44 protein-coding genes, 2 tRNA genes, 3 rRNA genes and 2 pseudogenes (2 of these 51 only partly in view) are annotated in these 57,671 nt (G+C 44.5%); 40 read left to right on the top strand and 11 right to left on the bottom strand.

Annotated features, from left to right (window positions below; translation table 11 throughout):
* Window positions 1-113, top strand: the 3' end of a protein-coding gene (locus KE627_RS02355) for a MurR/RpiR family transcriptional regulator (protein ID WP_013728434.1). The gene continues 733 nt to the left of window position 1, outside the view; 113 of the gene's 846 nt are visible here — the last part of the coding sequence; its start codon lies off the left edge, out of view; it ends in the stop codon at window positions 111-113.
* Between the two features lie 38 nt (window positions 114-151).
* A complete protein-coding gene (locus tag KE627_RS02350; RefSeq protein WP_211772863.1) occupies window positions 152-910 on the top strand; it encodes a GH25 family lysozyme in 759 nt (252 codons plus the stop codon).
* 51 nt (window positions 911-961) lie between these two features.
* On the opposite strand, the gene KE627_RS02345 is transcribed toward KE627_RS02350, so the two are convergent.
* Window positions 962-1,330 (bottom strand): DUF4828 domain-containing protein, encoded by a 369-nt coding sequence (locus KE627_RS02345; RefSeq protein WP_013728432.1) that lies wholly within the window; start codon window positions 1,328-1,330, stop codon window positions 962-964.
* A gap of 125 nt (window positions 1,331-1,455) precedes the next feature.
* Between KE627_RS02345 and KE627_RS02340 the strand changes: the two genes are divergently transcribed.
* The 3 genes from KE627_RS02340 (at window position 1,456) to KE627_RS02330 (ending at window position 3,896) form a co-directional block, all read left to right on the top strand.
* A complete protein-coding gene (locus KE627_RS02340; protein ID WP_056939206.1) occupies window positions 1,456-2,457 on the top strand; it encodes a Gfo/Idh/MocA family protein in 1,002 nt (333 codons plus the stop codon).
* Between the two features lie 24 nt (window positions 2,458-2,481).
* Window positions 2,482-3,771, top strand: coding sequence for a DEAD/DEAH box helicase (locus tag KE627_RS02335; protein ID WP_013728430.1), 1,290 nt, complete (start codon window positions 2,482-2,484; stop codon window positions 3,769-3,771).
* Between the two features lie 52 nt (window positions 3,772-3,823).
* Window positions 3,824-3,896: transfer RNA gene (locus tag KE627_RS02330), tRNA-Arg, on the top strand.
* Between the two features lie 110 nt (window positions 3,897-4,006).
* Here KE627_RS02330 and KE627_RS02325 read toward each other — a convergent pair.
* The gene (locus tag KE627_RS02325; protein ID WP_056939207.1) at window positions 4,007-5,380 is read right to left on the bottom strand and encodes a glycoside-pentoside-hexuronide (GPH):cation symporter; all 1,374 of its coding nucleotides are present in this window, start codon (window positions 5,378-5,380) and stop codon (window positions 4,007-4,009) included.
* A 303-nt stretch (window positions 5,381-5,683) separates the two neighbouring features.
* On the opposite strand from KE627_RS02325, the pseudogene KE627_RS02320 reads away from it, so the two are divergent.
* Both KE627_RS02320 and KE627_RS02315 read left to right on the top strand, forming a co-directional pair.
* Window positions 5,684-6,510 (top strand): annotated as a pseudogene (locus tag KE627_RS02320) (transporter substrate-binding domain-containing protein).
* 12 nt (window positions 6,511-6,522) lie between these two features.
* Entirely contained in the window at window positions 6,523-7,188 is a 666-nt protein-coding gene (locus tag KE627_RS02315) for an amino acid ABC transporter permease (RefSeq protein ID WP_013728427.1), read from the top strand.
* A gap of 75 nt (window positions 7,189-7,263) precedes the next feature.
* Here KE627_RS02315 and KE627_RS02310 read toward each other — a convergent pair whose 3' ends face one another.
* From KE627_RS02310 to KE627_RS02300, 3 genes are read right to left on the bottom strand one after another with little or no spacing between them, the layout of a single operon-like run.
* Window positions 7,264-7,410 (bottom strand): hypothetical protein, encoded by a 147-nt coding sequence (locus tag KE627_RS02310; protein WP_169302119.1) that lies wholly within the window; start codon window positions 7,408-7,410, stop codon window positions 7,264-7,266.
* 5 nt (window positions 7,411-7,415) lie between these two features.
* Window positions 7,416-7,853, bottom strand: a complete 438-nt coding sequence (locus tag KE627_RS02305; protein ID WP_013728426.1) for a GtrA family protein — start codon at window positions 7,851-7,853, stop codon at window positions 7,416-7,418.
* Between the two features lies 1 nt (window position 7,854).
* Window positions 7,855-8,802, bottom strand: a complete 948-nt coding sequence (locus KE627_RS02300; protein ID WP_013728425.1) for a glycosyltransferase family 2 protein — start codon at window positions 8,800-8,802, stop codon at window positions 7,855-7,857.
* Window positions 8,803-9,036: 234 nt separating this feature from the next.
* On the opposite strand from KE627_RS02300, the gene wecB reads away from it, so the two are divergent.
* Entirely contained in the window at window positions 9,037-10,149 is a 1,113-nt protein-coding gene (gene wecB, locus KE627_RS02295) for a non-hydrolyzing UDP-N-acetylglucosamine 2-epimerase (RefSeq protein ID WP_013728424.1), read from the top strand.
* Between the two features lie 23 nt (window positions 10,150-10,172).
* Window positions 10,173-11,072, top strand: a complete 900-nt coding sequence (locus KE627_RS02290; protein WP_013728423.1) for a YihY/virulence factor BrkB family protein — start codon at window positions 10,173-10,175, stop codon at window positions 11,070-11,072.
* Between the two features lie 278 nt (window positions 11,073-11,350).
* On the opposite strand, the gene KE627_RS02285 is transcribed toward KE627_RS02290, so the two are convergent.
* Complete coding sequence (locus KE627_RS02285; protein WP_013728422.1) at window positions 11,351-11,800, bottom strand: flavodoxin; 450 nt, start codon at window positions 11,798-11,800, stop codon at window positions 11,351-11,353.
* A gap of 89 nt (window positions 11,801-11,889) precedes the next feature.
* Here KE627_RS02285 and recX point away from each other — a divergent pair, with 89 nt between their 5' ends.
* From recX to KE627_RS02235, 10 genes are all read left to right on the top strand, one after another.
* Complete coding sequence (recX, locus tag KE627_RS02280; RefSeq protein ID WP_013728421.1) at window positions 11,890-12,687, top strand: recombination regulator RecX; 798 nt, start codon at window positions 11,890-11,892, stop codon at window positions 12,685-12,687.
* A 93-nt stretch (window positions 12,688-12,780) separates the two neighbouring features.
* On the top strand, window positions 12,781-13,332 hold the full coding sequence (ntdP, locus tag KE627_RS02275; protein ID WP_014940287.1) for a nucleoside tri-diphosphate phosphatase: 552 nt from the start codon (window positions 12,781-12,783) through the stop codon (window positions 13,330-13,332).
* A 204-nt stretch (window positions 13,333-13,536) separates the two neighbouring features.
* Entirely contained in the window at window positions 13,537-14,808 is a 1,272-nt protein-coding gene (locus tag KE627_RS02270; protein WP_035181568.1) for an ISL3 family transposase, read from the top strand.
* 207 nt (window positions 14,809-15,015) lie between these two features.
* Window positions 15,016-16,125 (top strand): AI-2E family transporter, encoded by a 1,110-nt coding sequence (locus KE627_RS02265; RefSeq protein WP_013728419.1) that lies wholly within the window; start codon window positions 15,016-15,018, stop codon window positions 16,123-16,125.
* A gap of 113 nt (window positions 16,126-16,238) precedes the next feature.
* The gene (tagD, locus tag KE627_RS02260; protein WP_013728418.1) at window positions 16,239-16,649 is read left to right on the top strand and encodes a glycerol-3-phosphate cytidylyltransferase; all 411 of its coding nucleotides are present in this window, start codon (window positions 16,239-16,241) and stop codon (window positions 16,647-16,649) included.
* Window positions 16,650-16,819: 170 nt separating this feature from the next.
* Window positions 16,820-17,677: a hypothetical protein gene (locus KE627_RS02255; RefSeq protein ID WP_013728417.1), complete on the top strand. Its 858-nt coding sequence runs from the start codon at window positions 16,820-16,822 to the stop codon at window positions 17,675-17,677.
* 12 nt (window positions 17,678-17,689) lie between these two features.
* Window positions 17,690-19,714, top strand: coding sequence for a CDP-glycerol glycerophosphotransferase family protein (locus tag KE627_RS02250; RefSeq protein ID WP_056939277.1), 2,025 nt, complete (start codon window positions 17,690-17,692; stop codon window positions 19,712-19,714).
* A gap of 154 nt (window positions 19,715-19,868) precedes the next feature.
* Window positions 19,869-21,452 (top strand): peptide chain release factor 3, encoded by a 1,584-nt coding sequence (locus KE627_RS02245; protein ID WP_013728415.1) that lies wholly within the window; start codon window positions 19,869-19,871, stop codon window positions 21,450-21,452.
* A gap of 21 nt (window positions 21,453-21,473) precedes the next feature.
* Entirely contained in the window at window positions 21,474-22,904 is a 1,431-nt protein-coding gene (locus KE627_RS02240; protein ID WP_056939276.1) for a C69 family dipeptidase, read from the top strand.
* A 332-nt stretch (window positions 22,905-23,236) separates the two neighbouring features.
* The gene (locus KE627_RS02235; protein ID WP_056939275.1) at window positions 23,237-23,827 is read left to right on the top strand and encodes a helix-turn-helix domain-containing protein; all 591 of its coding nucleotides are present in this window, start codon (window positions 23,237-23,239) and stop codon (window positions 23,825-23,827) included.
* Window positions 23,828-24,018: 191 nt separating this feature from the next.
* On the opposite strand, the gene KE627_RS02230 is transcribed toward KE627_RS02235, so the two are convergent.
* The 3 genes from KE627_RS02230 to KE627_RS02220 all read right to left on the bottom strand — a co-directional run bounded on the left by KE627_RS02230 (window position 24,019) and on the right by KE627_RS02220 (window position 28,723).
* On the bottom strand, window positions 24,019-25,152 hold the full coding sequence (locus tag KE627_RS02230; protein WP_056939274.1) for a MucBP domain-containing protein: 1,134 nt from the start codon (window positions 25,150-25,152) through the stop codon (window positions 24,019-24,021).
* A gap of 213 nt (window positions 25,153-25,365) precedes the next feature.
* Window positions 25,366-26,355, bottom strand: coding sequence for an IS30 family transposase (locus KE627_RS02225; protein WP_004561985.1), 990 nt, complete (start codon window positions 26,353-26,355; stop codon window positions 25,366-25,368).
* A gap of 106 nt (window positions 26,356-26,461) precedes the next feature.
* Window positions 26,462-28,723, bottom strand: a complete 2,262-nt coding sequence (locus KE627_RS02220; protein WP_056939269.1) for an ATP-dependent Clp protease ATP-binding subunit — start codon at window positions 28,721-28,723, stop codon at window positions 26,462-26,464.
* Window positions 28,724-28,872: 149 nt separating this feature from the next.
* Between KE627_RS02220 and KE627_RS02215 the strand changes: the two genes are divergently transcribed.
* The 16 genes from KE627_RS02215 to KE627_RS02140 all read left to right on the top strand — a co-directional run bounded on the left by KE627_RS02215 (window position 28,873) and on the right by KE627_RS02140 (window position 47,360).
* Entirely contained in the window at window positions 28,873-29,082 is a 210-nt protein-coding gene (locus KE627_RS02215) for a hypothetical protein (protein ID WP_013728410.1), read from the top strand.
* A gap of 134 nt (window positions 29,083-29,216) precedes the next feature.
* On the top strand, window positions 29,217-29,483 hold the full coding sequence (locus KE627_RS02210; RefSeq protein ID WP_013728409.1) for a phosphocarrier protein HPr: 267 nt from the start codon (window positions 29,217-29,219) through the stop codon (window positions 29,481-29,483).
* A gap of 4 nt (window positions 29,484-29,487) precedes the next feature.
* Window positions 29,488-31,212, top strand: coding sequence for a phosphoenolpyruvate--protein phosphotransferase (gene ptsP, locus KE627_RS02205; RefSeq protein WP_013728408.1), 1,725 nt, complete (start codon window positions 29,488-29,490; stop codon window positions 31,210-31,212).
* Window positions 31,213-31,418: 206 nt separating this feature from the next.
* Window positions 31,419-32,603, top strand: coding sequence for a glycosyltransferase family 4 protein (locus KE627_RS02200; RefSeq protein ID WP_056939270.1), 1,185 nt, complete (start codon window positions 31,419-31,421; stop codon window positions 32,601-32,603).
* A 20-nt stretch (window positions 32,604-32,623) separates the two neighbouring features.
* Window positions 32,624-33,646 (top strand): glycosyltransferase family 4 protein, encoded by a 1,023-nt coding sequence (locus KE627_RS02195; RefSeq protein ID WP_013728406.1) that lies wholly within the window; start codon window positions 32,624-32,626, stop codon window positions 33,644-33,646.
* A 2-nt stretch (window positions 33,647-33,648) separates the two neighbouring features.
* Window positions 33,649-34,680, top strand: coding sequence for a lysylphosphatidylglycerol synthase transmembrane domain-containing protein (locus KE627_RS02190; protein WP_013728405.1), 1,032 nt, complete (start codon window positions 33,649-33,651; stop codon window positions 34,678-34,680).
* A gap of 29 nt (window positions 34,681-34,709) precedes the next feature.
* The gene (locus tag KE627_RS02185; protein WP_013728404.1) at window positions 34,710-36,773 is read left to right on the top strand and encodes an LTA synthase family protein; all 2,064 of its coding nucleotides are present in this window, start codon (window positions 34,710-34,712) and stop codon (window positions 36,771-36,773) included.
* Between the two features lie 431 nt (window positions 36,774-37,204).
* Window positions 37,205-38,779, top strand: a 16S ribosomal RNA gene (locus KE627_RS02180).
* Window positions 38,780-39,001: 222 nt separating this feature from the next.
* Window positions 39,002-41,922: ribosomal RNA gene (locus KE627_RS02175) — 23S ribosomal RNA — on the top strand.
* 76 nt (window positions 41,923-41,998) lie between these two features.
* Window positions 41,999-42,115 (top strand): 5S ribosomal RNA (gene rrf / locus KE627_RS02170).
* Together the 16S, 23S and 5S rRNA genes with 1 tRNA gene alongside form the textbook arrangement of a ribosomal RNA operon.
* Window positions 42,116-42,191: 76 nt before the next feature.
* Window positions 42,192-42,264, top strand: a tRNA-Thr gene (locus tag KE627_RS02165).
* A 467-nt stretch (window positions 42,265-42,731) separates the two neighbouring features.
* The gene (locus KE627_RS02160; RefSeq protein WP_056938768.1) at window positions 42,732-43,922 is read left to right on the top strand and encodes an NEAT domain-containing protein; all 1,191 of its coding nucleotides are present in this window, start codon (window positions 42,732-42,734) and stop codon (window positions 43,920-43,922) included.
* Window positions 43,906-44,718, top strand: coding sequence for an NEAT domain-containing protein (locus tag KE627_RS02155; protein ID WP_056938769.1), 813 nt, complete (start codon window positions 43,906-43,908; stop codon window positions 44,716-44,718). The genes KE627_RS02160 and KE627_RS02155 overlap by 17 nt, the downstream gene beginning before the upstream one ends.
* Before the next feature lie 17 nt (window positions 44,719-44,735).
* Window positions 44,736-45,641 carry a heme ABC transporter substrate-binding protein IsdE gene (gene isdE, locus KE627_RS02150; protein ID WP_013728401.1) on the top strand — a complete coding sequence of 302 codons (906 nt, stop codon included), beginning with the start codon at window positions 44,736-44,738 and terminating at the stop codon, window positions 45,639-45,641.
* Entirely contained in the window at window positions 45,638-46,603 is a 966-nt protein-coding gene (locus tag KE627_RS02145) for an iron ABC transporter permease (protein ID WP_013728400.1), read from the top strand. Before isdE ends, KE627_RS02145 begins: the two co-directional genes overlap by 4 nt.
* Window positions 46,584-47,360, top strand: coding sequence for an ABC transporter ATP-binding protein (locus KE627_RS02140; protein ID WP_013728399.1), 777 nt, complete (start codon window positions 46,584-46,586; stop codon window positions 47,358-47,360). The genes KE627_RS02145 and KE627_RS02140 overlap by 20 nt, the downstream gene beginning before the upstream one ends.
* A gap of 75 nt (window positions 47,361-47,435) precedes the next feature.
* Here the strand turns inward: KE627_RS02140 and KE627_RS02135 are convergent, their stop codons facing one another.
* Complete coding sequence (locus tag KE627_RS02135; RefSeq protein ID WP_013728398.1) at window positions 47,436-49,064, bottom strand: NAD(P)/FAD-dependent oxidoreductase; 1,629 nt, start codon at window positions 49,062-49,064, stop codon at window positions 47,436-47,438.
* A gap of 342 nt (window positions 49,065-49,406) precedes the next feature.
* On the opposite strand from KE627_RS02135, the gene KE627_RS02130 reads away from it, so the two are divergent.
* The 4 genes from KE627_RS02130 to cydC all read left to right on the top strand — a co-directional run bounded on the left by KE627_RS02130 (window position 49,407) and on the right by cydC (window position 55,580).
* Window positions 49,407-50,861 carry a cytochrome ubiquinol oxidase subunit I gene (locus KE627_RS02130; RefSeq protein ID WP_013728397.1) on the top strand — a complete coding sequence of 485 codons (1,455 nt, stop codon included), beginning with the start codon at window positions 49,407-49,409 and terminating at the stop codon, window positions 50,859-50,861.
* Window positions 50,854-51,867 (top strand): cytochrome d ubiquinol oxidase subunit II, encoded by a 1,014-nt coding sequence (cydB, locus tag KE627_RS02125; RefSeq protein WP_056938771.1) that lies wholly within the window; start codon window positions 50,854-50,856, stop codon window positions 51,865-51,867. The genes KE627_RS02130 and cydB overlap by 8 nt, the downstream gene beginning before the upstream one ends.
* Window positions 51,868-52,110: 243 nt before the next feature.
* Window positions 52,111-53,841 (top strand): thiol reductant ABC exporter subunit CydD, encoded by a 1,731-nt coding sequence (gene cydD, locus KE627_RS02120; protein ID WP_013728395.1) that lies wholly within the window; start codon window positions 52,111-52,113, stop codon window positions 53,839-53,841.
* Window positions 53,838-55,580, top strand: coding sequence for a thiol reductant ABC exporter subunit CydC (gene cydC / locus KE627_RS02115; protein WP_013728394.1), 1,743 nt, complete (start codon window positions 53,838-53,840; stop codon window positions 55,578-55,580). The genes cydD and cydC overlap by 4 nt, the downstream gene beginning before the upstream one ends.
* A gap of 324 nt (window positions 55,581-55,904) precedes the next feature.
* Here the strand turns inward: cydC and KE627_RS02110 are convergent, their stop codons facing one another.
* Window positions 55,905-56,882: a polyprenyl synthetase family protein gene (locus KE627_RS02110; RefSeq protein WP_013728393.1), complete on the bottom strand. Its 978-nt coding sequence runs from the start codon at window positions 56,880-56,882 to the stop codon at window positions 55,905-55,907.
* 182 nt (window positions 56,883-57,064) lie between these two features.
* On the opposite strand from KE627_RS02110, the pseudogene KE627_RS02105 reads away from it, so the two are divergent.
* Window positions 57,065-57,671, top strand: a pseudogene (locus tag KE627_RS02105) (dihydrolipoyl dehydrogenase family protein) (its annotated part continues 323 nt past the right edge of the window); the annotation flags it as partial.

Genomic DNA, 57,671 nt, shown 5'->3' with positions numbered 1-57,671 from the left:
CCCAACTCGCAATTGTCGATACGTTGTTTATGATGGCAACGGTTCGGATGGGTCCGGCGACAGAAGATGCGATTCGCAACGTTCAAAATATTATTGAAAGTACCCGGACTTAATTTAACTGGATTTTTCGGGTAACTGAGATGACCTTTATATGAAGCGAAGAGACATTCAACCAATATATGCTGAAACTTACCAGCGCAGGAAACGCACACGCAGGGTAGTTTTCGGCATTTTTTTGTTAATCTTGATTGGCTTTTCGACCTTTTTGCTGTTGCGCTGGCACGAAAATCAGCAGCTGAAAAAATACCCAATTCATGGGGTGACCATCGATCAAAGTAATGGCTATATCGACTTTGAAAGTTTGAAAAGTAAAGGCATCAGTTTCGTCTATATAAAGGCCACTCAGGGAGCTGCCTTCACCGATGACAGTTTTCAGAGTAATTTCGAACGCAGCCAAGGTTCACAGTTACCGATTGGGGTCTACCATTATTTTAGTTTTACCAGTTCACCAACTGCCCAATTCAAAAACTTTGTCCGGCAAGTCAAGTACAATACCGGTAGTTTACCGATCTGTATTCAAATTCAGTATTACGGAACGTTTGATCAGTCAACAATTCATTGGCAGGCAGCCAGAAAAGAAGTCCGGCAGCTTTCGCAACTGTTAAGACAGTACTATAAACGGCCGGTGGTCATTTCGGCGACCCAACAAATCATCAAGAGCCTGCAGTTAAAGGCGAATGCTAAGACCCAATTCTGGTTGACTGACGGTAAGATTGGCCGGCCCAATGCCGATGCAACGTTTATTCAGGCAGACGATAAGGCCGGCTTTAAGCTTGACTCGCAACTGATCTTTTTGCCGATGTCGGTCTTTAACGGTAATCGCAGACAGTGGCGGGAATACATCAATTAAAGCGTATGGAGCAGGCCAAAACAAAAAGGCCTTACCACAGTAAGTCCTCACTCAATTTGACTGTTCAATTTCATTGGCCGATTGTAAATCATAGGTATAGTTTTCAGATTCATCGTAGAATTTGATTGGCCGGGCTTCATTCCCCCGAATTTCCAATTTATAACCAAATTTGTCAACGTACGACAATTCATATCTGGTTAATAATGAAACCTTGGCAGACATATCTTTTCCGTCAATGAGTAATTTTAGATCCGGGCCGATTTCAAGTCGATGGACTCGCTCCCGGTGGTCCTTAAACTGCCAGGTCCCAACGAAAAACATTGGGTCTGCAGGATCTGGCCGGTGTTTCGGTGTCCGTTTGGTATGGAACAGACTAATTAAAAACGACACCATAAAGATAAAAAAACTTCTTTTGCGCAAAAAATCATCCCCCTAGTCATAGTAGAAACCCAGTATAGTCGATAAATATAACAGAGAGTGTCTGATTTCGTTTTCATTGGGTTAAAACCTTGTTACAATTTAATTAAAGAAGGGCGGTTATCAAATTGATTAAATTAGGAATTATTGGAACCAACTGGATTACCCAGCAATTTATTGACGCAATTAAACTATCACGCAAATTCGACTTAACCAGTGTCTATTCACGACACGACCAAACGGCCAAAACTTTTGCGGCCAAAAACGGCGCCCAAGAAACCTTTACGGATCTGAATGCGTTCTTTACCAAGGGGCAGTTTGAGACGGTCTACATTGCCTCACCCAATAGCCTCCATTTTGAACAGGCCCAAATGGCCATTCAACACGGCAAAAATGTCATTGTTGAAAAGCCGGCCTTTAGTACTCAAAAACAAATGGCGAAGATTCAAGCTTTGTTGGACGAGAATCCACAAGTGCTCTATTTTGAAGCCGCCCGCAATATTCACACCGAAAATTTTCATGCGATCGAAAAAAAGCTCGGTCAACTTAAAACGGTTCAAGGCGCTGAATTCACGTATTCAAAATACTCTTCCAGGTATGATCTGGTGTTGGAGGGTGAAGAACCCAACGTCTTCTCACTCAAATATGCCGGCGGTGCTCTCCAGGATTTGGGCGTTTATACCGTTTATGATGCCGTTGCCTTGTTCGGGATGCCGGAAGAGGCTGCTTATTACTCACAGCTGATTCGGACCGGGGTTGACGGAAAAGGAACAGCAATTTTGCAGTATCCGGAGTATAATGTGACTTTAAACTTCTCAAAGATCACCAACTCAGATATGACATCGGAGATTTACGGCCTCAAAGACTTAATCGAAATCGATGATGCCGGAGAAATAAATGCAGTGATTTACATTGATGACGATCGCAACAAGCAGGTCATTGGCAACACCATTGATGAGAATCCAATGCTGCCAGAGGTTGAAGATTTTGCCAGAGTGATTAACGATCCAAAGAACCCGCAAAACAAACATGATTATGATTACTGGCGTCAACTCAGTGTGTACGTCAATAAATTAATTTATAATCTTAGACAGGATGCTCACATCTCATTTGTGGGCGAGAAAAAGTAATCGATTAGAAAATGGAGAACCATATTGATAGAAGAATTTAAAGAGCATGCTAAGCAACTAGGGTACAACCAACCGACTGCGATTCAACAAGCGGTTTATCAACCACTTAAAGATGGCCAAAGTGTTCTGGGGTTGGCACCAACCGGATCCGGGAAGACCGTTGCCTTTGCTTTACCGCTGTTGGAAAATATTCAACCCGAAGACGGGCTGTCGTTATTAGTCATCGAACCATCTGCCGAACTGGCTATGCAGACCCAAAAAGTTTTATTGGAATGGGGTAAGCTGATCGGCTTATCAGTTCAAGGGATTATCGGTGGTGCCAATATCAATCGTCAAGTTGATAAATTAAAACAGCACCCAAACGTGATTGTCGGAACGACCGGTCGAATCGTGAACTTAATCGATTTAGGCAAACTTAAATTGGATTCACTGAAGGCGATCGTGATAGACGAAGCCGACAACTTATTAAGTGAAGATACGCTTGCTTCCATCCGCTCCTTGGTGGATTTGGCTGACGACTCAGTGACACTGGGCTTTTTCTCCGCAACCCAAAACGACTTATTGGCGCATGTGAATCGCTGGTTTGTGCAAGATATTCAGACCTTTGATGTCTCTGACATTGACGATACCCGCGGGGAAGTCAAACATACCTTGCTGGAAGTTTCCAATCGGAAAAAGGCACAGATGTTACTGCGGTTCCTTCACATGAAGGACTTCAAGGCATTAGTGTTCTTTGACCAACTGGACACCCTGCAAAAAGTCGCTGGTTTCCTGTCTCATCGACACATTAAAGAGGCTGCTCAGTTGACCAGTGAACAGCGGCAAACTGCCAGACAAAAGGCGCTCCGGGATTTTCGCGACGGCAAAATTCGCTTATTATTGACCACCGACGTTGCTGCTCGGGGGATGGATATTGAAAAGCTGCCCGTCGTGGTCAATTTTGACTTGCCGTCCGATCCGAAAACTTATGTTCACCGGGTTGGCCGGACTGGCCGCATGCATCAAGACGGCATGGTGATCAATATGGGTGACGATCACGATTTGAGAGATTTAAAGAAGTTGGTTAAGCCTTACGGATATGAATTGAGCAACATTTACTTCGATGGTAATCAGTTGTCTGATACTCGACCTAAGCAGCCGGTTAATTTGGATGATGAACCCAAAACTTCAAAGACTGTATCGTCTCAAGATGTCAAGCGGAGCAGTGAGGCTAAAAAAACTGGCCGAAAGCCAATCCCCGCCAAACCGCACGGCAAAAAGAAGCACAAACACTCCAAACGCAAGGGGATGCACCATAAGCGCACGGAGGGATAATTTCTCTTTACAGCCTCTGAGATAAATGAGAAAATTGTAGTGCAGTTGTTTTGGCCCCATAGCACAACTGGATAGGGCACCCGCCTCCTAAGCGGTTGATCCCGGTTCGAGTCCGGGTGGGGTCATGGCGTATTCGATCGCTTTTACGAAATACGAACTAAAAATAAGAACGTCAATGATGAATGGATTTCGTTCATCGTTGACGTTCTTGTTTTATCGGATCAATTCAATTTGATTAGGCGTCACGTTGTTCAGCACGCGCGACAAGATCGGCTTTGATTTTTGGCTCCATCTTCTCATACTTGAGATAAAAGACCATAATGCCGGCGACAATCGCGTAGATGATAACCGGCAGCCAGATAAAATAAAAGTTAATCGCACCTGAAGCTGCTGGTGTCTGGGTCTTGTTGGCGACAAAGCCAGTCATATCCAAGATTTTGGATGGAATAAAGCTGCCAAAGCCTGATCCTAGCTGGATACAGAATGCGCTTCCCACAGCGGTTAAGAAGCCGGGTGCCCGCACACCGGTCTTCCACTCGCCAAAGTCGACCGTGTCTGCCAACATGGCAAATGGCATTGACATTGCCAGAGCCGATCCCAAAACGCCGATCGACCAAGAAACGATCACCAAGATGAAGTTGCCGCCAACCAGCGCCATCATTGTCTGGCCAACAGCACGAATTCCCAAGCCGATTAACATGGTTGCTGTTTTGTTGGCAATCTTAACAATAAACGGAATTGAAATGCTTGAGATGATCCCCAGAACTTGTAAACCACTGAATACCGCGGCAAGTTCGGCATTACCCAGATTGTATTTGGCATAGTAGGTCGAGAAACTATTCCGATCAGCTTGGGCGATCCAAAAGGTGGCAAAAGAAATCACTAGGAGGTACCAAGGGACGTTGCCGACAGTTGCCTTTAAACTTTGCTTGAACGGCAGTGATTTTTGGCTAACCGGGACCCGTTCACGCATGTTCTTGAATGCCGTGATCAGCAGGACAATTGCTGCGACGCCAAAGATGGCAATTGTCATCATGAAGCCGTGCTTGTCATTACCGTTGCCAAAGAATGCTACCAGCGGCAGGGTAAAGGTACTGTTCACGAATGACCCAATCAGACTGCCGACCATCCGGTAAGAGTTGGCGCCAATCCGTTCGTTGGGATCGAGGGTTAAATTTGGCAGGATTGCGGAAATCGTCGTTTGGATGCCGGTGTAAATCACTCCAGCCGCCAATACATAAGTAATCCCGGCATATAAGAGCTTGGGGACGCCTGAAATATTTGGTGCGGTAAATGCCAAAAAGGTGCTTAACGCAAAAGGGACGGCAAGCCACAAAAAGTATGGCCTGCTCTGCCCCCATTTAGTATGCGTGTGGTCAACGATTGATCCCCAAAAAATCGCACTGACCGCATCAACGATACAGGCAATCAAGATAATCATGCCCGCTGCTGAAACCGGAATGTCAAAAACATCCGTATAAAAATAAAGAATATAACTGGACATGCTGACGTAGAGCAAGTTTCCAGCCATATCGGTGAAAGAATAACTGACTTTCTCAAGCGTTGATAATTTTGAATTTGCCTGAGCAGCCTCTTTTCTGATATCCATCAAAAGCCTCCATTCGAATTGATTAACAAGTGATGCTTGTCACTTCAAATGTTTTTATTATATGCCAATCTCAGTGTCGTTCAAGGGCAATTCTAATATGACTAAATACTGATTGGCTAAAATATGCGACGTTAAAGCATTTGGAGCCAACACTAAATTGACGATCACTTTGGCGACCAACAATTATTTATCAAAAATTGAGGGGATTTATAATATTTAACAATTAATTTATCAGCTATTGTGAAATCGGTTTCACATGCCTATAATGATAATGATCCAAAAACTTTAGGAGGTTGACAATTTATGCGCAGAATTAAGTTCCGTTGGTTGATGTTGTTAGGCGTATTTGCGGTTCTGGGCTTGGTGATTACTGGCTGCGGTCAGAAAAAATCAGCAGATAAGGGTCCATTGACAGTTGCCACATCGGGGACGCTTTATCCAACATCATTTCATGATCAAAAGACTAACAAGCTAACCGGCTTTGATGTCGAAGTTGTTCGTGCAGTTGCCAAAAAGTTGATTTCAAAGAAATGAACGTTGATGGTCAGGAAACGGCTGTAAAGACGGGTAAGGCTGATATGGCAGCTAATGACTTCTCTGTTTCACCACAAAGACAGAAGGAATTCGCTTTATCAACGCCTTACAAGCACTCATTTAACAGTATTATTGTTCGAAAGAAGGGGGATTCAGGCATTCATTCCTGGGCCGACATTAAAGGCAAAAAAGCTGCCGGTGAAGCCGGAACCGATTATCAACGACTTGCCAAGCAGTTAGGCGCCAAGACCGTCAACTACAACAACGTTTCAAACGATGTGTATCTGCGAGACGTTGAAAGCGGCAAGACTGATCTGATTATGAATGACTACTATCTGCAGAAATTAGCATTGGCTGCCGTTCCCAACAATACTTTGAAGATCATGCCAAACATGTACTTTAGAACCAATGAAGATGGCAAAGGTGTTGGTATCTTGATGAAGAAGGGCAATACCAAGCTCCAAAAGCAGGTCAACAAAGCCCTCAAAGAGCTCAAGAAAGACGGTACTTTGAAGAAGCTGTCAGAGAAGTATTATCACGCTGACGTTACTAAACAGCCCCATGTCCACATTTCAAAGACCTTTACGATTAAGTAAGGGGCGGTGCTGTTGGATATTATTAAGTATTTATCAATTCCGGATTTTTTTAACGCACCATTAGCGTTTCGTTCAATTCCCAGAATTTTAGCGGGCTTTCCGATGTCGATTGGATTAACCGCGATCAGTTTTATTTTGTCATTAATACTGGGATTGTTCTTAACGCTGGCCCAATTAAGTCACCACAAATTGTTGCACTATCCCGCGCGGGCATTTATTTCCTTTATGCGCGGAGTGCCGATGCTGGTCTTGCTGTTCATTATTTACTTTGGCTTTCGAGCCGATGCATTGCCGGCCGCGGTGATTGCTTTTACGATCAACTGTAGTGCCTTTGTGTCCGAGGTGTATCGTTCATCGTTTAGTGCGGTTGATCACGGTCAGTGGGAGGCAGCTTACTCGCTGGGCTTACCATACCGAAAAGTCATTTCCAAGATTGTTTTCCCACAAGCTTTTCGAATTGCGATTCCGGCGTTGGGAAATATTTTGCTGGATCTGTTCAAAGGGACTTCGCTGGCGGCGATGATTACAGTCAGTGAAATGTTTATGGACGCTCAGATTGTTGCCGGTGCCAATCAGGATTACATGACCATTTACATCACGATTGCAGTGGTTTATTGGTTCTTCTGCTGGCTGATGACGATTGGTCAAACCCAGTTGGAACGGGAGTTGGCTCGATAACTGTGATACAAAAAATTGGTTCAAAAAAAGGTCGAAACACAGATTAATTGTGTTTCGACCTTTTTCATATCGTTTTTACATGAGATAGTTGGCAACCACAACCAAAATTACAACCATCACTGCGGCGATTGCCAACAGCTTGAAGCCGTCCGCTTTGGTGTAATAGCCTTCGGGAAATTCTTGTCGCTGCTGTCTGAGCGTTTGTCTGTTAATTTTTGGCAACTGATTCACCGTCCTTGCTTGGGCTGATCTTTGTGATTAAAGACCAATAATTTTGACCAGAAATAATTAATCGCAATTACGACAATGTTTTCAGTAATTTTAACTAATATTTGATTTTGATGCATGAGCGTGATACCAATCCAAAGCATTACAAATTCTAATAACAATGTCGCGATTCTGCCACCAAAAAAGGAAACCATTTCGAAAAAATCGCTTTTCAAGGATTTTGAAGGAGAATGGAAAACATAAGCTTTATTGGTGAGGTATGAAAATAAAACGCTGAGAAACCACGCAATTGATGCGTTGATAATGTAATTCCAACTGGTGAATAGGTGGAGCGCAGCAAAGACAGCGACATTAACCACGGTTGTTGCAACACCCCAAAAAGCGTATGCAATGAGTTCTTCGTATTTATCATATAGCTTCTTCAATCGATCAATCATATTAACGTTTCTCCGCAATTACAAATTTAGGACGATGTTTGGTTTCCAGATAAATTTTACCGACATAAGTTCCCAAAATTCCTAAACTAAACAGTTGAACACCACTTAGGAACAGGATAATCGAGACCATTGATGCCCAACCATTGACGGATCCGCCAAAGAACAGGGCCCGAATGACAACGAAGAACAGGCCGATAATGGACAAGAAGAAGGTCAGGATGCCGACAAAAGTCGCTAATTTTAACGGCACATCCGAAAAGTCGACGATCGCTTCCATCGAGTATTCAAATAACTGGAAAATCGACCAGGAAGTCTCCCCGGCAGCCCGAGGAACCCCTTCGTACTCAAGGTATTTGGTTTTGAAACCAACCCAAGAGAAAAGCCCCTTGCTAAAGCGATTGTATTCGGGCAGCTTTAAGATGGCGTCAACGTACTTGCGGCTCATTAAGCGGTAGTCACGGACGTTTTGTTTCATCTGGACCTTTGACATTCTGTTGATGATCTTGTAGAAACTTGCTGAAAGAAACGCTCTGATGGGATTCTGTTTCCGGCTGGTTTGGACACAGCCGACGACGTCATAATCTTGTTTAGGATCTTCCAAAATATCGACCATTTGCAGCAATAATTCCGGTGGATCCTGCAGGTCGACATCCATCACAGCGACATAATCGCCATGGGCGTTGGCTAAGCCGGCAGCAAATGCCGACTCTTTACCGAAGTTTCTTGAAAATGAAATGTAATGGACTTCGTCTGGGTGCTGTGAATGAAGCCGCCGCATCACGTCCAGCGTTTTATCTGCCGAACCGTCGTTGATGAACAGATAGTCAGGGTGGTAGTGCTCTTCATGGGACGCGTTTAATTTATCGAATACTTTTTCTGTCGTGTTGTAGAAAAGTTCAACCGTTGGCTCCTCATTATAACAAGGAACAATTAGACTGATCGTTTTCAAAATATTTCCTCCAGTACGTTTGTTAATGACTTTGCTTTTGCCAATTTTTATTGGTAAGCTGGAATCCGTTTGGAGCAGCAGACCAAATCAGTGGCCGAAGTGGGAATCCCACCTCGCTATGTAAAAATGAACATCTACCAGATTATACCATATCATATTTTTTACAAAATTAAGTAGCTGTTAAGTTTCTTGCCATTTTTGATATAATTAACCACATAAAAGGAGAATTAATTGATGAAACCAATAAAAGTAATGACCATCTTTGGCACCCGGCCAGAGGCAATCAAGATGGCCCCGATTATCCTACTGATGCAGCAGCATTTAGACGAATTCCAACCCATTACGGTTGTGTCCGCACAACACCGAGAGATGCTCGATCAGGTGCTGGATGTATTTCATATCACGCCGGACTATGATTTAAACATTATGAAACAGGGCCAGTCCTTGAGCGACATTACCACCCGGGTCATTACCGAACTGGATCCGATTATTGAAAAGGCCCAGCCTGATATTATCTTGGTCCATGGCGATACCACCACGACCTTCTCTGCCAGTATCAGTGCCTTTTATCACCAAATTAAAATTGGCCACGTGGAGGCCGGGCTGCGTACTTGGAACAAGCTCTCACCGTATCCTGAAGAAATGAACCGGCAATTGACCGATGTGTTGGCAGACTTATATTTTGCACCCACGTCATTAAGTCGGGATAATTTACTTAAAGAAAATCATCCGGATCAAAATATTTTTGTCACCGGCAATACTGCCATCGATGCCCTCAAGCAGACGGTGACCGAAAACTACCAACATTCTGTGTTTGATGAACTGAAGGAAAACTCGAAGATGATTCTCTTAACCATGCATCGCAGGGAAAACCAGGGTGAACCGATGCGCCGAACGTTTGAAGCCATTAAAGAAGTCTTGGCGAACCATCCAGACGTCGAAGTGGTTTATCCGGTTCACCTAAGCCCAGCGGTACAAAAAGTGGCTCATGAAGTCTTTGACGGCGTCAAGGCAGTTCATTTGATTGAACCGTTGGATGTTTTGGACTTCCATAACATGTCCGCTCGGAGTTACTTTATTATGACCGATTCCGGTGGTGTGCAGGAAGAAGCCCCGTCGCTTAAGAAACCGGTGTTGGTCCTTCGAGACACCACGGAACGACCCGAGGGTATTCAGGCTGGGACCTTGCGGTTGGTTGGAACCGATCCCAAAGTTGTTAAGTCAGAGATGGAGCGCCTGCTTGACGATCCCAAAGAATACCAGAAAATGGCTGAAGCCAAGAACCCATACGGGGATGGTCATGCCGCCGAACGAATCCTAAAAGCGATCCGAGACCAGTTCAACTAATAATTGCGGGAAGTCGATGCCTGATGAAACGATTATACGAAGCCGTTAAAAACTTTATCGAAATCATTATTAAACGCTATTCATCCGGAGACGTTTCCGATTCTGCCGCTGTGTTAGCGTTCTATACGTTGCTGTCGATTTTTCCAATTTTCTTCATTGTCGGCAGTATTTTGAACTTATTTCATATTCATATCACCGAAGTTGAAGTCTATCTGCGACCGCTGTTTCCTGATCGAATCTATTCCATGCTGGAACCGATCATCAATTCGACCTTGCAAAGTGGGGGTGCCAGCCAATTATCAGTTGGTTTAATTGTGACCATTTGGTCAGCCAGCCGGGCGATTGCGGCTTTTCAGCGCAGTATCAATAAAACGTACGGCGTTGCTGCCGACCAAACAGCGATCTCAAATCGGCTGATTTCCTTCGTTTGGATGCTGGTGTTGGTTCTCGCACTGGTTGTCTTGATGATGGTTTTTGCGTTTGGTCAGATGTTTTTTCAATGGTTAACGCCGATTTTGAACGTCCCGGGATGGATATTGAACCTGATCAGTACCGTTAAATGGCCAGGAACAATTGCCGTTTCCTGGCTGCTGTTAAGTCTGCTGTTTTATTTTGTCCCGACTGCCAAAGTTAAATTCCGCTATGTCTGGGTCGGTGCTTTGATCGCCACCTTGGGGTTGATGCTGTTGGCCCAAGCCTTCACCGTTTATCTGAAATTCTTCTCTCAGAGAATCGATGCTTATAAGACAATCGGAACTTTCATTGTCTTAATGTTCTGGCTGGACTTCTCCGGGGTCATCATGCTGTTTGGCGGGGTGGTCAATGCCACGATTCAAGAAATTCGCCAGGGCAAAATTCAGGAGCAGGAAGACGCCATTGAAAATGTTTGGAAACGGGCCCGCAAGATCAGGAAACATAAATGAAGGTGGGCAGGTAATCTTGACAACCAAAAAGGAGAGAGTGGGACTAAAGGCGTTTTGATCCCAGAATTTAAGCGCACAGATCGGTTATTCCTGGTTTTGGAATGATTGATCTGTGCTCTTAAATGGCCGGGATCAGCCGATTGCCATGTAGGCTAGGCAAGCATGCTGGCCGTCGTCGCACGTTGTTGATAAATAATATGGGATCACAAGAAATAGAGGCCGAGGCAAAAGCGTATACTTTTGTCTCAGCCTCCCCCATTGATGATTCAACCGACTGGTTATTGATTGACTTTGGCAACCAGTTCGGCGGTAAACTGATCCAACTTTTCGATATCTTTTTGGTCGGGTTCCAAATTAATCTTGACACTCTCTGCGCCTTTGGTAGCCCCAGTCTTTTCAAACGCCTCTTCGAATTTATCAACCGATGTGTTGTAAAATTCCTCATAAAAAACGTCCCCTGAACCTGCGACCCCAAAGATCTTACCCTTTAGATCGAGGTCGGAGAGATCATCGTAAAAGTCCATTCCTTCTTCGGGCAAAGCCCCCTCATCATAGGTGTAAGGGCAGACAACACAAATATCGACGTTTTCAAAAACGGACGGGTCAGTTTGAGAAATTTCGGTTTCTTCGACTTGAACATCCGCATCTTCCAATGCTTCAGTCACGATGTCGGCAATATCTTCATTGTTGCCGGTAATTGTTGCGTAAACTACATGAGCAGTAATCATATTTTTCATCCTCTATCTTAAATTGTTCTCAGTATACCAAATCAAAATGACAAAGTGAATTTCAATCACGCAGAAAAGAAAGGACGCTTATGGCAAAAACAATTACTAAAATTGAAGCCCAGAAACGTAAAGGCCGCTTCAACGTCTATGTGGACGGTCAATACGCCTTTCCAATCAGTGAAGAAGTCTTCATCAAATATCGGGTTTTCAAGGGAATGGAACTGGACGATCAATTAATCGAAACCCTGAAAAATGCCGATAACATTTCCAAACTTCACAGCCGGGCGCTGAATTATCTCGCTCACAACCTGCGAACCGAGTACGAAGTCAGACAAAAGCTCGCTGAGCTGACTGAAGACGAGGACGCCATCGATCAAGTCATTGATATCCTGGCTGATCAAACCTTAATTGACGATCAACGATACGCAGACAGCTTTGTTCGGACGGTGGTCCGTGAACGCAAAAATGGCCCGGATTGGATTCGGCGTCATTTGAAAGACAAACACGTTGCTTCCGACCAGGCAGAAAATTCGCTGAACCAATATTATCCGGCTCAAGAGGTCATTGAAATTGGCGGTGAAGTTGCCGAAAAACAGTTGAAACGCTATCGCCGCGATTCTGCCAAAATGGCCATCAACAAGACCAAGGAGCTTTTGATGCGTCGGGGGTTCCCTTATGGTGATATTGAGGAGATTATGAATCAAGTCGATACTTCCGACATGGCAACAAAGGATCAAGCGGTTATTGATCAAGTCGCAGAAAAGTATTGGCGCCAGTATCGCAAACTTCAGCCCTATGAACGCAATCAAAAAGTAAAACAGGCACTTTTCCGGAAAGGCTTTTTGATGGATGACATCACAATTGCCCTGGCGAAGCTGACTGAATAAAATAATTTCGAAAATAATGCCCACTCTGATATAATGAAAAATGGATTGGGAACAATCGATGCTTTTAGGTTAGTCAGAAAGTGGGTACCATACATGCCACGACTTCAAAAATTACCTGGAGAAGGTCAGTTTATTGCGATTCAAAGCTACAAGCATGATGGTAGCCTGCATCGCGTTTGGCGGGATACGATGGTACTAAAGACGAGTGAGAATTCGTTGATTGGATGTAACAACCATACCCTGGTGACTGAGGACGATGGTCGCCATTGGGTCACTCGAGAACCGGCGCTGGTCTATTTTCATAAGCATTACTGGTTCAACGTGGTGGCAATGATTCGAGATGATGGGATTGCTTACTATTGCAATCTGGCATCACCTTATGTTTTGGATAAAGAAGCTTTAAAATATATTGATTATGATTTGGACGTCAAAGTCTTTCCAGACGGCCGGCGCAAATTACTGGATGCCGATGAATATTTGGCCTTCAGTAAGCGTTGGAATTATGGCCCAGAGATTGATCACATCTTAAAACGCAATGTCCGCATTCTCGTTGATTGGATTGAAAATGAGAAGGGACCCTTTTCCAAAGAATTTATCGCCATTTGGTACGAACGCTATTTGGAACTGGCTCGTCAAAATAAATAATCAACTCTTCAGGGATGGGCTGCCGCAAAATGAGGATTTTGCCGACAGCCTTTTATTGTGGTTCTACAATATCTGTTGTTGGTAATAGATTTTTATCTATTACTGATGACAGATTTTTTGTTTATCATTAGAATAAAAAAGCGGACATCTCCCGTCCGTTAACTTGCTCCCACCACAGAATTAAGTCAAGAAAGGAAATGCCCTATGTCAAATGATACTACGAAAATGTTGTTAGGAATAGATGATGAACACTTAATAATTGAGGAAGGACAAGTGGGTGATGATGGAGTGATTCGATTGGTGGGGTCCCTAAACTACACCCCCAAGGCATGCCGCAATTGTGGGATTATCAATGATCACCAAATTATTGGCTATGGTTGGCGGAAGACCACCATTAGATTCGCAAAAACATTGGGCAGCACCGTTATCCTGTGTCTCAATCGGCGAAACTTTCACTGTAAGGCTTGTCATACCAATTTCCTGGCGCAGACGAATGCGGTGCCGAAACACTGCACGATTTCAAATACGACCCGCAAACAATGCTTAGAAAAACTGACCGAACCGGTTTCGCTCAAACACATTGCCGATGAGTTATCCACTTCGGATTCATTCGTTGGTCGGCAGCTCTTGCGCGCTGAACGGGACTTTCAAACCAACTGGCACTATTTACCAAAAGTTCTCCTCATGGACGAAGTTAAAAGCACTAAGAGCGCCACCGACGCGATGAGCTTTGAATTTATGGACGCGGAAACCCACGAATTGATCGACCTGTTACCCTTTAGGACCATCTATCAGCTTCAAAAGTATTTCCAGCATTACGACCAGGCTGCGCGAGAAAATGTGAAAATTATCGTCACCGATATGAACTATACCTATCCCAAATTGGTGGGGCAGATCTTTCCGAACGCCATCGTTGTCATCGATCCGTTCCACTTGGTTAACGCTTTAAATCGAGCTTTTAATAAGACGCGGGTGCGCCTCATGAAAACCCTGGCGACTTCCTCACGCGAGTATCACGCCCTAAAACGCTATTGGAAACTATTATTAACGCCGGAAAATCACCTCAACTACGAAGCTTTCCGTAAGTGGACAAACTTCCCTTATCCAGCGACTGCCACTGATGTGGTTGATGCTTTATTGGACATTGATCCCGAGCTCAAGCAAACTTACAACGTGATGAATCGGTTACGTGAAACCATCAAAAACCGTGATTGGCCCAACTATAATCAAGTATTCCATCACTTAGAGGGCTGCTCGGAAGAGATGTTGGCAACCCTCCAGACCCTAGCGACTCATCATGATGAAATTGGCAATACCTTTACTCACCATTACACCAACGGGCCCTTAGAAGGTTCAAACAACAAGATTAAAGTCATTAAACGCACTGGATTTGGTTACCGAAACTTCTTCAGATTCCGGCTAAGAGTGCTGTTCGCTTTTCGAGTTCATACAAAAAGAGCTCTAATCACCAAGTGATTAGAACTCCAATATTTTGTTCACCAACAACAGTTGACGAAGAACCTTTATTGTGGCCGTTTTTCGCTGGCCAAGAATGATTTCCTGGTGAATAAAAATCTCCAAAGCCCCATCATTTCCTTTTACGATGTATGGTACAATTACCGTTATAAGCAATTATCATGATCTGTTATGACTATTCAAATAATCAAGGTAAGGAGTCATTCGATGTTCGAACGATTAAAAAATTCCCCACTGATGTTTTGGTCACTAGAAATATTGATTGTGGTCGCCATCATCTGGATCTCTACGAAGATTAACTTTGTCTTTTCGCCAATTGCCATCTTCTTTTCCACGGTCTTTATTCCCATCTTGTTGGCGGGGATTTTATTTTACATGCTCAATCCAATTGTCAATTTGATTACCAAAATCAAATTCGGGAAGCACCAAATCACCAGAACCTGGGCAACCACGTTGGTGTTCTTACTCTTGTTGGGATTGGTTGCGTTAGCCGCAACCGTCTTTATTCCCAAAATTTTAAACCAGTTGATTACGTTGGCCAATCAGATTCCTGACGCTGCCAGCCAGGGTCAGAAGTTGGTCGATAAACTGTTTAAGGACATGAACTCTCAGCAGATGCTCAAGAAGATTGATTTTACGACCTTGACGAATAAGTTGTCGGCAAATGTCAATAAATATGCTGAAACGATTTTTAATGGCGTAACCAACGGCTTGGGGGGCATTATTTCTGCTGCCGCCAATGCGGTTATTATCGCCGTAACTGTGCCGGTGGTCCTGTTTTACATGCTTAAGGACGGCTATCGATTAGCCCCAACGATTAAGAAATTCCTGCCTGAACGTCACCGTGAACAGACCATGGATTTACTGGGCAAAATGAGCCACACCATTTCCAAATACATTTCCGGTCAGATGATTGAATGTTTGTTTGTCGGTACTTTCACGGCCATTGGCTATGTCATCATTGGCACGCCGTACGCCTTATTGTTAGGTGTGATTGCCGGGATCTGCAACATCATTCCTTACTTGGGCCCTTATATCGGAATTGCCCCGGCACTGATCGTTTCGTTTTCACACGGTGGCTTGTGGTCCGTGGTTTATAACATCATCGTGGTCCTCATTGTGCAACAAATCGACGGTAACCTGGTCTATCCAAACGTGATTGGAAAATCCCTGGAAATCCATCCACTGACGATCATCATCATCTTGCTGGCTGCTGGAAACATTGCCGGTCTGATGGGGATGATTCTGGCTGTTCCACTTTACGCAGTGGTCAAAGTAGTGGTTGTGCACATGTATAATATTTATCAACTGGAATAACACAAAAGCGTTAATAATCTTTAATAAATATTGACGTTGTCGGTGATTATGCTACTATTTAAGATGTGTTTATTTTAGTTCACATTCAGAGTAATGATTAAGTAGGAGATTCTATGAAAAAAGTAATTACGTATGGAACGTTTGATTTGCTGCATAAAGGCCACGTTCGTCTGCTCAAGCGGGCAAAGGCGTTGGGTGACCACCTGACAGTGTGCTTGTCATCAGATGAGTTTAACGCTGAGAAGGGCAAGAAAGCATACACGTCATACGAAGACCGCAAATACATTCTTGAAGCCATCAAATACGTTGATGAAGTGATTCCAGAAACCAACTGGGATCAAAAAATTCACGACGTCCAGGACCGAGACATTGATGTCTTCGTGATGGGTGATGACTGGAAAGGGAAGTTTGACTTCTTAAAGGATTATTGCGAAGTCGTATACCTCCCAAGAACGGAAGGTATTTCAACCACCAAGATCAAAGAAGATTTAGGCTTAACGGATACCGAGGATTGGAAAGCTTAACATCTGAGATTCTGGTTATCCCGGCACTTGGCCAATCTGGACGGGCTTTCCCGCCACGGACATTCCAAACCAATACCCACAATCAAATGTGTAGCACACAAGATTCAAATGAGGCTGAGGACAAGACTACATGTTTTGTTCCAGCCTCGTTTTTATTCAGGAGGAGAATCATGGGACGAGCAATTTTTTTGGCAACAACGATTCAAGGAATTCGCAAAGCGACATTTCGACGACAGCTGTTAGCGTTAATTAATAATCAGTATCAGGTGGTTGTCTTGTTGGCAATGACCGATTTTGATGAAATCTGGCAGGCAAAGCGTGAATTTTCCAAGATTGACCTACCGAAGGGAACTCCTAGCGTGCGCTTAATTTCACTGGCAGATATTTACGCAGAACATGACGGTGTGAGTCTAAAGGCCGCCGATTTCATGGATCCGGATCTGTCTGGATTACAGACCTTTAAGGCGCACCAGGGCAAATTGCCGGTGACCAGATACATTGACGCTGACGGAAACATCGTCGCTGAAACTTTATTTACCGAAGACAACACCCGGATACATACCCTTTACTTTGACAAAAGCAGCCGGATCAGCCAAATCAACAGTTACGATGATGCTGATCGATTATTTGGGATTGAAAAATATGTTGATGATGCACTGACTGAAAGCTTGCTGCTGAATGCTAAAGGTGAACTGGTTTACCGATTTACCAACTACGTGAAGGACCAAAAGGTGAGTTATAACGTCACCCCAAGTTCAACGATTGCTGCCCCTCAGGAATTAAGCGAGATTCAAGATGACAAGTCTAATTCAAAGGACGAAATGCTGACAGCCTACGAAGGCCAAGGCAAGTCGACCTTCACCAAAGCATTATCATACAGCGATTACCATCGCTACGACGATATTAATGCCTTTTATCATCAAGTCTTGTTAAACATGAATATTGAAGACGCCCGGACATACATCGATATCGACAACATTGTCGATGCATCCAAGTACCTGCCAGGCAAACGAATCTTTAATTATTAAGGGGAAATTAAATTGCGAGCGATATTATCAGGTGTCCATCAAAAGAAGGGCAAACAAGTCCTTGAATTTGAATTATTAGACGTTGCGGTGTCATTAGATACTGCTTACGTTTTATTTGTCGAAAAAAATAGCTTGGCCTCGATCATGAAGCCGATCAGCAAAGTGCTGTCCCACAATATTATCCGGGTCAACATCGATGCCCAAGACTTCCATTTCCAATCAGAGGATCAAACTGAATTTGAATGGCAGATTTTTCTCATCAATAACAACTTGACCAACAAAAATGTGATTCAAGTTGAAAGTGAATATTTAAGTGATCGTCATCAACTTGAATTAACCAGTTATTACCAATTCAACAGCGATGCCCAGGGAATGGCGTTGTTTAACATTCGGACTCACCAATCCGATGAAGAATTCATGATCAATTCGGTCAACTTAACCGATGAAAACTTGGAAATTACCGGTTATAACAAGATCAACGGGACGTTAATCAAAAATCAACGCATCATCCTGAAAAACCACACGACCGAGGGCACACTGGAATACCCAGTGACCAAAAAGCTGTTTGAAGGGATGTTTACGGTTGCCATTCCGTTAACCGACATTCCCCAAAATTCAGTTGGTGAACTTTTCATCGAATACGAGTTGAACGGCAAATCTATCAAGCAGCGATTAATTATCTCCAAGTCATTAGCCGGCCAATCAACCGATATTCAACTGGCTGGTAATCGTGAGATCACTTTGGAAAAACGATATGATAATGGCATCCTGGTCAAGGAATTTGCTGGTGCCTCTCTGCTCGAGAAGGTGGGTGCAGCTGGCGGCAAGGCCGGCACCATTATTGATGTCATTAAGATGATTCAAGACAAACTGAACCTGGTTAGAATGCGGTTCCTGTTCAAGTCGGGCCATTCACCATACGATAACACCACGATTATTTTTGAAAGCTTTGGCGGCCGTCAGGTTAGTGACAGTCCGTACGCCATTTATAAGGTCTTCAAAACGTTGTATCCTGGTATTAATATGATTTGGTCCATTGATCGTTCTCAGAAGAAGTTTTGTAAGGAAAATCAGATTGCCTACGTGATTAGGCGAACCAACAAGTGGGTTCGGGTCTTGGAAAAATCCCAATTTTGGATCAGTAATGCCCGCTTCCCAACTTGGGTTAAGAAGCCTAACTATGTGACCTATATTCAGACCTGGCATGGGACACCGCTTAAAAAGCTGGGCCTGGATATCGAAAACGTTTCAATGCCTGGGACTACCACCGTTAAATATCACAAGAACTTTGTCAGAGAAGCCAATCGTTGGGATGCCTTGGTTTCACCAAACGACTACTCAACGCAGATTTTCCGTTCGGCATTTGGCTTCAATAACCAAATCTTAAAGATTGGGTATCCGCGAAACGATGAATTAATCAATACTCAACCGGAAGATATCGATGCTATCAAAGAGCAGTTAGGAATTCCGCTGGATAAAAAGGTGGTTATGTACGCCCCCACGTATCGGGACAATCAATTTGCCGAGAAAGGTAAGTATACCTTCGAGTTGCCGTTTGATTTGGATGACTTCCGGAAGTCGTTTGGCGATGACACGGTCTTAATTCTGCGGATGCATTATTTGATTTCCAACGCTTTGGATATTTCCGATTATTCAGACTTCGTTTACGATTATTCGAATTATCCAAACATCAGTGACTTGTATTTGGTATCCGACCTATTGATCACCGATTACTCGTCAGTCTTCTTTGACTATGCCTACCTGAAGCGGCCAATTTTGTTCTACCCTTACGATTACCATTTGTACAAGGAGGAACTACGTGGGTTCTATCTCAACTATGAGAAGGATCTGCCTGGCAAAATTGCTGAAAACTCCAAGCAGCTGTTAGCCGAAATCAACCATGCTTTGGCGCATCCTGATATGTCAGCCAATGAGAAGTTTATGAACTTCTATAACCGCTTCTGTGCGATTAACGATGGCTTGAGTTCATTGAAAGTGGTTAACTACGTCATGCATCAAATTGAAAGTGGTATGTAATTTCACATCACAGAGGGGATGGAACAAAGCTGATGTTTTGTTTCCATCCTCTTTGTTTTGGATTGCAGCCAATGAAATTAAGGCGGGTTCTAGGAGAGTCGACGAAAACGTGTTAAAATTAATTAGTTATTGACTCGCCTGAAAGGAAGTAAACATGAATACCCAACAATTAGAAAAGGAAGACAGTACCCGGCGGACATTTGCGATCATTTCCCACCCCGATGCCGGGAAGACAACCATCACGGAGCAGCTGCTGCTCTTTGGTGGCGTCGTTCGCTCAGCTGGAACGGTAAAAGCCCGAAAGACCGGTAATTTTGCCAAATCCGACTGGATGGAAATTGAACAGAAGCGGGGGATTTCCGTTACCAGTTCCGTGATGCAGTTTGATTACGGTGGCAAACGAATTAATATTTTGGATACCCCGGGCCATGAGGATTTTTCCGAAGATACTTATCGGACACTGATGGCGGTGGACTCTGCCGTGATGGTGATTGATTCCGCCAAAGGGATTGAACCGCAGACTAAGAAGTTATTTCAAATCTGTAAGATGCGGGGCATTCCAATTTTCACCTTTATGAATAAACTCGATCGTGATGGTCGGGAACCAATGGATCTGGTTGACGAATTAGAGAATGTGTTAGGCATTGAAGCCTACCCGATGAATTGGCCAATTGGCATGGGCAAGACCTTGACTGGAATTTTTGATCGCTATAACCATCACGTTGAACTTTATAATCACGAAAAAAACAACCAGTCTTCAGAAATTGTTGATTTGGACGATAATAATGATCCGGTGAACAACGATCAACTCGCTCAAGACGAACAGTTTGAAGACGCCAAAGACGCCATTGAACTCTTGGATATGGCTGGTAATCAATTCGACGAGGGTAAAATTGCGACTGGTGATATGACTCCGGTATTCTTTGGGTCAGCCTTGGTCAACTTTGGTGTCAAGACGTTCTTTGACGCTTATTTGAAATACGCACCGGCGCCAAGTGCCCACAAGACTGAAGAAGGCGACTTAATCAAGCCGGATGACGATACTTTCTCTGGTTTTGTCTTCAAGATTCAAGCGAACATGAACCCGAATCATCGGGACCGGATCGCGTTTGTCCGGGTTTGCTCCGGTGAGTTTGAGAAGGGGATGGACGTTAACCTTTATCGGACACAGAAGAAACTGCGATTATCCAATGTGACCGAGTTCATGGCTAATACCAGAGAGAACGTCCAGACGGCGGTTGCCGGAGATATTATCGGATTATATGATACTGGTAATTTCCAGATTGGTGACACGATTTATACTGGTAAGAAAAAAGTCGAGTTTGAAAAGCTGCCCCAGTTTACTCCGGAACTATTTGTCCGAGTTTCTGCCAAAAACGTCATGAAACAAAAATCATTCCATAAAGGAATCGACCAACTGGTCCAAGAAGGGGCGGTACAGCTTTACCAATCCTATACCACCAATGACTATATTCTCGGGGCAGTCGGTCAACTGCAGTTTGAAGTTTTCCAATTCAGAATGAAGAACGAATACAATTCTGAGGTTAATATGGATCCAATGGGCCATAAGATTGCCCGCTGGATTGATCCTGATCAACTTGACGAAAAGATGTCGTCCTCCAGAAACTTATTGGTAAAGGATCGCGCCGGCAATCCCTTATTCTTATTTGAGAATGAATTTGCCCTTCGCTGGTTCAAGGATAAGTACCCTGATGTTACATTAACCGCCAAACTATAATTTAACTTTGAAAGAAGAGATATGATGGTTTCCAAACATTTGTCCGCATGCACCACAGTTCTTGTCGGTAAAAAAGCTTCCATCGATGGCTCAACGATGATTGCCAGAAATGATGATACATTTTTGCCGCTAACACCCCAACGTTTCTATGTTGAACCCGCCAATGATCACCAAACCGGTGAGTGGGCTTCCAACCAAAATGGTTTTAAGGCACCACTGCCCAAGCAGGCTTATCGTTACTCATTGACGCCCAACGTTGAAGTTGATAAGGAAGGTGTCTACGCCGAAAGTGGCTTTAACGAAAAGAACGTTGCCATGAGTGCCACTGAAAGTGTCTACGGGAATGAACGGGCGCTGGCTTTTGATCCATTGGTCAAAGACGGCTTAGCCGAGGACTCGTTGCAGTCAATGGTTTTGCCTTACATTGATTCTGCCAGAGACGGTGTTCAATATCTTGGTAAATTAATCAAGCAGTATGGATCACCCGAGGGTAATGGGGTTTTGTTTAGCGATAACAATGAAGTCTGGTACATGGAAATTGTTACCGGTCATCACTGGGTTGCTCAACGAATTCCTGATGACGCCTATGCGATTGCCGCCAATCAAGTTGCTATCCAACAGGTGAAATTTGATGATCCAGACAACTTCATGTATTCAGACGGCATCCAAGAATTTGTCGAGAAGTATCATTTGAACACTGACAAGCAGGGATTTAACTTCCGTCACATCTTTGGAACAGATAACGAAAAGGACCGTCATTACAATACGCCTCGGGTTTGGTTCGGCCAGAAATACCTGAATCCGGAAATTGAGCAGTCACCAACTTCCTCAAATTTGCCGTTCATCTGTCATACGGACCATAAAATTAGTGTCGAAGATGTTGAGTACATTTTGAGCTCTCATTACAACGAAACGCCCTATGATCCGTTTAGTAAAGGCCATGAGGACACTAAGACGCTGTTTCGGCCAATTTCAATGAATCGGACCCAAAATTCACATGTTTTGCAGATTCGTAATGATCTCAAAAATAACAGTAATGCAATTATGTGGCTGTGCTTTGGGGTACCGGCATTTTCACCATATGTGCCATTCTTTGCTAATGCAACGGATACCGATGATACTTATGCCAACACGCCGGTCCATTGCGATGATGTCAGCGCCTATTGGATGTACCGCAAGTTATCGATGTTAGTGGAATCCCATTATTCTGAATTTATTCAAGATGATGTCGACTTCTTAACTGACATGAAGGAACAACTGCGGCGCCACGTCCAAAGCGCGATTGATGAAAGTCAGGCACTGAAGGGTGAAGAATTGACCAGCTACTTGACCGAGCAAAATCATGAAGTTGTCAAAATGATGCGAATTGCCACTGAGCATTTCAATCACCAATTGATTGAAAAGGGACTGACACTGTCCAAGTTGACGTTTAATATGGATAAAAATCTTTAGAGACAAGACCAAGCTGATTAGCTTCGGAGCATGTTTCGACCAACGAGGGAACAATTTCACTCTTTTGGTCTCGTGAAGAAGAACTGGCCGGTGAACATATTTGTTCACCGGCTTTTTTGTCCAATATGTTAGGTCGTGGTTGATAAAGCGAAGCGCTAGATACAACGTGTTTATATAAAAAAGGCAAACTTTGAGATTGCGGTTTGCGTTGGACAACCCGCCGCACGAGGTGTCACATTGACTTTTCATTGAGCATTTTGGTGACAATATACGTTAACGTGACAGAAATCGTCCCAACATTCAGGTATACTTTTGGATGAGGAGTTGAGGAAATGGACATTGGTAATAAAATTCGGGCTTATCGAGAAGTCCGTGGTTTTTCTCAAGAAGAATTAGCATCTAAAATATATGTTTCCAGGCAGACAATTTCAAATTGGGAAACCGGCAAACAGTATCCGGATATTCAAAATGTTTTACTACTAAGTGTTTTATTTGGCGTTTCTGTAGATGAACTCATTAAGGGGGATTTGGAAGCGATGAAAGCTAAATTATCTGATAAGAAAGTCAATGCGGCAATGTCAGCTTATACATGGGTGATGCTAATCGCAGCTGCTTTGGGGGCGATGTCAATCGGTTTAGTTATTTACTTTGAGCAATCGACGTTGATTATTTTGGTGCCGATCATCTGTTTTGCGGTCATGTTCATTAGCGCATCTCAAGTGGAGCGAATAAAGAAACGCAAAAACCTGAGAACTTATGCTGAAATTGTGGCCTTCACGGATGGCCAAGATGTTGAGGAGCAACGGCAAAAGCGGGATCCGGCAAAGAATCGGTTGGAAAAATTAATGATTGTTGGTGGATTTGCGGTTGTCGTTTGCATGATTGCGCTAGTATCGGTTTTCATATTTGCCATTTTTAAGTAGCCGTCAGCTTTGATTACCGCTCTTATATTGACAAAAACTTGCGGCCCCGGCCAGCGTGCTTGCCAAGCCTACCTGGCAAACGGCTGATCCCGGTCATTTAAACAAAAAATCGAGTCATTCCCAAAACAGGAATAACTCGATTTTTACTTAAAGTCTGGGATCAAATCCCCTTCTATCCCAATCTGATTATATTAAGAATCAATTCTAACATATTCACTAAAGATGACTGACTGATCGGCCAGCTCGTACCAAATCAGGCCCTGATCATCGATAATTCGGGCTTTAATTGAAACCCGTTGTCCGTCTGCCACTGTTCCAGTATTGGTGCCATACGGTTTATCAAAGACTGCAATTGGCCTGCCAGCCACGAAATCAACTGTTCCAAACAGCATGACCGGATTCCTGGAAGTTTTCGTAATCGGTGGAACGAGATGATTGGTCGGCGGGTCACTGGGTTCAAGGTCGGCATTTTTTATCCATTCAAAACCGCCAATATTTAGCCAGCTTTGATTGTCCGTCGTTTCGATGCGGGCAAAAATCTTGGTGATAACATTGGCCGGCAATCCGGTTTGTAACGCATGGCCATTTGGTTGGTCCAAGACAGCGTGTCGCTTTTTCAGACGGACATAATACTCAACTGGTTGGACAGTTTGCCAATGGGTTCGTCGATAATAAAAAATCATTCCATGGGTGCGGTCGTCAAAGTGGCCGTGAGTGGGACCGACATCATTGATGACGCGGTAGCCGGGGATATCCGCAGCTGAAACGTCATAAGGCTCACCCAGTTTACCGGAGTGGATTGTGACGTGATGCAACGTTTCACCGGTATCAATGTCCAAATAATAGGCTAGGACCGGTAACCCTTGTTTGAGGGCATATCGGAATGTGACTTCTTGATCGGTATCGGCAAAATAAGTCGAAAAGTTATCAATTGAGACCAGGTAATATTGTTTAAAGCTGGGAAGTTGAAGGGAAAAGCGCTCACCATCGTTACCAATTAAAATGTCAGGCTTTTTGATTGGATCGTTATTTTCATCGAGATAAAAGAAGGTCACTTGAGACTTGATTTGAATGGTCTCCTCGGCTTGAGAAGGTGCAGGGGAGGAGTCGTTGACCAGCCCATCCGCTTGGTCTTCAACCGCGTCTTGATTGGAAGAAGTACCCACTTCTGGCATTTGGGCACTATTATCCGGGTCGACTTGTGCAGACTGCCAACGCTTTCGTTGGTGATAGTCCCGGCGACGGCCCCGACGATTTGATTGCCGATGGGATCGTGGCGACACAAATATATTTAATTGTTGTTTGACCCAATCCATGAACTTCATTTAATAAGCTCTCCGATCTACAATCTTCTAATAAAAATTATAGCATAATCAGCATTGGCACCACCGAATTTAAGGATTATTTTAACGATTCGACCCAGAAAAGGCGACAGTTAGCGCCATAGTTGGGGAATCATGGTGAGAATACAAAAAGGGTAACGATCAAAGTCTCAAACTCTGACCGTTACCCCTTAATGTTTTAATACTCTTGAATTGTCAAATTAAGTGCAACACTACATTAAAGAATATTTCATAAGGCGTTTTCCATCCGAGACATTTACGGGGACGATTATTCATTTGTTCTGCATATGCTTGTATCCGGCGGTCAGTAATTGAATCAAGGTCAGTTCCTTTTGGCAAATATTCGCGAAGCAAGCCGTTAGTATTTTCGTTAGTTCCTCGTTGCCAAGGAGAGTGAGGATCGGGAAAGTAGAAGGGCGTACCAAACTTATCAGTTAAACATTGAACTTTGGCAAACTCTTTACCCCTATCCGGGGTAATCGTTAACGATCTACCAGGCCATAGCTTCATTAAGTCGCTCAAAGTATCCGTGACTGCTTCTGAAGTTCTTTTAGCAGCTTTACCAATAAGCAGGTAACGAGATTTTCGATCAACCAATGTAACGACACAAGCCTTTCCGCTTTTGCCTAACACGGTATCACCTTCCCAGTGACCAATTTCTACACGGTTGTCAGCTTCTCGCGGACGATCATGAATCTTGTTGGGGATTGGAATCTTGCCTCGCTTTTCTTGATAAGCTTTATTGTGGCGAGACTTGCCGTGATGCCTTAGATGGCGCACGGCACTAGAGCTGCCAGATTTAAACAAATTATCAAATAAGCCATTGAAAATCCCACGGTAAATAGTCGTGGTACTGATCTGCACCGGATACTTTTCGACTGCCAAGCGATTCGATATTTCCTCCGGAGACCAAAGGTCTTCGCAGAAGTGTTCTCTCACCACTTCAAACACCTGAGGATTACTCAAAAGAGAGACTCTGCCACAGTTGCCTTTGCGCTGTTTGTACTTCTCCTGAGCCTTCGAAGGTGAATAGGATTTACCAGTAGAATTACGGCTTAATTCTCGAGAAATGGTTGAGTAACTTTTCTTGATATGGCTGGCAATCTCACGAAGTGAGTTTCCATGATTCCTCATTAAAAAGATAGTTTCCCGTTCATCTATGGTAATATGCTTGTAGTGATCCATGGCTAAATTCCTTTCATGATTGTTTTCGCAAACATCATTTTACAGAAATTTGGCCATGGGCCATTCTTTATTTAATTAGTGTTGCACTTAAAGTGTAAATTCAAGCTTATTTATCTGAATCCTTGCTATCAGGCTTTGCTTTGGTTGAAGCTTTTACTTCAGCCGCACTGTCGCTCTTGATAACAATGTTGCCCTTTGAATCTACGTCAGCTGTTAATGTAGCAGCATTTTCGTGATCCAAGTAGAAGTCGGCAACCTTGTCTTCAATCTGCTCTTGGATAACTCTTCGAAGTGGACGAGCTCCCATAGCTGGATTGTAGCCCAAGTCAACCAATTTGGCCGTGGCCTTGTCAGTCACGTTGATCTTCAATCCTTGTTGCTTAAGCATACCGTTGACATCGTCAATCATCAAGGAAACAATCTTCATCAGGTTGTCCTTTGATAATGAGTGGAACTCAACAATGTCATCGAAACGGTTCAACAATTCGGGCTTGAAGTAGTCGGTCAACTTATCAATAATTGAATGCGTCTTCCCACTGGCTGCAGCACCGAAACCAACGTTGGCTTCCGCATTACCCTGGCCGGCGTTACTGGTCATGATAATGATGGTATCCTTAAATGAAACTGTTCGTCCCTGACTATCAGTCAAACGACCATCGTCAAGAATCTGCAGGAACATATGAAGAACATCAGGGTGAGCCTTTTCAACTTCATCGAGTAAAATCAAGGAGTATGGGTGACGACGAACCTGTTCAGTCAACTGACCGGCTTCTTCGTACCCAACGTAGCCAGGAGGTGAACCGATCAACTTAGCCACTGAATGCGGCTCCATGTACTCAGACATGTCAAACCGGATCATCGAATCCTTTGAACCAAACAGTTCATAGGCCAGCTGCTTAGCCATTTCAGTTTTACCAACACCGGTAGGTCCGACAAACAGGAATGAACCAATTGGTCGGCCGGTACCGTTGAAGCCAACTCGATTACGACGAATTGCCCGAGCAACTTTTTCAACTGCTTCATTTTGTCCGATAACGTGTTTTTCAAGGTTAGGGGCCAAATTACGAAGTTGTTGTTGTTCCTTGGTTTGAAGTTTACCAACCGGAATTTCAGTCTTCTCTTCGACAATCTTTTCCATGTCTTGAGCGGTGACCTTTGGCGTTGCTGCCGAGTCGACACTGCCGTTCTTCTTGGCATTTTCAAGCTTGGTAACTTGATCACGGTAGTAAGCGGCTTTTTCGTAGTCTTCACTCTTCAAAGCAGCTTGCTTTTGCTTTTCGGCACTTTGAATTTTTTCATCGACCGTGTGTGGATCAACGGCATTGATGGTCAAATTCTTTCGTGATCCGGCCTCATCAAGTAAATCGATGGCTTTATCAGGTAAGAATCGATCCTGAATGTAGCGGTCTGACAGCTTAACGGCTGCTTCAATCGCGTCATCGGTGTACTTAACGTGGTGGTAATCTTCATAACGCTTTTGGATACCCTTCAAAATCTTAATGGATTCCTCAGGACTTGGTTCATCAACCGTTACCGGCTGCAAACGACGAGCCAAAGCAGAATCCTTTTCGATATCACGGTATTCCTTTAAAGTAGTGGCACCGATCAACTGGAACTCGCCTCGAGCCAATGCTGGCTTCAAAACGTTTCCGGCATCCATACCGCCTTCAGCGTTACCGGCACCAACAATTTCATGAATTTCATCAATGAACAGGATGATGTCGGGATTATCTTGAACTTCTTTAATTAACTGCTGCATTCTTTGTTCAAATTGACCACGGATTCCGGTTCCTTGAACCAAAGAAACCACGTCAAGACGAATAATTTGCTTATTCTGAAGCTTTGAAGGAACGTTGCCGGAAACAATTTCTTGAGCAAGTCCTTCAACGACGGCAGTTTTACCAACACCGGCTTCCCCAATAAGGACGGGGTTATTCTTTGTCCGGCGGTTCAGGATTTCAATTACCCGTTGAATTTCATTGTCACGGCCGATAACCGGGTCAACTTTGCCGTCTTTGGCAAGCTGGGTCAAATTAATTCCGTATTGACCAAGCAGGGAATTTCCGCCCGCTCCGCCGGTTCTTGGTCGGTTGGGGCCGCCATTGTTGGGTCCCATTGGTTGGGTTGGTGGCACTTGTTGACCATTGGTTGGATCAACGTTTCCGCCTTGCATTGCACGGAAAATGTCATCTAATCCACCAAAACCAAATGGATCTTGAGCCATATTTTGAGCACCTCCTGTATTACGTTGTTGATTGGATAGGAGTTGATAGCAATTTTGGCAAAGGTTAATAGTTTGCTTTTGCCCATTCACATTAGTGTACAAATGAATCGTTGCTGGGTTCTTATGGCAATTTTGACATAGCATTAATTGCTTTCCTCCTTTAATATAGAAATAAAAGGACAAGGAGGATCTGTTAATCACTGACCAACTTTGACCTTTGAAATTATTATACAACATGATTATATGTAATCAAGTAATTGAACTTCACTTAAATTGAAAGGAGATGAGACGTTGTGGCAGAAGAGAATCAAGACTACAATCAGTTGTTAGAAAAGTTGGAATCAGGTGAGATTGAAAAAATCGAAGTCAAGCCGGAATCATTCATGGCCTTTCAGACCGCATACATGAACTTTGACCATCGAAAGCGGGTGGTTGGGTCCGCGACCGAAGGCGGTGTGATTACCTATGTTTATGAGAGAGACGACAAGCAAAAAAGTTCTTAAAAACCCTGTAAGCGGTTAAGTTTAAACTTGTATTTTCCCTTATATATTGCTATTCTTAATTAAGTAAAGAACAAATTTAAATTTTGAGCATCATCTTCAAAATTTATAATCTTATCAGAGGAGATTGATTAATAATGGAAAAACGTCAATTTAATATCATCGCAGAAACAGGAATTCATGCTCGTCCAGCTACTTTGTTGGTTCAAACTGCCAGCAAGTTCAACTCAGATATCACCCTTGAATACCAAGAAAAGTCAGTTAACTTGAAGTCAATTATGGGTGTGATGTCACTCGGAGTTGGTCAAAGTGCAGCTGTTACGATTACTGCTGACGGCGATGACGAAAAAGAAGCCATTGATGCAATTAGCGAAACGATGAAAGCAGAAGGACTGACTGAATAATTTCATGAAAGAGTTTAAGGGGATTGCCGCAAGTGATGGAATTGCCATTGCATCTGCATTTCGGTTAACTGAACCTGATTTAAGCTTTAAAAAGCGGAGCATTACTGATGCCTCTGATGAAATTAAGCGGCTTTATGCTGCGATTGATGTCTCAAAAGACGAGCTTTTAACAATTCAACAACGAACACTTGAAGACCTCGGCAGCAGTGAAGCTGAGGTCTTTAAAGCTCATGGTGCAATTTTGTCTGATCCTGAATTACTCAATCGGATCAAGTCAACGATTGAAAAAGAGAAGGTGAATGCCGAATATGCTTTAACCAAAGTCACGGACGGCTACATCAAAATCTTTAATTCAATGACGGATAACGAATATATTCGCCAACGTTCAAGCGATATTCGTGATGTTACCAAGCGGGTTTTAAGTCACCTGCTGCGAGTACCGCTGGTTGATCCGGCCTTGATTCACCACAAGGTCATTATCATTGCCCACGACTTAACTCCCAGCGATACAGCTCAATTCGTGCCGAGTTATGTGTTGGGAATCGTGTCCGATATGGGTGGACGAACTTCTCATTCGGCCATAATGTCGCGTTCATTGGAGATTCCTGCAGTCGTGGGGTTCAAGGGCCGGCTGGCAGATATCAAGAACGGCGATACGGTCATTGTTGACGGATCAACTGGGAACGTCATCGTTAATCCGACTGAAGCCCAAACAGACGAATATACTCAAAAGCAGGCTGACTATCGTCAACGCAAGAGCAAGTTGGCTGATTTCAAACATCAAATGACCAGTTCTTCTGACGGTAAGCATCCAATCATTGCTGCTAATATTGGCACTTTGGACGACTTGGACGGCGCTATTGAAAATGGTGCCGAGGGAATCGGCTTGTTTCGAACTGAATTTTTATATATGGACTCTAATCACCTGCCTACTGAAGATGAGCAGTTCAATGTTTACAAGACGGTGCTTCAAAAGATGGGCAAAAAGCCGGTGATCATTCGGACTGCTGATATCGGTGGTGACAAGGATTTACCGTATTTGGATGTTCCAAAGGAGGCCAATCCATTTTTGGGCTACCGGGCAATTCGGATGAGCCTGGATAAGCCGGATATTTTCCGCACCCAGGTCCGCGCACTGCTGCGGGCTTCTTCGTTTGGAAATCTGTCAGTGATGTTTCCAATGATTACGACCATTAATGAACTGAAAAAAGCTAAGAATATTTTCAATCAGGAACGGATCAAATTGATTCGGGAAAAGGTTCGGGTAAAACCGGTTAAGATTGGGATTATGGTTGAAGTTCCGGCCGCGGCCATTCTGGCTGACCAATTTGCCACTGAGGTTGATTTCATGAGTATTGGGACGAATGATTTAATCCAATACATCATGGCCGCCGATCGTGGCAACCGGATGGTTTCATATCTTTACCAGCCTTATAATCCGGCCGTTTTACGAATGATCAAGCATATTATCGATGCTTGTCATGATAATAATCTTCCTGCCTATATGTGCGGTGAGATGGCTGGCGATCAGACCGCTATTCCTATTTTGGTTGGAATGGGGCTCAACGAATTTTCAATGAGCGCTTCTTCAATTCTCAAGTCCCGGGCGTTAATCAAACGGCTCGATTCAAGAGAGATGGTCACCCTTGCCAACAAGGCGGTTACCATGGCCAGCACCAGTGAAGAAGTCACTGCCTTTGTTCACCAGGCCACTAATAACGTCCAATAGATTTATAAATAACTTAAAGAACAAGCTGTTAATGGCGTTAAACCGTCCGTTTTCGGCTTGTTCTTTTTATTCGGGTGGTTTGCAATAGCAGAACTAAACCAATATAATTACAATGATTGTGAGACTATGCGTCACACCGGGTAACGGCCTGACGGCACATTTCACGAGCATAATTAATCGATTTTTATTAGAAAGGGGTGTCAGCCGTGAATGTTGGGATTTTTACGGATACATATTTTCCGCAGGTGAGCGGTGTTGCGACCTCGATTAAGACTCTCAAAAATGAATTGGAGAGACAGGGTAACCAGGTCTATATTTTCACCACAACAGATCCGCACGTCGATAAGGACACCTACGAGCAGAATATTTTCCGTTTCTCAAGTATCCCCTTTATCTCATTTACGGATCGGCGGATTGCGGTCCGCGGATTATTTCAAGCTTACGAAATTGCCAAAGAACTCAACTTGGATATTGTTCATACGCAAACCGAGTTTTCGATGGGAATGATCGGCAAATTTGTCGCCAAAAACCTGAATATTCCTTGTGTGCATACTTATCACACAATGTATGAAGATTATTTGCACTATGTGGCTAATGGCAAGTTGCTCAAACCCGTCCACGTTAAAGAAGGGACGTTGGCTTTTTGCTACCACCTGTCAGGTGTGATTGCCCCCAGTGATCGTGTATTGGACAAATTGACAGATTATGGCGTTAAAAGCGAGATTCGGATTATTCCAACCGGAATCGACGTTGATATGTACGCTGAAGAAATCAAGACCGACATTCGCAAAGAGTATCATATTTCTCCGGATACGCCTCTGATGCTTTCGATTAGCCGTTTGGCATACGAAAAAAACATCTCAGAGGTGATTGACTATCTGCCAAAAATTTTGACGGAGGTTCCAAACGCCATCTTAATGATTGTGGGTGACGGTCCTGCCAAGGATGATTTGATGAGTCAGGTGCATGCGCTGCAGCTGGATGATCATGTTATCCTTACCGGTGAAGTTGCCAACGATCACGTCAATGCTTTCTATCGGGCATGCGACGTCTTTGTTTCCACCTCTAAATCAGAATCTCAAGGACTGACCTACATTGAAGCAATGGCTGCCGGACTTCCAGTAGTCGTTTCGGCCAGTGATTATACCAATGGGTTGTTGAGCTCCGAAACTTTGGGGCAGACATTTGAGCACGACGATGAATTTGTTGGGATTGTGACTCATTATTTAAAGCACGAGGTTAATACCCAGACACCCAAAGCCAAACAAATCTTGAAAAAGAAACTGACTGCGATTTCTGCAGAAACCTTTGGCAAACGGGTGATTAACTTTTATCATTCAGTAGCGGTGGCCCAAGAATTACAAGATAATGCCACTACTAATATCGACTAAATATTTTGTGAGGAGTTTGTATGTTAAGGATTAATATGTTTTCAACCGCGGATAAGGTCAAGGGTCAAGGCGTCGGCAGTGCCTATGTGGAACTGGTGAGAATGCTCAAGGACCACTTTCCTAATGATTTTAAAATCACCATTAATAGCTATGCACCTGCGGATATTACTCATTACCATACAATTAATCCCAGTTTCTACCTCTCGACATTTTCGAGGCGAAGAGGGCGAAAAATCGGCTATGTCCATTTCCTGCCGGAAACCTTGGAAGGCAGCATTAAAATCCCCCAGCCGTTTAAGGCGATTTTTTATAAGTATGTAATTGCCTTTTATAAGCGGATGGACCACATTGTCGTGGTTAACCCATCGTTTATTCCCAAGCTGGAACGCTACGGAATTAACAAGGAACGGATTACTTATATTCCTAATTTCGTCAGCAAAGCCGAATTCTATGATGTTGATGACCAACAAAAACAAGCCCTAAGAGTCAAGCATGGATACGATCCAAAACGATTCACCATTTTAGGCAGCGGCCAAATTCAAACTCGTAAAGGGGTGTTGGATTTCGTGAAGCTGGCCAAGCAAAACCCGACGATCCAATTTATTTGGACGGGTGGTTTTTCGTTTGGCAAAATTACCGAGGGTTATGCTGATTTGGAAAAAATCGTCAAGGATCCCCCAAGTAATTTATCGTTTCCAGGAATTATTGACCGCGCCAAGATGGTTCAATATTATAATATGGCGGATTTATTTCTCCTTCCGTCCTATAATGAATTGTTTCCGATGTCGGTTCTTGAAGCGTTTTCAACTAATACCCCGGTGATGCTTCGAGATCTTGACTTATACAAGTCGATCATCAGCGGTTATTATCTTCCTGCTGCTGATGAAAAACAGATGAATGAACAGCTGCACCAACTGTTATTGAATCCTAACAAATTGGCGGCTTTACAGCATGAAACGACGATTGCCAGTGAACGCTATTCTGAAGATCATCTCGCCAAAGTTTGGTATGATTTTTATAATCAACAATCTAAGGAAGGTTAATAATGTCACGAAATAATAAAATTACCCTCTTTACGATGGTGATAATTGGGATTGCAATTATTGCATACTCTTTGAGGGACGTTAAATTGAGTGTGCTGATCCATGACCTGTTCACCCTGAATCCTTGGTGGATTTTAGTCGCCTTTCTTTGCATCTGTGCCTATTTATTAATTGAGGGCGTAATTACAAAAGTCTTGGTGTCCAATCGCGTTGAACACTTCACGTTTAAGGATGCTCTGCGGGTTCCGCTGGTTGAACAGCTATTTAATGGGATTACCCCGTTTTCATCTGGGGGCCAACCCGGACAGTTGTTTGTCATGCTGCAGACTGGGATTGATGGCGGTCGGGCAAGCTCCGCTCTGTTGATGAAGTTTGTGGTGTATCAAGGAATGATTGTGATCAACTTTTTTATCAGCTTGGTCATTGGATTCCATTTTGTTGCAACCAAATTGCACTTTTTGGCGCTGTTTGTTTTATTTGGCTTTTTAATTCATTTATTTGTCATCGTTGGCTTACTGTTGATAATGTATTGGCCGTCGTTTACCAAGAAACTTTCAAAATTACTTTTTCATCCTGTCAAATGGTTCATCAAGGACGAGAAATTTTATTCAATGCGTGAAACGATGTATTCCAAAATTGATAATTTGTTTGAGGAAAGCGTCAGAATTGGGCGTCAACCCAAGCTATTATTAAAAATCGTTGTTCTCACATTTTTTCAACTTCTTTTTTATTACCTCATCCCATATTTCATTATGCTATCGCTCGGCTATACGGGTATCAACGTGATTATGGTTACCAGTTTACACATCATGATTGTGATGATTATTTCGTTGTTCCCAATTCCTGGTGGTTCTGGTGGTGCCGAATTCAGTTTTGAATCACTTTTCCATAGCTTTATTTCGAGTAACAGCAAATTGGTATTGGCAATGATTATTTGGAGAATTTTAACGTATTACTTTGGAATGGCTGCTGGGGCCTGTGCTTTATTAGTCAAACCAGATAAAGTTGATGATCCCGATAACCGCATTAAATAGCGGGCAGGGAAACATTTGGAGGAACAGGAATGTTAACGGATAAGAAATATCGTTTTTCAAATCTTTTAAACACCAGAATTGGCTTCTTTTTGCTGGTTGTCATTTTGTTTTGTATCAAGACGTATATTGCGTATCAAACTAAATTTACGCTGGGCGTTAAAGGCGGCATGCAGGAATTCTTGCTGGCAGTCAACCCCATCCCGGCGGCACTATTGACATTGGGCATTGCCCTTTATTTTAGTGGCCGGCTGTCTTATTGGTTGATGATGATCATCGATACTTTGGAGAGTATCTGGATTTTTGCCAATATTCTGTACTACCGTGAGTTTTCCGACTTTCTTTCGTTAGGTGTCATCAAAGGATCCGGCAATGTTCAAAATAACTTGGGGAAGAGCCTGGTTGAAATTCTTCACTTCAGTGACTTTTTTGTTTTTCTAGATGTGATTATTTTGATTGCCTTGTTGGCTTTTCATGTGATTCGAATTGACGCCGCTCCATTTAAGAAGCGTTATGCATTTTTGATTACGGTCGTTTCTTTTCTCTTGATGGGTGGCGAATACGGTCTGGCAAGCACTGATCGGTCTGGTTTGTTGACCAGAACCTTCGACAATAATTATATTGTTAAATACTTAGGGTTAAACGAGTATGCCGCTTTTAATGCATACCAAACCCAAAAAGAATCCGCTACCCGATCAAAAGCCAAGGCCAGCGATATGGATAGTATTTTGAAATACTTAGATCATAGTCGGGCCAAGGCCAATCCGGCTTATTTTGGCAAGGCCAAGGGCGAGAACGTCTTCATTATTCATCTTGAAAGTTTCCAGCAGTTCTTAATTAATTATAAAGTCGACGGCAGGGAAGTGACGCCCCACCTGAATGCCTTTTTCCACAATAAAAATACCATTGGTTTTGATAACTTCTTTCACCAGGTTGCTCAAGGGAAGACTTCTGATGCCGAAATGATGTTGGAAAATTCTCTGTACGGGTTACCTCAAGGATCTGCCATGGTGACATATGGTGCCCAGAACACGTATCAGGCGGCGCCCGCTATCTTGGATCAACGAGGCTACACAACAGCTGCATTCCATGGGGATGTTCCCAGCTTTTGGAATCGGGACAGTACGTACAAGTCCTGGGGATATGATTATTTCTTCAGCTCTCAATATTACAAGACGAAGCCGTCTTACAGTGTCGGGTATGGTCTCAAGGATAAGATTTTCTTTAGAGATGCTGCCAATTATATTCAACAGCTGCCTCAGCCGTTTTATGCCAAACTCATTACTTTGACCAATCATTATCCATATTTGCTGGATAAACAAAATACTGATTTTCCTGCCACTAAGACCGGGGATAAAACGGTTGACCCATACGTTCAAACTGCCCATTATCTGGACCAGGCCTTCGCGGAATTTATGAATTATCTTAAGCGAACCGGTTTGATGAAGAACAGTATGATTGTCGTATACGGTGATCATTACGGTATTTCCAATAATCACCGCCCGGCCATCGCCCAGCTGCTCCATAAGAAATCGATTAACAATTATGATTTGGCACAGTTCCAGAAGGTTCCGTTCATGATTCATGCACCTGGCCTTAAGGGTGGGGTCAATCACACATATGGTGGTGAGATTGATGTCTTGCCAACTATTTTGCATCTGTTAGGCGACAAGAATAATAATACGATTCAGTTTGGAACCGATCTGTTATCCAAGCAGCATGATCAGCGGGTTGCATTCCGGGATGGCGATTTTGTCACACCGAAATATACCAAGGTTGGCAGCGACGTTTATTTGACTAAGACGGGCAAACTGATTACGCCAAATGCCGCTCAAAAACGGCAGTTGGCTAGCATCCAAAACCATGTGACAACGGAATTATCATTATCCGATCGGGTCATCTGGGGAGATTTACTCAGGTTCTACACACCTAAGGGATTCAAAAAAGTTAATCGCAAAGATTTCACTTACCAATATACCAAGGCTCTTGATAATTTAAAGCAGGCCCAAAAGAAAGAACCAACCAGCATTGAAGCAAAGAACAATGGTAAATCGACTATGAATTTGTACAAGACCGATGCACCTGAATTGAAATAGGTTTGCGAATTAAAAGTGGAACAGAGATGTTCCACTTTTAATTTGGATTAAAACAAGTCATCGTTTGTGATAAACAGTCCCGATCGTTAAAGTTCAATTGATTTGAAATTGGGGCTTGACGAATTGATCAAACTTCGATATATTTATAGATGCTGTTTTTGTTCGTGACCAACCAATATCAATTCAATCAATTGAGAAAGTTGTTGACATGAAACAACCAGCGTGGTATATTTAAATAGTTGTCGCGAGAGATGATTCATCTCACCCGCAACCAAGTAGACCTTTGAAAACTGAACAAAATTTTCGACAAACAAATGTGCAGGGCGTTTCAATTCTTCGGAATTGGAACCAAACATTTGCGAAGTCAATTCGTAAAAACAAATAATAAATTTAAATCATGAGCTATCACAGGCTTATCATTTTAAACAATTTAAGATGAGAGTTTGATCCTGGCTCAGGACGAACGCTGGCGGCGTGCCTAATACATGCAAGTCGAACGCGTCTCCGTTAATGACTTTAGGTGCTTGCACTTGAGAGATTTAACATTGAGACGAGTGGCGAACTGGTGAGTAACACGTGGGTAACCTGCCCTTGAAGTAGGGGATAACACTTGGAAACAGGTGCTAATACCGTATAACAACCAAAACTACCTGGTTTTGGTTTAAAAGACGGCTTCGGCTGTCACTTTAGGATGGACCCGCGGCGTATTAGCTTGTTGGTAAGGTAACGGCCTACCAAGGCGATGATACGTAGCCGACCTGAGAGGGTAATCGGCCACATTGGGACTGAGACACGGCCCAAACTCCTACGGGAGGCAGCAGTAGGGAATCTTCCACAATGGACGAAAGTCTGATGGAGCAACGCCGCGTGAGTGATGAAGGGTTTCGGCTCGTAAAACTCTGTTGTTGGAGAAGAACAGGTGTCAGAGTAACTGTTGACATCTTGACGGTATCCAACCAGAAAGCCACGGCTAACTACGTGCCAGCAGCCGCGGTAATACGTAGGTGGCAAGCGTTGTCCGGATTTATTGGGCGTAAAGCGAGCGCAGGCGGTTTTTTAGGTCTGATGTGAAAGCCTTCGGCTTAACCGGAGAAGTGCATCGGAAACCGAGAGACTTGAGTGCAGAAGAGGACAGTGGAACTCCATGTGTAGCGGTGAAATGCGTAGATATATGGAAGAACACCAGTGGCGAAGGCGGCTGTCTGGTCTGTAACTGACGCTGAGGCTCGAAAGCATGGGTAGCGAACAGGATTAGATACCCTGGTAGTCCATGCCGTAAACGATGAGTGCTAAGTGTTGGAGGGTTTCCGCCCTTCAGTGCTGCAGCTAACGCATTAAGCACTCCGCCTGGGGAGTACGACCGCAAGGTTGAAACTCAAAGGAATTGACGGGGGCCCGCACAAGCGGTGGAGCATGTGGTTTAATTCGATGCTACGCGAAGAACCTTACCAGGTCTTGACATCTTCTGCCAACCTAAGAGATTAGGCGTTCCCTTCGGGGACAGAATGACAGGTGGTGCATGGTTGTCGTCAGCTCGTGTCGTGAGATGTTGGGTTAAGTCCCGCAACGAGCGCAACCCTTATTGTTAGTTGCCAGCATTCAGTTGGGCACTCTAGCAAGACTGCCGGTGACAAACCGGAGGAAGGTGGGGATGACGTCAAATCATCATGCCCCTTATGACCTGGGCTACACACGTGCTACAATGGACGGTACAACGAGTCGCGAAACCGCGAGGTCAAGCTAATCTCTTAAAGCCGTTCTCAGTTCGGATTGTAGGCTGCAACTCGCCTACATGAAGTTGGAATCGCTAGTAATCGTGGATCAGCATGCCACGGTGAATACGTTCCCGGGCCTTGTACACACCGCCCGTCACACCATGAGAGTTTGTAACACCCAAAGCCGGTGAGGTAACCTTCGGGGACCAGCCGTCTAAGGTGGGACAGATGATTAGGGTGAAGTCGTAACAAGGTAGCCGTAGGAGAACCTGCGGCTGGATCACCTCCTTTCTAAGGAAAAACGGAATCCTGCACATTGTCGAAAGTTTTGTTTAGTTTTGAGAGGTCTACTCTCAATTCGTTCTTTGAAAACTAGATAATATTAATTTTCTGTAATAATTTTTTGAAATTGTATTTATATAATTTCAACCGAGAACACCGCGTTATTTTGAGTTTGTTAACTAGAAAAAATCGCAAATACTCAATTAACTTTGCATCACGTCGTGATGTACAGGTTAAGTTAAAAAGGGCGCATGGTGGATGCCTTGGCACTAGAAGCCGATGAAGGACGGGACTAACACCGATATGCTTCGGGGAGCTGTACGTAAGCTTTGATCCGGAGATTTCCGAATGGGGAAACCCAGCAGTTTTAATCGACTGTTACTATATAGTGAATTCATAGCTGTATAGAGGTAGACGTGGGGAACTGAAACATCTCAGTACCCACAGGAGCAGAAAGAAATTTTCGATTCCCTCAGTAGCGGCGAGCGAACGGGGAACAGCCCAAACCAATGAGCTTGCTCATTGGGGTTGTAGGACTGAACATTTGAGTTACCAAAGTTGTTGATAATCGAACAATCTGGGAAGGTTGGCGAAACAGGGTGATAGCCCCGTAGGTGAAATCAATGACCCTCAGTTCAGGATCCTGAGTACGGCGACACACGTGAAACGTCGTCGGAATCCGGGAGGACCATCTCCCAAGGCTAAATACTCTCTAGTGACCGATAGTGAACCAGTACCGTGAGGGAAAGGTGAAAAGCACCCCGGAAGGGGAGTGAAATAGTTCCTGAAACCATGTGCCTACAAGCAGTTAGAGCCCGTTAATGGGTGATAGCGTGCCTCTTGTAGAATGAACCGGCGAGTTACGGTAACATGCCAGGTTAAGGTTTAAAAGCCGGAGCCGCAGCGAAAGCGAGTCTGAAATGGGCGTTTTAGTATGTTGCTGTAGACCCGAAACCAGGTGATCTACCCATGTCCAGGGTGAAGGTGCGGTAAAACGCACTGGAGGCCCGAACCCGTGTACGTTGAAAAGTGCTGGGATGAGGTGTGGGTAGCGGTGAAATTCCAAACGAACTTGGAGATAGCTGGTTCTCTCCGAAATAGCTTTAGGGCTAGCCTCGGACGTAGAATCATGGAGGTAGAGCCACTGTTTGGATGAGGGGCCCGTCATGGGTTACTAAGTTCAGATAAACTCCGAATACCATTGATTTTTATCCGGGAGTCAGACGGTGAGTGATAAGATCCATCGTCAAAAGGGGAACAGCCCAGACCACCAGTTAAGGTCCCTAAATATATGCTAAGTGGAAAAGGATGTGGAGTTGCATAGACAACTAGGATGTTGGCTCAGAAGCAGCCATCATTTAAAGAGTGCGTAATAGCTCACTAGTCGAGTGATTCCGCGCCGAAAATTTACCGGGGCTAAGCATATTACCGAGACTGTGGACTTGACCTTTGGTCAAGTGATAGGAGAGCGTTCTAAGGGCAATGAAGCTAGACCGTAAGGACTGGTGGAGCGCTTAGAAGTGAGAATGCCGGTATGAGTAGCGAAAGATCAGTGAGAATCTGATCCACCGAATGACTAAGGTTTCCTGGGGAAGGCTCGTCCTCCCAGGGTTAGTCGGGACCTAAGCCGAGGCCGAAAGGCGTAGGCGATGGATAACAGGTTGAGATTCCTGTACTAGTTGATGATGTTTGAGCGATGGAGGGACGCAGGAGGCTAAGTTGTGCATCCAGTTGGAAAGGGATGTTCAAGCCACAAGTCAGTCAAAGAGTCAAATGCTTTTTGGCGGGTTGACAAGTGGTGATGAGGACCGAAATTTAAGTAGGGAAGCAACCAACGTCACACTGCCGAGAAAAGCTTCTAGTGAGTCATCAACTACCCGTACCGCAAACCGACACAGGTAGTCGAGGAGAGAATCCTCAGGTGAGCGAGTGAACTCTCGTTAAGGAACTCGGCAAAATGACCCCGTAACTTCGGGAGAAGGGGTGCTGTGCGCAAGCACAGCCGCAGTGAAAAGGCCCAGGCGACTGTTTATCAAAAACACAGGTTTCTGCAAAATCGTAAGATGACGTATAGGGGCTGACGCCTGCCCGGTGCTGGAAGGTTAAGTGGATGAGTTAGCTTCGGCGAAGCCCAGAAATGAAGCCCCAGTAAACGGCGGCCGTAACTATAACGGTCCTAAGGTAGCGAAATTCCTTGTCGGGTAAGTTCCGACCCGCACGAAAGGCGTAACGATCTGGGCACTGTCTCAACGAGAGACTCGGTGAAATTAAGATACCTGTGAAGAAGCAGGTTACCCGCGACAGGACGGAAAGACCCCATGGAGCTTTACTGTAGCTTGATATTGGGTGTTGACACAGCTTGTACAGGATAGGTAGGAGCCATTGAAGCCGGAACGCTAGTTTCGGCAGAGGCGTTGGTGGGATACTACCCTCGCTGTGTGAACACTCTAACCCGCGCCACTTAGCGTGGCGGGAGACAGTGTCAGGTAGGCAGTTTGACTGGGGCGGTCGCCTCCCAAACAGTAACGGAGGCGCCCAAAGGTTCCCTCAGAATGGTTGGAAATCATTCAACGAGTGTAAAGGCAGAAGGGAGCTTGACTGCGAGACAGACAGGTCGAGCAGGGACGAAAGTCGGGCTTAGTGATCCGGTGGTACCGTATGGAAGGGCCATCGCTCAACGGATAAAAGCTACCCTGGGGATAACAGGCTTATCTCCCCCAAGAGTCCACATCGACGGGGAGGTTTGGCACCTCGATGTCGGCTCATCGCATCCTGGGGCTGTAGTCGGTCCCAAGGGTTGGGCTGTTCGCCCATTAAAGCGGTACGCGAGCTGGGTTCAGAACGTCGTGAGACAGTTCGGTCCCTATCCGTCGCGGGCGTAGGAAATTTGAGAGGAGCTGTCCTTAGTACGAGAGGACCGGGATGGACATACCGCTGGTGTACCAGTTGCGCCGCCAGGCGCACCGCTGGGTAGCTACGTATGGATGAGATAAACGCTGAAAGCATCTAAGTGTGAAACTTACCTCAAGATGAGATTTCCCATTCCTATATGGAAGTAAGACCCCTGAGAGATGATCAGGTAGATAGGTTGGAAGTGGAAGTGCAGTGATGTACGGAGCGGACCAATACTAATCGGTCGAGGACTTAACCAAGTAGAAATGGTGTTCAAGGGCAGAAAATTAATATTAGCTAGTTTTGAGAGAACGAAGTTCTTTCAAGGAAAAATAGTGTGGTGGCGATAGCCAGAAGGATACACCTGTTCCCATGCCGAACACAGAAGTTAAGCTTCTGCACGCCAAGAGTAGTTGGGGGATCGCCCCCTGCGAGGGTAGGACGTTGCCACGCAATCCTAAAGCATCGATAGTATTTACTATCGGTGCTTTTTTTGATAATATCGATTTATGTTCTTTGATTCAACCATGCCGTTGTAGCTTAGAAGGTAGAGCATTTCCATGGTAAGGAAAAGGTCCCAGGTTCAAATCCTGGCAATGGCTGTCAGATACATTTAGATTGATGAACCGCCCAGTGCTTCCAGCCTCTTATGATGAGGGCTGGAGGCATTTTTTGTAAGGACTCAGTGGTATCGAAGTATCTCAAACAACAGACGATGTATGATGCTCTTATATGGACTTTGCTTGCTGTGATACCGGCGGTGAGGTTGGCACCCACACGATCGCCAAGAACGCTTGTTCCGGCAAAAAAACGTGAAGTACTGGCTGGGTTTTCTTTGTTCAGTGCGTTCCTAACAAATCAGCCGTTGTTCATTAACCAGATAAATATTTTGATTAATTAACTTCGTCAGTTGTTTAAGAGCAAAATCCATAAACAATGTGGCAAGAAAGCGCTTGAGAAAAAGTAATGCTTTTTGCCTATCAATTCACAAATTTGACGTTATTTACCTCCAAACTAATGGTAAACTTACTGTGTACAATTATTTTTATACCTAAAGGGGGATTTTCGCATGAAAAAACGTTTTGTACATTTTATTCAGTTTGTTTTTGTAGCAATTATTTTCGCATTTGTGGGGGGTGCATTTTCATCCAATGCTAAGGCTGATTCTGTCAACCTAAGTGACGCTTCGTACACTGTACCAATTACTTTATTGAAGAGCGGCAGCAGTTCTCAATCGATTGCCAATCATTTTTTTGACCAAACTGCCCAGGTGACAGTGTCTAAAGGAACCTATACGACTGTCATTACGACAAACGGTGCCAACTATATTGCCAGCATGACGATGGGGGATCAAACGGCATTGCCAATTGTGACCTCTGGGAACAATGGAACCTTAACGTTCAATTTGACCAATCCAAGCAGCACTATGCCGGTTAGCTTTACGCTTCATAACATTCCAATTCTTGGACAAATGCAAGAATCTGCCGACTTTTCGTTTGACTGGGCAGATGCTGTAAAGGTTCCTGGATCAGATGCCGCCACAACCACGACAACTGATTCAAGTACCACGACCGAACCTGCAGCCACCAGCAGCAGTGCCACAACGCCTGCAGCTACCAGCAGTTCGGCTACAACTCCGACGACAACGACCACGTCAACTGTTACCACCAAAAAGAAGACCACCGCTAAAGCAAAGGTGCCAACCACAACTCGAAAGTATGTGGTTTTAAAGGGTGACTCAAATTCAAAGTCAATGGCTAACCAATATTACACTCGAACGGCCGTGATTAAAAAAATTGCTAAGCACTACAACGTCCAACTGAAGGTTGCTTACAAGAAGAACTTAAAGTTGGGGTCAAAAGCTGTTCGCCCAGTGACCATCAATGGCCGCAAAGTGAAATCCTCAGTTGTTAGTTATGGTCAAACGACTAATTACTACACCATGACTTATTCATTTAACGTTTCATCATTCAAAACTTTGAAGAAAGTTATCAAGGGTTCAATCCATGTGGTTGTCCCTCAAGCCCAAATCAATACAACTTGGCCAATTCGTTTCAAGTTTAGCCAAAAAGCGCCTGCCAAGGCCAGCAAGCATGTTGCTGTTGTACCGACAGCTACTTCAGCTAAGCTGAGCACTTCCAGCCAGACTAAATTACCACAAACTGGTGATGCCAGCCAAAACAGCTTGTCAATGCTTGGATTAGCACTCGTATCAGGATTATCTTTTGTTTGGGGGAGTAATCATGGAATTGTCAAATAGATCAAAGTGGCTATTGGGCCTCTTTGTCGCCATTGGACTGTTCATCGTTTCAATTATTCCAGCTAGTGCTCAAACCATTGCCTATCACCCATTGCGCTATGGAACCAATCAAACGTCAATGGCAGACGGCTATTTTGTTAAGCCGGCCAATGTGGTGGTGAAAAATCATCTCTATTACGTCACGATGGAAATTAAAACTGCCAAGAGTTTGTCATCATTTCCAGTCAAAGTGAATTGGGTCAACGGTAAAGCGCCATTAAATGTCCGTCGCGTGAAAGACCGGGCCGGAGATTCGCTGCTGTACTATTCATTTTATGCTAATAACCTGAAGAAACGGATCAATGCCAAGCTCGCTATTGACGTGCCCAAGGTTTATAAGGCCCATCACTTGATTTCGTTCAAATTTAGTACGGCTGGTCTGCCAAGCTTGGGAAGGACGCACGCCGCAGTGGCGACACCTAAGACAGCTACGTCAACGACAAAGCCTAAGGCGGCTACTAGTCCAAGTACGAAGGCAAAGCAAACCAACAGTCGACCCAAAGCCAATGCACCAAAGAAGACCAAAAAAGCTGCTAAGACTGCTAGCTCAACCAAGACAAAGCAACCCAAAGCAAAACAGTCTTCCGCCAAGAAAGCCTCATCACAGCCAAGTAAGGCCAGCAGTAACCTGACCAAACCAGCTAAAAAGACTTCAGACAAACCCCAAGCAAAAAAGAGCGGGGTTCCTTGGATTGTCGGCGGCGTGACTGTGATTGCCGGACTTTCAGCAGGATTGTGGATTTACTTTAAACATTAGAGGGGGCAATAAGGATAATGAAAGGATCTCGTAAGATCGCTTTAATTGTGCTCTCACTTGTTTTGGTAGTTGGCGTGTTGGGCGGTATCTTTATGAGCCGAATCGGTGCTGCCAATCATCAGAAAAAAGCTCGGATTGTGGCAACGACTTTTGCGGTCGTTCAAATTGCAGATAAGCTCGATCTCCCGCTGGTCGGTGTGCCGACAACTCAAAATAAAATTCCGGCGCGTTATGCGCACGCTGCCCGGGTTGGCAATCCGATGAATCCTAGTGTTGAAAAAATTGCCAGTTTAAAACCGACCGTCGTCTATTCCGTGACGACCCTGCAGGACCAATTTGGAAGGGCATTTAAGGAACGCCATATTACGCCCCATTTTCTGGATTTAACCAGCGTCACCAAATTGAAACAAACGGTGACCGCAATGGGGAAACAATATCAGCGAAAAGCCCAGGCCAAACACGCAGTTGATCAAATTGACCAGGCAGAGCAGCATGTTAAACTGGTTGCCAAGCGCCATGCCACCAAACCTCGGGTGCTTGTCTTGATGGGGTTACCTGGGGCTTCCTATATGATTGCCACTAATCAATCCTACGTTGGTGATTTAGTCGCAATTGCCGGTGGTCACAATGTTTTCTCTTCAAAGACACAAGAGTTTGTCTCTCCCAACGATGAAGCCATCAAAAAAGCGCAGCCACAGGTTATTTTGCGATTGGCACACGCCTTACCCAATATCGTGATCCCACAATTTAACTCGGAATTTAAATCCGATCCGATGTGGAAGACGCTGCCTGCCGTTAAGAATCATCGCGTTTATGATCTGGAAGAACCCAACTTTGATGCAACTGCCAATATGCGGGCTGCCAAAGCCTTGCAGATCGTTTCGAATTGGCTGTATCCTCAAGAAGGGAGCCAAACGAATTGACTAAATCTGAAAAAATATGGTATTCGACAATTTTGGTGATGCTTGTCATCACCATTTTGTTTGCGATGATGTTGGGGGCCAGCTTCATTACCCCCCAACAAATGATGACCGCCTTTCAAGGGGGCAATCCCAATCAACTGGACGTGTTGATTAACATTCGCTTTCCGCGGATTCTTTCAACCATGCTGTGTGGGGGTATGCTTGCGGTAGCAGGAGCTGCCAGCCAGGCTGCCTTTCGAAATGTGTTGGCAGACCCCAGTATTCTGGGAGTGACCAGCGCTTCAGACTTCTTCATTCTCATTGGGACAATGCTTCTACCGGCATTTCCTGCCAGCAAGTTTATTTTTTCCATCCTTGGCGGCTTATTTGCACTCTTACTGTTAACCCGGGGGCCGGCACTCAAGAGCCCATACCGGCTGATTATCATTGGTGTGGCGATGATGCTGACCTTTACCGGGTTCGAGCAGCTGTTTGCCAATGGATTTGGCGGCCAGACGACGGGCTCTTTTAACGGGATTACCTGGTCGCAGACCGAAGTACTGTTATTTTTGGGTGTCAGTGGGATGTTCGCGGCAGTCGTTATTTCACCGTGGGCCAACTATCTCAAATTATCAACCGAGCAGCTGCAGACCAAAGGGGTTTCGGCTTCGATGATGCGTCTGGCATTGCTGTTGGTGGTTGTCTATTTATCCTCCGGCGTTTCTTCAGTTGTCGGCACGGTTCCGTTCATGGGAATCGTTGTCCCCAACGTTGTTCGTTATTTAGTGGGGAGAGATTATCAAACCATCATTCCGCTGTCGATGCTCATGGGCGCTTGGCTGTTATTAGTTGTTGACACCATCGGCCGAATTGTCGTGTTGCCCAGTGAATTGTCCGCCGCGGTCATTATGACCGTCATTGGCGGCCCATTCTTAATCTTGATGTTGCAAAGGAAGAATTTTAATGGACTTAAATCAAGTTAGTTATCATTATCCACAACAACCGACCCTTTTAAATGAGATCAGTGCGACAATTCCGGTGGGGCACATTCTATCGATTATCGGTCCAAATGGCGCCGGCAAGTCGACCCTGTTAAAATTGATGGCGGGCATTTTCCAACCGTCCGGTGGTGAAGTTGATCTTGACGGGCAGCCAATTAGTTCGATTCCTCGGAAACAGTTGGCGACCAAGGTTGCAGTTGTTAGTCAGCAAAACGATATTTTTGATGATATGAAAGTGATTGATGTTGTTAAAACAGGCAGGTTGGCACACCACGGCCTGCTGGCGACAATTTCTGACGCCGAGGTGGCCAAGTATATTCAGGTCACTCATTTGACATCATTGGCACAGCGGCCGCTGTCGTCGTTATCTGGCGGCCAACGCCAAAGAGTCTGGTTAGCTTCCGCTTTGGCCCAAGATCCGACATATCTATTGCTGGATGAACCAACGACTTACTTGGACATTCACTACCAAGCCGAACTGATGGGGATTTTGAAGCAGCTTAATGAGCAGAAGCACATCACGATTATCATGGTGATTCATGATATCAATCAGGCATTTAAGATCAGTGATGTTTTGTGGCTGGTCAAACGGGGTGAACTGGTAAAAGTCGGCAAACCGGAAGAATGCTACGATCGTGAATTACTAGCCAACATTTTTGAGACTAATATTCAAATTGTCGATGTTCCTCATTATGGCAAGTACATTGTTGAGATACCGGAAACTCAAGCTGAATCATAAGTGCTAGATAACATTCAGACACAAATAGAGGCTGGAACAAAATCTTTTGTTCCAGCCTCTTATTTCATTTAACGGTTATTTATTTTTGTAAAGTGACTTTGGAATGCCATAACGTGAACGGCCCCAAGTCTTTTGCAGCCATGGAACGAACCAGTAGTCCAAACCAATGGAACGACCGGATCCATTCATTAAGGCAATCGCCGCAAAGACGATCCAAGCATGCGGCCAGCTGGCAATCCCCATGAAGAAGATCACGATTAATGCCAAACTGGCAATCCAAGTGAATAGACCGAAGAACAACAGGCAGCCAATAATGCCTTCAATCGCAGTCAGGCCAAAGCCCACTGGAATAATGGCGTTGTAAGAGAATGCATCAACCATTAGGACGATTCCCAAGAACATTCTTAGCGGAACACTCCACAAAGCGTTCCCCTGACGGGCAGTAATACCAGGCAGCACAGTTCGGTTGTTATCAACCCGGAAGAATTCTTGCAAGATATACTGCATCATGAAGTAACCGGAATGAATTCGCATGAAGTACAAGAGGTTGGTCCCGTGCTTCATAATCGTTGCCAGCCAGCCACGGACTCGTTTGCCGCCGAATACTTGGGCAATCCCATAACGAGCACCAAATGAAACGGTGAAGCCCATGTTCTTGTCATGGAATTCGGTGTAGTTGTGGTTGCCTTCAATGTCAGCAGCAATGTTGGCAGAGGAAACAACGGCTTCATTTTCAGCCTCTTGAGCAGTTTGTGGAACGGCACGTTCAGCACCTTGCTCAGTGGCGTTGGAGTCATCACCGGCAACGTAAATACTTTTATCTTCAAAGCCCTTTGCCTGGAGATATTGATTGGTAATCAATCGACCGCCACGGCCGGCGTCAATTCCGAAACTGTCGGCAACGTGGTTGGTTTTAACCCCGGCAGTCCAAATCAAGGTGTTGGTTGGAATTGAATCCTGATCCTTAATGTCGACGCTGTCTGGATTAACTGAGGTAATCATGGATGATGGTCGAACTTCAACGTCGTGATCCTTGATGTACTTCTCTGCGTGAGCAGCATTGGTTCGATCAAGCATGTTGATAATTGTTGGGGCAGCTTCAACCAAGAGAATGTGAATCTCGTCAGGATCCAGCTTGTAATCTCTTGCCAGGACTTTCTTGTAATCAATTAATTCACCAATGGTTTCGGCACCGGTAAATCCGGAACCACAGACCACAATTGTGAGCATTGCACGACGTTTGTCGGGATCACGTTCAACAGCTCCTCGGCCAATGATTTCACGAATATGCGCTCGAAGTCGGAGTGCGTCTTCCATTGACCAGAGCGTGAAACCATTTTCTTTAACGCCGGGTGTCCCGAAGTCATTAGGCTCGCCACCCATACTGATCAGCAGGCTGTCAAATGGATACGTGCCATGTTCACCGTTGACAATTTTCTTGTCCTTATCGACTGACGTGACATTATCCGTAACGAGCTGCACGTTTTTCTGCTTGTGAAAAATCCGTTGCAGGTCATACTGGATGCTGCTTGGGTCAACCCGCTCGGTCGCAACTTCGTGTAATCGGGTCAGATAAGTGAAGTACGAGTGACGATCGATCAATGTAATTTGGACGTCAGAGTTGCTCTTGAATCGCTTAGCCAATTGCTTGGTTGCGTAAACGCCTGCGAAACCGGCACCAATGACGACGATGTTCTTTGTCATGAAATTTTCCCCCTTTGGAATAATTAAAATAAGATTGCTTTAGAAAATTACAATAATAGCATAAACTAATCTTATCACCCTTATTATAAATGTGGCTTTGACAATTGTCTAATGAAAGCCATTGCAATAATTTCACAAGCATTTCTTCCCTAATCTAAGTCCTTCACATTGATTGATTGACGACGTTTACATGTTTCGGGCGGGATTGTGTCAATAACAGTGCAGGATTATGAGTAATTGCTGATAATTAATTAGTATTTTGATTGAATGTTGAACCATTTCTATATACAATAAGGGTATATGAGGATAACTCATTAATATTTAGTAAGGGGGGATACGACAATGTTAAATATTGGCGTCACGATGCTTGGGTTGTCGCGGTTTCAATTTGCGATGACCACTGTGTTTCACTTCTTCTTCGTACCGTTTTCCATTGGTTTAGCTTTTATTGTTGCAATTATGGAAACGTGTTACGTTGTGACCAAGGATGAAACATACAAAAACATGACAAAATTCTGGGGGAAGATTTTCCTGTATAGTTTTGCCGTTGGTGTTGTAACTGGTATTATTCAAGAGTTCCAGTTTGGAATGAACTGGTCGGATTATTCAAGATTTATGGGGGATATTTTTGGTGCGCCACTGGCAATTGAAGCCTTGGCAGCCTTCTTCTTGGAATCGACATTCATTGGCCTTTGGATGTTCACGTGGGACCGTTTCAACAAAGTGGTTCACTGTTTGTTCATTTGGCTGACTGCTTTTGGTTCGACACTATCTGCACTTTGGATTTTGGCGGCCAACAGCTTTATGCAAAACCCAGTTGGTTACGCAATGAATGCTGCTCAACACAAAGTTGAAATGACCAGTTTCTCTGCTGTTATTATGAACCGTCAGTTGTGGAACGAATTTCCACACGTTATTTTCGGGGCATTCTTAACGGCTGCATTTGTTGTTGCCGGCTGTTCTGCTTGGCGTTTACTTAAGAAGGATCATGAGCACTTCTACCGCAAGTCAATGAAGGTTTCACTCATCATTGGGCTTTGTGCCTGCTTAGGTTCTGTATGGTCAGGTGATACGCAAACACGTTACCTGATTAATAACCAACCGATGAAGTTTGCTGCTATGGAAGGCCTCTGGAAGAACTCAACTCAAAAGGGCAATTGGTCAGTGATCCAGGGTACTAAGAATCACAAGACAACCTGGTCAATTGAGGTTCCTTATGTTTTGAATATTCTTGGTCACCATAGTTTGAACGGAACTTTCAAAGGTCAACAACAGATCAACAAAGAATTAAAGGCAAAGTACAATAAAAATGGTGAAACACGGAATTATTATGTTCCAACTCGTACTTTGTTCTATAGCTTCCGAATCATGGCTATTTCTGCCGGCTTATTCGGCTTAGTTGCCATCATTGGGTTATGGTTCAACCGTAAGAAGTCACAAAGCATTATGAGGCAACGCTGGTTCCTATACCTCATGGGCTTGATGGTTTGGCTGCCGTTTATCGTTAACACCTGTGGCTGGTTCGTTACTGAATTTGGCCGTTATCCATGGGTTGTTTACGGACTTTTGACCATTGCCGATGCGGTATCGCCAACGTCTACCGTGGCAAGCCTGATGTTCACCAACATCGTTTACTTCTTGATCTTTGCATCGCTTGGAGCTGTCATGATTATCCTGAGTCACCGGGTTCTCAAACAAGGACCGGATTCAGTTCAGACTGACGGATACTCCAGCGAACCACAAGCAGCTGATCAAAAGGTAGATCCATACGAAATGGGGGCGGCTCATAATGACTAGTTATCAATTTATTTGGTTTCTATTGATTGGTGTGTTGTTTAGTGGCTTCTTCTTCCTTGAAGGGTTTGACTTTGGTATCGGGATGTCCGTTCGATTCTTTGCTAAGAACCGGGCTGAACGTGATACCGTCATCCAAACAATTGGCCCGCATTGGGATGGAAATGAAGTTTGGCTGATCACTGCCGGTGGTGCGATGTTTGCATCATTTCCAATGTGGTATGCTTCACTATTTTCAGGATACTACCTTGTCTTGTTCTTAATCTTGGTTGCCTTGATTTTCCGTGGCGTTTCATTTGAGTTCCGTGCAAATATGCAGACGGATACTTGGCGTAATTTCTGGGAATGGGCATCATCAATTGGTAGTTTCTGTGCCGCATTCTTATTCGGGATGATGTTCACCAGTATGATTCAAGGTGTTCCGATTGATAAAAATGGGGATATCTTTGGAAGTTTCACCACTTATGTCAACTGGTTCTCGATTGTCGGCGGTGTCGCCGTTTCACTGCTTTGCTTCATTCATGGATTAAACTTCCTGCGTTTGAAGACCAGCGGTGAATTAAGAGAACGAGCAGAAAAGTGGAGTAAAGTTCTCTATCCGGTTCTGCTTGCCGGTGAAGTTGTCTTTGTTGTCTTACTTTACTTAACAACTGACTTCTTTACTCGTAAACCAATGTCAACTTGGGGAATCTTGATCGCCTTGGTCATCTTTACCTTGGCTGCATGGTGGGGCGCTCAGTCCAGCCATGATTGGACATCATTCATTGCCAGTGGGCTTTCTTTAATCAGTGTCGTTGTCCTGATTTTCAACGGTTTATTCCCACGGGTTATGATTGCGACGAACAACGCAAATTCAATCTTAATTAAAAATGCTTCAAGTTCACCATATACGCTGCACTTGATGACGATTTTGACATTCACGATTTTACCAATTGTGCTCATCTACTTCATTTGGAGCTACTGGGTATTCTACAAGCGAATCAAGTCACCAAAGCAAGTTGCTGAATAGTATTTAACTGAATCCAACGATCCGGGTAAATGATTTTCAGTTAATGATATGCGTATCAACTGAAAGGCCAATGATAAACGTTTCGGCTTATCGCTGGTCTTTTTGTTTTGCCCGGAATTTTTGGCGGTAACTCGTGTTAAAAACCAAATAAATCAAGAAATAAACCGCTCACATATTTCATTGTGCGCAATAATTCTTTATACTAGGAATTGTAATTAATTTTGTTCTGGGGGAGTGAAAAGTTTGATTGATAAAAGATTGTTTGATCTGCCGGGGATGAAAAAGTATGCCGTTATTTTAGGGATTCTGGTCTTCATTCAGGCAATCGCAATAATTGCTCAGGCTCGCGCACTGTCAATTGCAATCGTGAACCTGTGGAATCTGCAGTCGATCAACACAATTATTTGGCCCACCGTTGTGTTTACCGTTGCATTTTTAGGGCGGCATTTGTTGACTGTCGCCGAAAACCACGTATTATTTCCGTTCGTTGAAAAGACAAGTGGCGATATGCGGGAAGATTTGATGGCCAAGATTTTCCGACTCGGTCCCGCTGAAATTGATAAACGGGGAACTGGAAACATCGTCACGATGGCCCTTGAAGGAATTGACCAGGTTCAGACTTATTTGATGTTGGTTGTTATCAAGATCTTGGATATGTCGATTACGCCGTGGCTGATTTTGTTATACGTCCTGTTCCTGCGTTGGGAACAAGCGATTTTCTTATTTGCTATTTTTCCAATTATCATTTTATTCATGATTATTCTTGGACTGGCAGCTCAGAGTAAGGCAGATCGGCAATATGAAGGCTATCAGCGCCTGTCTAATCACTTTGTGGATACCTTACGGGGCCTGCCGACTTTAAAGCAGCTGGGCCTTTCTAAGCGCTATGCTGACAATGTCTATGAAGTCAGCGAATCTTATCGGACAGAAACGATGTCCACGTTGAGAATCGCCTTAACATCGACATTTGCCCTGGATTTCTTTACCACTTTGTCGATCGCAGTCGTCGCAGTCTTTCTAGGATTTGATTTGATGGATGGTAAAGTCATGCTCTTACCCGCGTTGACCATTTTGGTATTGGCGCCGGAGTATTTTCTGCCAATCCGGAATTTTGCCAACGACTATCACGCAACTTTGAACGGTAAGAACGCGATGAGCGCCGTCTTGGACGTCCTTCATGAGCCTGAGATGAGCCAACGCGAAGTTTTGCCTGATTTGAAATGGAACAACGATTCAACCTTGAAATTGAATCAAGCTTCCTTGACCTATCCGGGAAGCAAGGAACCGACGCTTAAAGATATTTCGATTGATATCAAGGGGATGCAGAAGATCGGCATCATCGGTGCATCGGGATCCGGCAAATCGACTTTGATTAATCTGATTGGTGGCTTTTTGTCCCCGGATGGTCAAAATCAAATCTCGATTAACGGCCAGCCGCTGCCACACCTGAACCAAGCTAATTGGCAGAAAAACTTTCTGTATATTCCTCAAAATCCCTATCTCTTTCACGCCACGTTAGCCGATAACATTTCGTTTTACGTCGCGGATGCCACTGAAGCTGCGATTTCAAATGCAGCTGACAAGGCGGGCCTGACCGACTGGATTAATACCTTGCCGGACGGGCTTAATACCATGATTGGGGAGGGTGCCCGGACGGTCAGTGGTGGTCAGGCACAGCGGATTGCTTTGGCCCGAGCTTTTCTTGATCCCAATCGAAAAGTGCTCTTATTTGATGAGCCGACTGCTCATTTGGATATTGAAACTGAAGCCAGTTTGAAGCAGGATATTCTGCCCGTCTTCAATGATCACCTGGTGTTCTTCGCAACCCATCGGCTTCACTGGATTGGTGAGATGGACTATGTGTTAGTCATGGATCATGGTCGCTTGGTTGAACAGGGGACACCTGACCAACTCGCTCAGCGAAATGGTGATTACGTCAAACTTCGTTCAGAAATGGAGGCGGCAGACCTATGAAAAATTTTAGAAAAACATTCGAAAACGACACCTGGGTCATGCCTTACCTGCGTAAATACAAGGGCTTACTGGTCCTGGTCTTATTCCTGGGATTCATGACCTTCTTCTCTGGCGGCGCTTTGATGTTTAACTCCGGATATCTGATCAGTGAGGCTGCCAGACAGCCTTCAAGTATTATTTATATTTATGTACCGGTTGTTTTGGCCCGAGCCTTTGGAATTGCCCGGCCAGTCTTTCGATATGTTGAACGGTTAACCAGCCATAATTGGGTGCTGCGAATCGTGTCTGACTTCAGAAAAAAGCTGTATCAAACCGTTGAGCAAAAGGCATCGGCCATTCAACGCTCTCACCAAACCGGTGATATCTTGAGTATTTTAGCCGACGATATTGATCACATCGAAAACTTGTATCTGCGAACCGTTTTTCCTATGGTAATCGGTTGGCTGTTGTACATTTTCGTGGTGATCGGTGTCGGTTCACTGAACTGGGTGGTCGGTTTACTGATGTTACTGTTATTAGGGATTATCACGATTGTGATGCCTTTGGCGTCAGTCGCCACCAACGGGGTTCGGGAATTTAAACAGCATCAAATTCAACACGAATTCTATACGAATTTAACCGATGAAGTTTTGGGATTGGGCGACTGGCTGATTTCCGGTCGTTACAACGACTTCATCAACCTGCAGAAGAAACCAATTAAGGCCATTGCAGCCCTGCGGAAACGAGATCATTACTTCCAGTGGTGGCGATCATTTCTGGTTCAATTTGTTATTTTACTAACGACTTTGGTTCTGCTGGTCTGGTCGGCTAATCAGTTCACCGCCTCCAAATCCTTGGCCAACTGGGTGGCTGCCTTTGCGCTGGCCATTTTCCCAGCGGTGTCACCATTTGTCAACATGAGTCAAGGTGCCAGTGAGTGGCCGGTTTATAAACGGTCGATTGAGCGGGTTAACGCCCTAGATTCAGGCACGGTCAAACCCGTTAAGCAGACGGCGTTGGCTGAACCGTTCAAGGAACTTTCAATTAACGATTTGACGTTCAAGTATGCCGATGGTGATCGAGACGTGGTTCAACATATCTCGATGACCATTCATCCAGGCGAAAAGGTCGCATTGCTTGGACCCAGCGGAACTGGGAAGAGTACCTTCTTGAAGCTGGTCGTTGGAGATTTGACACCATCCGATGGCCAAGTGCTGATTAACCAGCAAAATATTTTAAGCCTCCAGGACGTCCGCTCTTCACTGTTTGGCATTCTTGACCAACAACCGTATCTTTTTGACACGACGGTCATGAACAATGTCCGCTTGGGGAACGTGAATGCCAGTGACCAGCAGGTAAAAGATGCGATTGCCGCCGTTGGACTGAAAGAGTTGATTGAGTCGCTGCCCGACCAATACGACACCCAAGTTCAAGAGGCTGGTAAACGCTTCTCAGGTGGGGAGCGCCAGCGATTGTCATTGGCGCGGATTTTACTCCAGGATGCACCGATTATTATTCTGGATGAGCCAACGGTAAGTTTGGATCCGATCACAGAAAAGAAGTTGTTGGATAAAGTCTTTGAATTACTTCATGACAAGACCATTATTTGGGTCACTCATCATTTGGCAGGGATTACCCACGTCGACCAGGTTCGTTTCATGGAAAACGGCCAGTTCGATATGCAGGGCACCCCGCAGGAACTGTATAAGACTCAGCCAAGATTCAGACAGCTGTATGACTTGGACAGAGGAAGAGTGTAACGAGACCCGGGTGGCCCCGGAGTGTAAAGCAAACCGTCAAAGGATGAACGGGTTTGGTTCATCGTTGGACGGTTGGTTTTACACAGTAGGGGACAGGGTCGACGGCACACATTTAGGAAGAGTGTAACGAGACCCGGGTGGCCCCGGAGTGTAAAGCAAACCGCCAAAGGATGAACGGGTTTGGTTCATCGTTGGGCGGTTGGTTTTACACAGTAGGGGGCAGGGTCATCGGCACACATCTCAATCAACCGCATCAAACGCAAAAATTGCCACAGCCAGGAGATATCTGTCCTCTGGCTGTGGCAATTGATATTTCAAAATAAATTATTGCTTTCTGGTTAATAATAGCTGTGTCAGGGTCTGGAGGTCGCGCTTGGCCCTTCGCTCAGGCAATTGGGCAATGAGCTTCTCGGCTTTAGCGGTTAACTGATTGGCAGATTGGATTGCTTGCTGCAATCCTCCCGACTGAACGACGATGGCTTGGATTTGGGCAATGTCTTCGTGGGTCAGTTGTTCACGTTTATCCAGCAGTGGCTTTAATTGCTTCTGAGCCGTCTGCAGGGCAAAAATTAATGGGAGGGTGTAAACGCCGGACTTGAGGTCTTCAAGGACGGGTTTCTTGGTCTGGTGGGGATCACCGCTGTAATCCAAGATGTCATCTAAAATTTGGTAGGCTTGGCCGATCGTTAGACCAATTTCGCCGCCAAGTTTGAAAATTTGATCCGAAGCTTGGCTTACCAAGGCACTTTGCTGGAAACAAAGGCGGAATAATTCGGCGGTTTTGCCGGTAATTTCGTGGAAATAATCTGCCTCAGTCATTTGTTGATTGAAGTTGTATTTCATTTGATCCAATTCGCCGGCTAAAATGGTTTGCATGGCATCAACGTGTCGCTTCATATTAGCCGGATCCTGAGTCGATTTGAGCACCTGGGTAAAGTAACAGGTAAATAGGTAATCCCCCGCATAAATGGCGTTTTTTTGGCCATATTCAGTATGGATTGTCTCGATGCCTCTTCGGATCGGCGACTCATCAATCACGTCATCGTGAATCAGAGTTGCCACATGCAGTAATTCGACTGCGGCGGCACCAGCCTTAATTTTAGCTGGATCCACCTCTTGACCAAATTCTGAATAAATGTAAAAGAAGCCCGGACGCAGGAATTTTCCGCCGGATTTGAGCAACTGGCTGATCTTATGATGAATGGGCTGGTTGGGAAGATTGACGGCGTTTAACAAATAGGGTTCCAAAGCAATTAGTTTTAAATTAATGCGCGGAAATTGACGCCAAAGTGCATGGACCATGATATACCTCAATTTAATAAAATTTTAATTACATTATCTAAGATACAAATTCCGTGGGGAGTTGTCAATCAAGGCAACGTGGAAATAATTCCGAAGTGTTCTACAATGGATTTAAGATTATGAAATTAGTCGTGTGAAATCGTCAATCAACGATGAATTAGGTGCTTATGGAGGAATACTAAATGACAAAACAATATGATGTCGTCATTCTTGGCGGCGGGGTTGCCGGCGGGTCTTTGGCCCACTCACTCAGAAGACAGCACAAAACCGTGGCGGTCGTCGAAGACAATTTGTTTGGTGGAACCTGCCCCAATCGCGGGTGCGATCCGAAGAAAATTTTATTGTCCGGTTTAGAGATCACTCAAGTTGTCAATGATATGCAGGGTAACGGGATCAGTGGCTCGGTATCGGTTAATTGGCCGGATCTCATGCGCCACAAGCGGCAGTATACCAATCCAATTTCTGATGCCACCAACAACGGGTTGATTTCAGATGGGGTCGACACGTATCATGAGCATGCCCAATTCAATTCAGATGGGCTGCTGACGGCTGGAAATCAAAGCCTTTCCGGTGATCAATATGTTATTGCGACTGGTCAGCGGCCAAGAATTTTAGATATTCCCGGCAGTCAATTTTTCAAAACCAGTACCGACTTTTTGAACCTCGATGATCTGCCAAACGACGTCACTTTTGTCGGTGGTGGCTATATCGGCTTTGAACTGGCCGGGATTGCCCGCGCGGCCGGAGCGACGGTTCACCTGATTCATCATAACGATCGGCCACTCAAAC

The sequence above is a fragment of the Lentilactobacillus buchneri genome (assembly GCF_018314255.1).
GTDB classification, from domain to species: domain Bacteria; phylum Bacillota; class Bacilli; order Lactobacillales; family Lactobacillaceae; genus Lentilactobacillus; species Lentilactobacillus buchneri.
Note: the sequence above shows the minus strand (reverse complement) of the source record. Positions and strands in the feature narration are given on the sequence as shown.

What these genes read in the sequence shown, in the direction of transcription:
- KE627_RS02350 (WP_211772863.1), top strand. Translation starts at nt 152, where the DNA reads ATGAAGCGAAGAGACATTCAACCAATATATGCTGAAACTTACCAGCGC.
- KE627_RS02325 (WP_056939207.1), bottom strand. Translation starts at nt 5,380, where the DNA reads ATGGATATCAGAAAAGAGGCTGCTCAGGCAAATTCAAAATTATCAACG.
- KE627_RS02305 (WP_013728426.1), bottom strand. Translation starts at nt 7,853, where the DNA reads ATGATTGATCGATTGAAGAAGCTATATGATAAATACGAAGAACTCATT.
- wecB (WP_013728424.1), top strand. Translation starts at nt 9,037, where the DNA reads ATGAAACCAATAAAAGTAATGACCATCTTTGGCACCCGGCCAGAGGCA.
- KE627_RS02290 (WP_013728423.1), top strand. Translation starts at nt 10,173, where the DNA reads ATGAAACGATTATACGAAGCCGTTAAAAACTTTATCGAAATCATTATT.
- KE627_RS02285 (WP_013728422.1), bottom strand. Translation starts at nt 11,800, where the DNA reads ATGATTACTGCTCATGTAGTTTACGCAACAATTACCGGCAACAATGAA.
- recX (WP_013728421.1), top strand. Translation starts at nt 11,890, where the DNA reads ATGGCAAAAACAATTACTAAAATTGAAGCCCAGAAACGTAAAGGCCGC.
- ntdP (WP_014940287.1), top strand. Translation starts at nt 12,781, where the DNA reads ATGCCACGACTTCAAAAATTACCTGGAGAAGGTCAGTTTATTGCGATT.
- KE627_RS02270 (WP_035181568.1), top strand. Translation starts at nt 13,537, where the DNA reads ATGTCAAATGATACTACGAAAATGTTGTTAGGAATAGATGATGAACAC.
- KE627_RS02265 (WP_013728419.1), top strand. Translation starts at nt 15,016, where the DNA reads ATGTTCGAACGATTAAAAAATTCCCCACTGATGTTTTGGTCACTAGAA.
- tagD (WP_013728418.1), top strand. Translation starts at nt 16,239, where the DNA reads ATGAAAAAAGTAATTACGTATGGAACGTTTGATTTGCTGCATAAAGGC.
- KE627_RS02255 (WP_013728417.1), top strand. Translation starts at nt 16,820, where the DNA reads ATGGGACGAGCAATTTTTTTGGCAACAACGATTCAAGGAATTCGCAAA.
- KE627_RS02245 (WP_013728415.1), top strand. Translation starts at nt 19,869, where the DNA reads ATGAATACCCAACAATTAGAAAAGGAAGACAGTACCCGGCGGACATTT.
- KE627_RS02240 (WP_056939276.1), top strand. Translation starts at nt 21,474, where the DNA reads ATGATGGTTTCCAAACATTTGTCCGCATGCACCACAGTTCTTGTCGGT.
- KE627_RS02235 (WP_056939275.1), top strand. Translation starts at nt 23,237, where the DNA reads ATGGACATTGGTAATAAAATTCGGGCTTATCGAGAAGTCCGTGGTTTT.
- KE627_RS02230 (WP_056939274.1), bottom strand. Translation starts at nt 25,152, where the DNA reads ATGAAGTTCATGGATTGGGTCAAACAACAATTAAATATATTTGTGTCG.
- KE627_RS02225 (WP_004561985.1), bottom strand. Translation starts at nt 26,355, where the DNA reads ATGGATCACTACAAGCATATTACCATAGATGAACGGGAAACTATCTTT.
- KE627_RS02220 (WP_056939269.1), bottom strand. Translation starts at nt 28,723, where the DNA reads ATGCTATGTCAAAATTGCCATAAGAACCCAGCAACGATTCATTTGTAC.
- KE627_RS02210 (WP_013728409.1), top strand. Translation starts at nt 29,217, where the DNA reads ATGGAAAAACGTCAATTTAATATCATCGCAGAAACAGGAATTCATGCT.
- ptsP (WP_013728408.1), top strand. Translation starts at nt 29,488, where the DNA reads ATGAAAGAGTTTAAGGGGATTGCCGCAAGTGATGGAATTGCCATTGCA.
- KE627_RS02195 (WP_013728406.1), top strand. Translation starts at nt 32,624, where the DNA reads ATGTTAAGGATTAATATGTTTTCAACCGCGGATAAGGTCAAGGGTCAA.
- KE627_RS02190 (WP_013728405.1), top strand. Translation starts at nt 33,649, where the DNA reads ATGTCACGAAATAATAAAATTACCCTCTTTACGATGGTGATAATTGGG.
- KE627_RS02185 (WP_013728404.1), top strand. Translation starts at nt 34,710, where the DNA reads ATGTTAACGGATAAGAAATATCGTTTTTCAAATCTTTTAAACACCAGA.
- KE627_RS02160 (WP_056938768.1), top strand. Translation starts at nt 42,732, where the DNA reads ATGAAAAAACGTTTTGTACATTTTATTCAGTTTGTTTTTGTAGCAATT.
- KE627_RS02155 (WP_056938769.1), top strand. Translation starts at nt 43,906, where the DNA reads ATGGAATTGTCAAATAGATCAAAGTGGCTATTGGGCCTCTTTGTCGCC.
- isdE (WP_013728401.1), top strand. Translation starts at nt 44,736, where the DNA reads ATGAAAGGATCTCGTAAGATCGCTTTAATTGTGCTCTCACTTGTTTTG.
- KE627_RS02140 (WP_013728399.1), top strand. Translation starts at nt 46,584, where the DNA reads ATGGACTTAAATCAAGTTAGTTATCATTATCCACAACAACCGACCCTT.
- KE627_RS02135 (WP_013728398.1), bottom strand. Translation starts at nt 49,064, where the DNA reads ATGACAAAGAACATCGTCGTCATTGGTGCCGGTTTCGCAGGCGTTTAC.
- KE627_RS02130 (WP_013728397.1), top strand. Translation starts at nt 49,407, where the DNA reads ATGTTAAATATTGGCGTCACGATGCTTGGGTTGTCGCGGTTTCAATTT.
- cydB (WP_056938771.1), top strand. Translation starts at nt 50,854, where the DNA reads ATGACTAGTTATCAATTTATTTGGTTTCTATTGATTGGTGTGTTGTTT.
- cydC (WP_013728394.1), top strand. Translation starts at nt 53,838, where the DNA reads ATGAAAAATTTTAGAAAAACATTCGAAAACGACACCTGGGTCATGCCT.
- KE627_RS02110 (WP_013728393.1), bottom strand. Translation starts at nt 56,882, where the DNA reads ATGGTCCATGCACTTTGGCGTCAATTTCCGCGCATTAATTTAAAACTA.